General features: G+C 35.1%; 49 protein-coding genes and 1 tRNA gene (1 of these 50 running past the window's edge). 24 read left to right on the top strand and 26 right to left on the bottom strand.

Translation table 11 applies throughout. From position 1 onward, the window contains the following. From AABM59_RS02215 to AABM59_RS02200, 4 genes are all read left to right on the top strand, one after another. Positions 1-2,016: the 3' portion of a bifunctional UDP-N-acetylmuramoyl-tripeptide:D-alanyl-D-alanine ligase/alanine racemase gene (locus tag AABM59_RS02215; protein ID WP_338407350.1), read on the top strand. 429 nt of this gene lie to the left of the window's left edge; the window shows 2,016 of its 2,445 coding nt (coding positions 430-2,445); its start codon lies beyond the left edge, outside the window; it ends in the stop codon at positions 2,014-2,016. Next, on the top strand, positions 1,997-2,161 hold the full coding sequence (locus AABM59_RS02210) for a hypothetical protein (protein WP_338407349.1): 165 nt from the start codon (positions 1,997-1,999) through the stop codon (positions 2,159-2,161). Before AABM59_RS02215 ends, AABM59_RS02210 begins: the two co-directional genes overlap by 20 nt. 161 nt (positions 2,162-2,322) lie before the next feature. Beyond that, on the top strand, positions 2,323-3,312 hold the full coding sequence (locus tag AABM59_RS02205; protein ID WP_338407348.1) for an aspartate-semialdehyde dehydrogenase: 990 nt from the start codon (positions 2,323-2,325) through the stop codon (positions 3,310-3,312). Between the two features lie 527 nt (positions 3,313-3,839). Further along, on the top strand, positions 3,840-6,047 hold the full coding sequence (locus tag AABM59_RS02200; RefSeq protein WP_338407347.1) for a TonB-dependent receptor: 2,208 nt from the start codon (positions 3,840-3,842) through the stop codon (positions 6,045-6,047). Positions 6,048-6,129: 82 nt separating this feature from the next. On the opposite strand, the gene mtgA is transcribed toward AABM59_RS02200, so the two are convergent. From mtgA to pdxA, 7 genes are all read right to left on the bottom strand, one after another. Then, the gene (mtgA, locus tag AABM59_RS02195) at positions 6,130-6,876 is read right to left on the bottom strand and encodes a monofunctional biosynthetic peptidoglycan transglycosylase (RefSeq protein ID WP_338407346.1); all 747 of its coding nucleotides are present in this window, start codon (positions 6,874-6,876) and stop codon (positions 6,130-6,132) included. Between the two features lie 202 nt (positions 6,877-7,078). After that, on the bottom strand, positions 7,079-8,425 hold the full coding sequence (accC, locus tag AABM59_RS02190; protein WP_338407345.1) for an acetyl-CoA carboxylase biotin carboxylase subunit: 1,347 nt from the start codon (positions 8,423-8,425) through the stop codon (positions 7,079-7,081). Between the two features lie 89 nt (positions 8,426-8,514). Next, positions 8,515-8,991, bottom strand: a complete 477-nt coding sequence (gene accB, locus AABM59_RS02185) for an acetyl-CoA carboxylase biotin carboxyl carrier protein (protein ID WP_338407344.1) — start codon at positions 8,989-8,991, stop codon at positions 8,515-8,517. 17 nt (positions 8,992-9,008) lie between these two features. Further along, the gene (locus tag AABM59_RS02180) at positions 9,009-10,007 is read right to left on the bottom strand and encodes a beta-ketoacyl-ACP synthase III (protein WP_338407484.1); all 999 of its coding nucleotides are present in this window, start codon (positions 10,005-10,007) and stop codon (positions 9,009-9,011) included. A 175-nt stretch (positions 10,008-10,182) separates the two neighbouring features. Beyond that, positions 10,183-10,377: a 50S ribosomal protein L32 gene (rpmF, locus tag AABM59_RS02175; RefSeq protein ID WP_007137315.1), complete on the bottom strand. Its 195-nt coding sequence runs from the start codon at positions 10,375-10,377 to the stop codon at positions 10,183-10,185. Positions 10,378-10,386: 9 nt separating this feature from the next. Next, the gene (locus AABM59_RS02170; protein WP_338407343.1) at positions 10,387-10,938 is read right to left on the bottom strand and encodes a DUF177 domain-containing protein; all 552 of its coding nucleotides are present in this window, start codon (positions 10,936-10,938) and stop codon (positions 10,387-10,389) included. A gap of 84 nt (positions 10,939-11,022) precedes the next feature. Next, positions 11,023-12,072: a 4-hydroxythreonine-4-phosphate dehydrogenase PdxA gene (pdxA, locus tag AABM59_RS02165; protein WP_338407342.1), complete on the bottom strand. Its 1,050-nt coding sequence runs from the start codon at positions 12,070-12,072 to the stop codon at positions 11,023-11,025. A gap of 58 nt (positions 12,073-12,130) precedes the next feature. Between pdxA and AABM59_RS02160 the strand changes: the two genes are divergently transcribed. Next, entirely contained in the window at positions 12,131-12,718 is a 588-nt protein-coding gene (locus AABM59_RS02160) for a riboflavin synthase (protein ID WP_338407341.1), read from the top strand. A 230-nt stretch (positions 12,719-12,948) separates the two neighbouring features. On the opposite strand, the gene AABM59_RS02155 is transcribed toward AABM59_RS02160, so the two are convergent. Together AABM59_RS02155 and mce are read right to left on the bottom strand one after the other, a co-directional pair. Continuing rightward, positions 12,949-13,022: transfer RNA gene (locus AABM59_RS02155), tRNA-Ile, on the bottom strand. Between the two features lie 101 nt (positions 13,023-13,123). Continuing rightward, positions 13,124-13,570: a methylmalonyl-CoA epimerase gene (gene mce, locus AABM59_RS02150; RefSeq protein WP_338407340.1), complete on the bottom strand. Its 447-nt coding sequence runs from the start codon at positions 13,568-13,570 to the stop codon at positions 13,124-13,126. Between the two features lie 151 nt (positions 13,571-13,721). Here mce and rbfA point away from each other — a divergent pair, with 151 nt between their 5' ends. Together rbfA and AABM59_RS02140 are read left to right on the top strand one after the other, a co-directional pair. Beyond that, positions 13,722-14,114, top strand: a complete 393-nt coding sequence (gene rbfA / locus AABM59_RS02145) for a 30S ribosome-binding factor RbfA (RefSeq protein ID WP_338407339.1) — start codon at positions 13,722-13,724, stop codon at positions 14,112-14,114. A gap of 1 nt (position 14,115) precedes the next feature. Continuing rightward, complete coding sequence (locus tag AABM59_RS02140; protein WP_338407338.1) at positions 14,116-15,315, top strand: FtsX-like permease family protein; 1,200 nt, start codon at positions 14,116-14,118, stop codon at positions 15,313-15,315. A 27-nt stretch (positions 15,316-15,342) separates the two neighbouring features. Here AABM59_RS02140 and dusB read toward each other — a convergent pair whose 3' ends face one another. Next, positions 15,343-16,335 carry a tRNA dihydrouridine synthase DusB gene (dusB, locus tag AABM59_RS02135; RefSeq protein WP_338407337.1) on the bottom strand — a complete coding sequence of 331 codons (993 nt, stop codon included), beginning with the start codon at positions 16,333-16,335 and terminating at the stop codon, positions 15,343-15,345. A gap of 275 nt (positions 16,336-16,610) precedes the next feature. Here dusB and lepA point away from each other — a divergent pair, with 275 nt between their 5' ends. Continuing rightward, positions 16,611-18,407, top strand: a complete 1,797-nt coding sequence (lepA, locus tag AABM59_RS02130; protein ID WP_338407336.1) for a translation elongation factor 4 — start codon at positions 16,611-16,613, stop codon at positions 18,405-18,407. Positions 18,408-18,559: 152 nt separating this feature from the next. Here the strand turns inward: lepA and AABM59_RS02125 are convergent, their stop codons facing one another. Then, positions 18,560-19,492: a 1-phosphofructokinase family hexose kinase gene (locus AABM59_RS02125; protein ID WP_338407335.1), complete on the bottom strand. Its 933-nt coding sequence runs from the start codon at positions 19,490-19,492 to the stop codon at positions 18,560-18,562. A 176-nt stretch (positions 19,493-19,668) separates the two neighbouring features. Between AABM59_RS02125 and thiL the strand changes: the two genes are divergently transcribed. From thiL to AABM59_RS02100, 5 genes are all read left to right on the top strand, one after another. Beyond that, positions 19,669-20,718 carry a thiamine-phosphate kinase gene (gene thiL, locus AABM59_RS02120; protein ID WP_338407483.1) on the top strand — a complete coding sequence of 350 codons (1,050 nt, stop codon included), beginning with the start codon at positions 19,669-19,671 and terminating at the stop codon, positions 20,716-20,718. 371 nt (positions 20,719-21,089) lie between these two features. Then, complete coding sequence (locus tag AABM59_RS02115) at positions 21,090-21,419, top strand: metalloregulator ArsR/SmtB family transcription factor (RefSeq protein WP_338407334.1); 330 nt, start codon at positions 21,090-21,092, stop codon at positions 21,417-21,419. Positions 21,420-21,466: 47 nt separating this feature from the next. Continuing rightward, positions 21,467-22,495, top strand: coding sequence for an ACR3 family arsenite efflux transporter (gene arsB / locus AABM59_RS02110; protein WP_338407333.1), 1,029 nt, complete (start codon positions 21,467-21,469; stop codon positions 22,493-22,495). A 12-nt stretch (positions 22,496-22,507) separates the two neighbouring features. After that, positions 22,508-22,918 (top strand): arsenate reductase ArsC, encoded by a 411-nt coding sequence (locus AABM59_RS02105; protein ID WP_338407332.1) that lies wholly within the window; start codon positions 22,508-22,510, stop codon positions 22,916-22,918. A gap of 85 nt (positions 22,919-23,003) precedes the next feature. Next, the gene (locus AABM59_RS02100; RefSeq protein ID WP_338407331.1) at positions 23,004-23,546 is read left to right on the top strand and encodes a hypothetical protein; all 543 of its coding nucleotides are present in this window, start codon (positions 23,004-23,006) and stop codon (positions 23,544-23,546) included. Positions 23,547-23,602: 56 nt separating this feature from the next. Here the strand turns inward: AABM59_RS02100 and AABM59_RS02095 are convergent, their stop codons facing one another. Further along, positions 23,603-25,144: a glycine--tRNA ligase gene (locus AABM59_RS02095; protein ID WP_338407330.1), complete on the bottom strand. Its 1,542-nt coding sequence runs from the start codon at positions 25,142-25,144 to the stop codon at positions 23,603-23,605. Positions 25,145-25,240: 96 nt separating this feature from the next. On the opposite strand from AABM59_RS02095, the gene AABM59_RS02090 reads away from it, so the two are divergent. Next, entirely contained in the window at positions 25,241-25,924 is a 684-nt protein-coding gene (locus AABM59_RS02090; RefSeq protein WP_338407329.1) for a ComF family protein, read from the top strand. A gap of 201 nt (positions 25,925-26,125) precedes the next feature. Continuing rightward, a complete protein-coding gene (locus AABM59_RS02085; protein ID WP_338407328.1) occupies positions 26,126-27,790 on the top strand; it encodes an Ig-like domain-containing protein in 1,665 nt (554 codons plus the stop codon). Here AABM59_RS02085 and AABM59_RS02080 read toward each other — a convergent pair. From AABM59_RS02080 to AABM59_RS02055, 6 genes are all read right to left on the bottom strand, one after another. After that, positions 27,776-28,546: a nitrilase family protein gene (locus tag AABM59_RS02080; RefSeq protein WP_338407327.1), complete on the bottom strand. Its 771-nt coding sequence runs from the start codon at positions 28,544-28,546 to the stop codon at positions 27,776-27,778. The genes AABM59_RS02085 and AABM59_RS02080 overlap by 15 nt on opposite strands. Before the next feature lie 4 nt (positions 28,547-28,550). Next, on the bottom strand, positions 28,551-31,361 hold the full coding sequence (locus AABM59_RS02075; protein WP_338407326.1) for a GH92 family glycosyl hydrolase: 2,811 nt from the start codon (positions 31,359-31,361) through the stop codon (positions 28,551-28,553). 151 nt (positions 31,362-31,512) lie between these two features. Further along, positions 31,513-32,256, bottom strand: a complete 744-nt coding sequence (locus AABM59_RS02070; RefSeq protein ID WP_338407325.1) for a succinate dehydrogenase/fumarate reductase iron-sulfur subunit — start codon at positions 32,254-32,256, stop codon at positions 31,513-31,515. Between the two features lie 43 nt (positions 32,257-32,299). Beyond that, on the bottom strand, positions 32,300-32,662 hold the full coding sequence (locus tag AABM59_RS02065) for a four helix bundle protein (RefSeq protein WP_338407324.1): 363 nt from the start codon (positions 32,660-32,662) through the stop codon (positions 32,300-32,302). 51 nt (positions 32,663-32,713) lie between these two features. Continuing rightward, the gene (locus tag AABM59_RS02060; protein WP_338407323.1) at positions 32,714-34,714 is read right to left on the bottom strand and encodes a fumarate reductase/succinate dehydrogenase flavoprotein subunit; all 2,001 of its coding nucleotides are present in this window, start codon (positions 34,712-34,714) and stop codon (positions 32,714-32,716) included. 12 nt (positions 34,715-34,726) lie between these two features. Then, on the bottom strand, positions 34,727-35,395 hold the full coding sequence (locus tag AABM59_RS02055) for a succinate dehydrogenase cytochrome b subunit (RefSeq protein ID WP_338407322.1): 669 nt from the start codon (positions 35,393-35,395) through the stop codon (positions 34,727-34,729). A 318-nt stretch (positions 35,396-35,713) separates the two neighbouring features. Between AABM59_RS02055 and AABM59_RS02050 the strand changes: the two genes are divergently transcribed. Next, positions 35,714-37,006, top strand: a complete 1,293-nt coding sequence (locus AABM59_RS02050; RefSeq protein ID WP_338407321.1) for an aminopeptidase P family protein — start codon at positions 35,714-35,716, stop codon at positions 37,004-37,006. Between the two features lie 73 nt (positions 37,007-37,079). Further along, positions 37,080-37,862: an alpha/beta hydrolase gene (locus AABM59_RS02045; RefSeq protein WP_338407320.1), complete on the top strand. Its 783-nt coding sequence runs from the start codon at positions 37,080-37,082 to the stop codon at positions 37,860-37,862. 95 nt (positions 37,863-37,957) lie between these two features. Here AABM59_RS02045 and AABM59_RS02040 read toward each other — a convergent pair whose 3' ends face one another. The 4 genes from AABM59_RS02040 to AABM59_RS02025 all read right to left on the bottom strand — a co-directional run bounded on the left by AABM59_RS02040 (position 37,958) and on the right by AABM59_RS02025 (position 46,722). Beyond that, on the bottom strand, positions 37,958-40,720 hold the full coding sequence (locus AABM59_RS02040; RefSeq protein WP_338407319.1) for a PD-(D/E)XK nuclease family protein: 2,763 nt from the start codon (positions 40,718-40,720) through the stop codon (positions 37,958-37,960). A gap of 65 nt (positions 40,721-40,785) precedes the next feature. Continuing rightward, on the bottom strand, positions 40,786-42,231 hold the full coding sequence (locus AABM59_RS02035; protein WP_338407318.1) for an OmpA family protein: 1,446 nt from the start codon (positions 42,229-42,231) through the stop codon (positions 40,786-40,788). A gap of 101 nt (positions 42,232-42,332) precedes the next feature. Then, positions 42,333-43,523, bottom strand: coding sequence for a glycine C-acetyltransferase (gene kbl / locus AABM59_RS02030; protein ID WP_338407317.1), 1,191 nt, complete (start codon positions 43,521-43,523; stop codon positions 42,333-42,335). Positions 43,524-43,572: 49 nt separating this feature from the next. Then, on the bottom strand, positions 43,573-46,722 hold the full coding sequence (locus AABM59_RS02025; RefSeq protein ID WP_338407316.1) for a UvrD-helicase domain-containing protein: 3,150 nt from the start codon (positions 46,720-46,722) through the stop codon (positions 43,573-43,575). Between the two features lie 243 nt (positions 46,723-46,965). On the opposite strand from AABM59_RS02025, the gene AABM59_RS02020 reads away from it, so the two are divergent. Next, positions 46,966-47,571 (top strand): superoxide dismutase, encoded by a 606-nt coding sequence (locus AABM59_RS02020; RefSeq protein ID WP_338407315.1) that lies wholly within the window; start codon positions 46,966-46,968, stop codon positions 47,569-47,571. A gap of 317 nt (positions 47,572-47,888) precedes the next feature. Here AABM59_RS02020 and AABM59_RS02015 read toward each other — a convergent pair whose 3' ends face one another. The 4 genes from AABM59_RS02015 to AABM59_RS02000 all read right to left on the bottom strand — a co-directional run bounded on the left by AABM59_RS02015 (position 47,889) and on the right by AABM59_RS02000 (position 51,997). Beyond that, the gene (locus AABM59_RS02015) at positions 47,889-49,787 is read right to left on the bottom strand and encodes an amidophosphoribosyltransferase (protein WP_338407314.1); all 1,899 of its coding nucleotides are present in this window, start codon (positions 49,785-49,787) and stop codon (positions 47,889-47,891) included. 160 nt (positions 49,788-49,947) lie between these two features. Beyond that, positions 49,948-50,871 carry a PfkB family carbohydrate kinase gene (locus tag AABM59_RS02010; protein WP_338407313.1) on the bottom strand — a complete coding sequence of 308 codons (924 nt, stop codon included), beginning with the start codon at positions 50,869-50,871 and terminating at the stop codon, positions 49,948-49,950. 74 nt (positions 50,872-50,945) lie between these two features. Further along, positions 50,946-51,425 carry a ribonuclease HI gene (rnhA, locus tag AABM59_RS02005; protein ID WP_338407312.1) on the bottom strand — a complete coding sequence of 160 codons (480 nt, stop codon included), beginning with the start codon at positions 51,423-51,425 and terminating at the stop codon, positions 50,946-50,948. Positions 51,426-51,427: 2 nt separating this feature from the next. Next, positions 51,428-51,997: a phosphoribosylglycinamide formyltransferase gene (locus AABM59_RS02000; RefSeq protein ID WP_338407311.1), complete on the bottom strand. Its 570-nt coding sequence runs from the start codon at positions 51,995-51,997 to the stop codon at positions 51,428-51,430. Between the two features lie 176 nt (positions 51,998-52,173). Between AABM59_RS02000 and AABM59_RS01995 the strand changes: the two genes are divergently transcribed. The 6 genes from AABM59_RS01995 (at position 52,174) to AABM59_RS01970 (ending at position 57,539) form a co-directional block, all read left to right on the top strand. Beyond that, complete coding sequence (locus tag AABM59_RS01995; protein WP_007137004.1) at positions 52,174-52,410, top strand: acyl carrier protein; 237 nt, start codon at positions 52,174-52,176, stop codon at positions 52,408-52,410. 183 nt (positions 52,411-52,593) lie between these two features. Beyond that, complete coding sequence (gene fabF, locus AABM59_RS01990) at positions 52,594-53,847, top strand: beta-ketoacyl-ACP synthase II (RefSeq protein WP_338407310.1); 1,254 nt, start codon at positions 52,594-52,596, stop codon at positions 53,845-53,847. 6 nt (positions 53,848-53,853) lie between these two features. Further along, positions 53,854-54,594, top strand: coding sequence for a ribonuclease III (gene rnc / locus AABM59_RS01985; RefSeq protein WP_338407309.1), 741 nt, complete (start codon positions 53,854-53,856; stop codon positions 54,592-54,594). A gap of 58 nt (positions 54,595-54,652) precedes the next feature. Continuing rightward, the gene (locus AABM59_RS01980; protein WP_338407308.1) at positions 54,653-55,195 is read left to right on the top strand and encodes an IPExxxVDY family protein; all 543 of its coding nucleotides are present in this window, start codon (positions 54,653-54,655) and stop codon (positions 55,193-55,195) included. A gap of 5 nt (positions 55,196-55,200) precedes the next feature. Further along, positions 55,201-56,631 carry a pyruvate kinase gene (gene pyk / locus AABM59_RS01975; protein ID WP_338407307.1) on the top strand — a complete coding sequence of 477 codons (1,431 nt, stop codon included), beginning with the start codon at positions 55,201-55,203 and terminating at the stop codon, positions 56,629-56,631. A gap of 134 nt (positions 56,632-56,765) precedes the next feature. Next, positions 56,766-57,539, top strand: a complete 774-nt coding sequence (locus AABM59_RS01970) for a Bax inhibitor-1/YccA family protein (RefSeq protein ID WP_338407482.1) — start codon at positions 56,766-56,768, stop codon at positions 57,537-57,539. Positions 57,540-57,671: the final 132 nt, after the last annotated feature.

Here is a 57,671-nt window from a genome sequence, read left to right as displayed (position 1 = left end):
CAAGTGGGCGTTTCATTATCGGTGCTTTCGATTAATGAAAAACACAATCTTGGAATTTTTGAAGCGGGAATCTCGAAAATGAACGAGATGGAAAAACTGGAAGTCATCATCAAGCCAACTATTGGAATTATTACAAACATAGGCTCTGCGCACGATGAAGGCTTTGAAAATTTGGATAAAAAAATCAAAGAAAAATTAAACCTTTTTAAACATTCAAAACTAATAATTTATCAAAAGAACAAGATCATTGATGCGTTGATTAATGAAAAAATAAAAACTTTTTCCTGGAGTTACGATGACAAAACTGCCGATGTTTTTGTTGTAAAAAAAGCAATCGAAGACAAAACTGTTTTGCAAATCAAGTGCGCTAAAGCTAATTTCGAAATACGAATTCCTTTTCAGGACGAGGCTTCGATTGAAAATGCCATTACTTGTTTGATGGTTTTATTGAATTTTAAATACGACAAAACCACCATTCAAAACCGAATGCAATGGCTTTATCCTGTTGAAATGCGTTTGAAAGTCAAAAACGGAATCAATAACACAACCCTTATTGATGACAGTTACAGCTCCGATTTTCAATCTTTGAAAATTGCGTTGGATTTTCTGGAAAGTCAAAAACAATACAAAAACAAAACAGTAATATTATCTGATATTTTTCAAAGCGGTTTGTCTAACGAGGAATTATATTCTAAAGTTTCACAGTTAATTAAATCCAATAAAATTAGTAGAGTTATTGGAATTGGCGAAACCATTTCGTCATTTAAAGACCAATTTACCAACTGTGTCACTTTTAAAAACACAGCCGACTTTTTTCTAAATTTAAACCATTTGAATTTTAGTAATGAAATGATTCTTATAAAAGGAGCGAGACATTTTCAATTTGAAGAAATAGTTACCGCTTTAGAGGAGAAAACCCATGAAACCGTACTAGAAATAAACCTTAACGCTATTAGTCACAATCTTAATTTTTATAAATCGAAACTAAAGCCAACCACTAAAATAATGGTGATGGTTAAAGCATTTGGTTATGGAAGTGGAAGTTTTGAAATAGCCAAATTACTCGAACACCATAAGGTCGACTATCTAGGTGTAGCTTTTGCCGATGAAGGTATTTTATTGAAAAGTGCCGAGATTAAATTGCCAATTATGGTTTTAAATCCAGAAAATACTAGTTTTTCGGCAATAATTCAGCATAATTTAGAGCCTGAAATTTACAGTTTAAAAGGGCTGAATGCTTTCCTTAAAATTGCCGAACAGCGAAAACTGAAGCACTTTCCTATACATATTAAACTCGATACCGGAATGCACCGTTTGGGATTCGAAGAAGAAAATATTGATGCGTTAATTTCAACTTTGAAAGAAAATAAATCAGTAAAAGTGAAAACTATTTTGTCGCATATGGCAACGAGTGATGATTTAGAGCATCAAGATTTTGCACATTCACAAATTGATTTATTCGAAAAACTGTCTTCAAAATTAATAACTGAATTGAAAATAAACCCTATTCGACATATTTTAAACACTTCGGGAATAAGTAATTTTCCACAATCACAATTCGACATGGTTCGCCTTGGAATTGGGCTATATGGTGTTTCTAATGATGTTGAAGAGCAGAAATACCTAGAAAACGTAGGCACATTAAAATCTATTATTTCTCAAATTAGAAATATTGACACTGGTGAAAGCGTGGGTTATGGACGATGTTTTGTTGCTAATAAACCAACAAAAATCGCTACAGTTCCCATTGGTTATGCTGACGGAATTTCTAGAGCTTGGGGCAATGGTGTTGGTTTTGTGATAATAAATAATCGAAAAGCTACAATTGTGGGCAGTATTTGTATGGACATGTTGATGGTTGACGTAACGGAAATTAATTGTAAAGAAGGAGATTCTGTTATTGTTTTTGGCGAAAACCCAACAGTTTCATTTATGGCGAATCAATTAAACACAATTCCATATGAAATTCTTACTAGTATTTCCCAAAGAGTAAAACGTGTTTTTTATAGAGAATAGTCTTGTTACTATTTCGTTGTTTATTTTTATTGTTCTTAGAGCGGCTGAAAAAGCCAATAAGAAAGAAGAAGCAGTGGCAATTGCTCCAGCGGGTCCTTCTCAAGAAGAATTACTTTCTCAAATTAGAGATTTGTTAAAAAAATAATTTCCGCTACATTATATGTTCTAACCAAACCACGCTCTTGGCGTGGTTTTTTTATTGTTACAAATATAACATTTTGTTGTTTTTTGTACGTACGCTTGTTTTGAATTGGATATTACTTACTTTTGCCATTGAAAATAAGTATTAAAAATAAAAAATATAATATGAAAATTGCTGTCGTAGGAGCCACTGGAATGGTTGGCGAAATAATGTTAAAAGTATTAGAAGAAAGAAACTTTCCTTATACAGAATTAATTCTTGTTGCTTCAGAAAAATCAGTTGGAAAAATAATTGAATTTAAAGGGCAAAAACATGTTGTGGTAGGATTGCAAACTGCTGTAGATATGAAACCTGAAATTGCGCTTTTTTCTGCGGGTGGTGGCACTTCGCTAGAATGGGCACCTAAATTTGCGGCCGTAGGAACAACCGTTATCGACAATTCATCAGCTTGGAGAATGGATCCTACCAAAAAATTAGTGGTTCCAGAAATCAATGCTTCAGAATTGACAAAAGAAGATAAAATCATAGCAAATCCTAACTGTTCGACTATTCAAATGGTTTTGGCTTTAGCCCCATTGCATAAAAAATACAACATCAAACGCGTCGTTGTTTCCACTTACCAGTCTATCACCGGAACAGGCGTAAAAGCGGTAGAGCAATTCGAAAATGAATGTGCTGGAATTGAAGGAGACATGGTTTATAAATATAAAATAAATAGAAATTGCATTCCACAATGCGATAGTTTTGAAGAAAACGGATATACCAAAGAAGAAATGAAATTGGTTAATGAAACTAGGAAAATATTAAGTGACAATACTATCGCAATAACAGCAACGGCTGTCCGTGTACCCGTTGTAGGAGGTCATAGTGAAGCTGTAAATGTTGAGTTTGCCAATGATTTTGACGTAAACGAAGTGAGAAATATTCTTCACCATACGGATGGAATTGTGGTACAAGATAATTTAGATACTTTTACCTATCCGATGCCAAGATATGCCGAAGGTAAAAATGATGTATTCGTAGGTAGAATTCGTCGAGACGAAAGTCAAGAAAATACCATAAATATGTGGATAGTAGCTGATAATTTAAGAAAAGGTGCTGCTACAAATACCATCCAAATAGCCGAATACTTAGTAGCACACAAATTGGTGTAAAACTCACTTATTACATTAATAAAATCCGATAAACGTTAAATAATCATAAGTTAATCGGATTTTTATATTACTATTTTTATATTTGCATCGGATGAAAAAGAGATTAGTTATATTAAATTCGCTCTTGGCACTTGCAGTATTGTTCTCAATACTTTTTCAGTCAATGCATAGTTATGAACACGTAGCAAAGCAACTTTCTGAAAAGAAATGCCTCCACAAATACACTTCTAGCAAAGAAATTACGCATCAACACCACAATTTTGATAATTGCTTTGTGTGTCATTTTACATTAAGCAATTTTATTTCCTCAGATGTTTCTCAGTTTAAATTCAAAAAAATAACTATTCCTTCTAGATATTCTTTATTCAATTCAAAGGAAATTACCCAATTCTTTAAAGGAAGTCTTTTTGCTCTTCGTGCTCCACCGATTTTTATTGTTTAAACTGAAATTAATTCACTTTTGTCAAAACTCAAAGGTTTTAAAAACTTTGAGGTTTCAACTTCAATTTTACAATAAAATCATTCAAATGAAAAAATATATAGTTGCCCTATTTATAGGGTTTTCGGCGATAATTAATGCCCAAAATACCATTTCTGGAATAATAACTGATGCAAAAAAGCAACCTCTAATTGGTGTTTCTATTTATGCTCCAGAATTAAACAAAGGAACTTCGACAGATGAAAACGGAAACTATTCCTTGTCGAATCTTCCCAATGGGAAGCTAAAACTGACGTTTGCATTTATAGGATATGCAACTCAAAATAAAACCATAACACTTCAACAGAAAGAAATCACCTTGACTATTATTCTTGACGAAACTACATTTCAAATGGATGAAGTAATAATTTCGACAGCTTTCAATAAAATACAATCCCAAAACGTAATGAAGGTCGAACACTCGAGCATCAAAGAATTACAGAAAAAAGGAACGGCAACCTTGATCGAAGGCTTGGCCACTATCCCGGGAGTTTCACAGGTTTCAACGGGAACTTCTATTGGAAAACCTGTCATTCGCGGTTTAAGCGGCAATAGGGTTTTGGTTTATTCGCAAGGTGTTCGATTGGAAAACCAACAGTTTGGCGACGAACACGGATTGGGATTAAACGATGCGGGAATCGAAAGCGTCGAAGTGATCAAAGGCCCAGCATCTTTGCTTTATGGATCGGATGCTTTGGGAGGCGTATTGTATTTTAATCCGGAAAAATTTGCTGATTCCGGCACTTTTAAAACTAATTTCAGTCAAAAATTATTCTCCAATACACTAGGAAGTAATTCGGCTTTGGGAATAAAAACTTCGACCGATAATTGGAAATTCTTAGCTCGTGGCAGCTACAACACTCATTCTGATTATAAAATTGCTAAAGGCGATCGAGTGACAAATACCCGTTACAATGAGACCGATTTCAAGACTGGCATTGGCTATATGAATACAAAATTTTCCAGTATTTTTAGATATAATTTGAATAAACTGTATTTAGGAATTGCTGAAAATGGAGTTGCTGAACAAACAAGAACAAAAAAAACGGATTATCCAAGCCAAGCTATTGACAATAATTTGTTGAGTTTGAACAATGTCTTTTTCTTCAAAAACTCAAAATTAGATGTTGATTTGGGGTATGTTACGAATGATCGAAGCGAATTAGAAGAGGGCAATATTGCCATTTTGCAGATGAAATTGAAAACATTTAATTACAATGTAAAATATCATTTACCAAAACTGGGGAGAATAGAATCAATTTTTGGAATTCAGGGAATGAGCCAAATCAACACCAATTCTGGAGAAGAATTACTGATTCCAGACGCAACTACGAATGATTTTGGGGTTTTTGGTACTGGAAATTACGAATGGAAATCGAATGTAATTCAAACAGGGATTCGTTTTGATAATCGGAAAATAGTAACAGCAGCATATGGAATCTCAGGCGAAGAAGGTTCGTTCGAAGCACTTGATAAAACCTTCGACAGCTTTAATACTTCTTTAGGTTACAAAACAAATTTAGCCAAAGATTTCATTTTAAGGGTAAACTTATCTTCTGGTTTTAGAGCTCCAAACTTGGCTGAATTAACTTCAAACGGTGTTCACGAAGGGACCAATCGTTATGAAGTAGGAAATCCAAATTTGAAAACAGAGCAAAACGTACAAACTGATGTAAATTTAGAATATAGCAATAGCCATTTGGAGTTTTTTGTAAACGGATTTTACAACAATGTAAATAATTACATCTATACTTCCCCAACAGGAACACAAATTAATGGTTTTGATGTTTTTGATTATATTCAGAATAATGCTAAATTATATGGAGGGGAAATTGGTCTTCATTTTCATCCACATCCATTTGATTGGCTGCATTATGAAACCAGTTTTGAAACCGTTACCGGCAAAAAACAAGATGGCGATTACTTGCCACTAATTCCTGCAAACAATTGGAACAACACCATCAGAACTGAGTTCAAAATTAAAGACTGGCTCGAAGATGGATTTGCCACTTTGAATGTTTCTACTACTTTCAACCAGAATAATGTGAGTGGTTTCGAGACAAAATCGAATGAATATACTTTGTTAAATCTTGGTTTTGGAGGAAAAGTAAAATTAGGTGAAACGGCTTTTGAAGTTAATTTGAATGGTAATAACTTATTCAACAAAACATACATTGCTCATCTTTCGCGTTTGAAAACTGATGGAATTCCTAATATTGGACGAAACATCGTTTTGGGGTTGAATTTTAATCTCTAGGATTTTGCCATTGCGAGGAACGAAACAATCCCATTTATTGAGCTGAATATGTGATGGAAGCCATTTCTCGCAATGGCATATTTTAATATTTTATTGTTCCAATATGATTCATAACTCGAACTATCTTGGTTTTTCTATTATTAATATAGGAAGAAGAACTCGTGGCAGAATATTTTCTAGGATTGGGTAAAATGGCTGCAATTCCAGCAGCTTGAATTTTTGTGAGGCTCGAAGCGTCTTTTCGATACCAATGTTCAGTTGCCGCTTGGGCTCCATATACTCCATTTCCCATTTCGATACTATTTAAATAGACTTCCATAATTCGTTCTTTACCCCAAATTAATTCTATTAAAACTGTGAAATAAGCTTCCAATCCTTTTCGCAAATAACTTCGCCCTTGCCAAAGAAATATATTTTTAGCTGTTTGTTGTGAAATTGTACTTCCTCCTTTTATTCTTCGGCCTCTTTCATTGTTTTTATACGCTTTTTGCATTGCCTTAAAATCAAATCCGTTATGTACGAGAAAAGTTCCATCTTCACTGGCTATTACTGCTTTTTGCAAATTGATTGAAATATTTTCGATAGGTTCCCAATCATGGCTGAAATAAATTTCCTTTCCTGTCACTTTGTTTTCAATCCCCCGAATTACCATTAAAGGGGTAAATGGCACAGGTACAAACTTGAAAAGCACCACAAAAAATAAGGATGTCCCGAAAAACCAAAGAACCGCCTTGAATAAAAAACGAGTAAGCTTGCTCTTGAAACTAGCAGATTCTTTTTTTGCGGGTTGTTTCTTTGTTGTCTTTGCCTTTGTTATTTTTGTTGCCATTGACCTGATTGCATTTGATAATTTTCATAAAAGTAAATAAATGCTCTGCGATTTCAAAATTAAATTTTAAATAACTAAGCTATATTTAGAACTAGCTTATATTTTAAGAATCCTTGGGTAAAACGAGGAATTTATCAAAAAAAACAGCCGCAAGAATATTCCTGCGGCTGTTAAATTTATCCGTTTTTAAGATCCCCTTTATTTATTCTGGATCATTCATTTTAAAAGTATCCATAAAAGCCGTGGTATAATCGCCTGCAATATAACGAGGATCATCCATTAATTGTCTGTGAAAAGGAATGGTAGTTTTTATCCCTTCTATCACAAATTCATCTAAAGCCCTTCTCATTTTGCTAATTGCTTCTCCACGTGTTTGAGCGGTTGTGATTAATTTTGCGATCATAGAATCGTAATTTGGGGGAATCGTATAGCCAGAATACACATGTGTATCTAATCGAACTCCATGGCCTCCAGGCATGTGGAGTGTGGTTATTTTTCCTGGCGATGGTCTAAAATCATTATAAGGATCCTCTGCATTGATCCTACATTCAATAGCGTGCATTTGTGGTAAATAATTTTTACCGGAAATACACACTCCATCGGCCACTAAAATTTGTTCTCTAATTAAATCATAATCAATTACTTGCTCCGTAATTGGGTGCTCTACCTGTATACGAGTATTCATTTCCATAAAGTAGAAATTACGGTGTTTATCAACTAGAAATTCAACCGTTCCTGCGCCTTCATATTTAATATATTCTGCTGCTTTTACTGCTGCTTCTCCCATTTTTTGACGCAATTCTTTGGTCATAAATGGCGAAGGCGTTTCCTCAGTAAGTTTTTGATGACGACGTTGTACAGAACAATCTCTTTCGGAAAGATGACAGGCTTTACCGTAAGCATCTCCAACAATTTGTATTTCTATATGGCGTGGTTCTTCGATTAATTTTTCTAGATACATCGCATCATTTCCAAAAGCGGCAGCTGATTCTTGACGAGCGCTTTCCCATGCTTTTAATAAATCTTCCTCTTTGTAAACGGCACGCATCCCCTTTCCTCCTCCTCCAGCAGTTGCTTTTAGCATTACTGGATAACCCATTTTTTTAGAAAGCGATTGAGCCTGTTTGAATGATTCTAAAAGCCCGTCAGAACCTGGAACACAAGGAACTCCAGCGGCTTTCATAGTGGCTTTTGCTGAGGCTTTATCACCCATTCTATCAATCATTTCAGGAGAAGCGCCAATAAATTTAATATTATGCTCTTGACATATTTTTGAAAATTTTGAATTCTCGGAAAGAAATCCATATCCAGGATGAATTGCATTAGAATTGGTGATTTCGGCAGCTGCAATTATATTTGACATTTTTAAATAAGACAAGTTGCTTGGTGGTGGCCCAATGCAAACGGCTTCATCCGCAAATTTAACATGTAAACTTTCAGCATCGGCAGTTGAATAAACCGCTACTGTTTTGATGCCCATTTCTTTACAGGTTCTAATTATACGAAGCGCAATTTCTCCCCTATTTGCAATTAATATTTTTTTAAACATCTTTTTTTGAAATTTTAAATGTTGAATTTTAAATCTTAAATTATTTCAAATAACGATCGCTCATCATTGAAATTTACAATTTAAATTTCTTATGATGGATCTACTAAGAACAAAGGTTGGTCATATTCTACTGGTGACATATCGTCAACTAAAATTTTAACGATTTTACCCGCAACTTCAGATTCGATCTCGTTAAATAATTTCATCGCTTCGATTACGCAAAGTACGTCTCCTTTTGCAATTGTGGTTCCCACCTCAACAAACATAGGTTTGTCTGGCGATGGCTTTCTGTAAAAAGTTCCAATAATAGGAGATTTTATAGTAATGTAGTGTGCGTTTTCGACAACCGGCACTGGAATTAATGCTGCCGGAGCAATTTGCTGAGAGGCAACCACTTGATGATGAATTGGTTGATTTGGGATCTGTTGAACATAGGTGGTTTCTGAAACATTCCCTTCCAAAGTTGTTCTAATGGTGATTTTTACATCATCCATTTCTAATTTAACTTCTGCAACTCCTGAATTTGCTACAAATTTGATCAGATTTTGAATCTCTTTTAAATCCATAATTATTTAGTTTAAATTTATTTTTTATCGTATGCCCATTTTAAGTAAATAGATCCCCAAGTGAATCCGCCGCCAAAAGCTGCCAAAATAAGAGTGTCGCCTTTTTTGAATAAATGTTCAAAATCACTAAGCACTAATGCAATGGTTGCTGATGTTGTATTGCCATATTTTTCAATATTCATTAAAACTTTGGAATCATCCAAATTCATTCTATTTGCTGTAGCGTCAACAATGCGTTTGTTTGCTTGGTGAGGAACTAACCAATTTACATCATCATTGGTCAAATTGTTTCTTTTCATTATTAGCTCACTCGAATCGGCCATATTGGTCACAGCATATTTGAAAACCGTTTTCCCGTCTTGTATGATTTTATGTTTGTTGTCATTAATTGTTTGGATAGATGTAGGAAGAAGTGAGCCTCCAGCTTCAATTTTCAAAAAATCACGACCAATCCCATCACTTCGCAAATATTCATCTTGTAATCCAAGTCCTTCATAATTTGGTTCAAATAATGCAGCCCCTGCACCATCACCAAAAATTATACATGTTGATCTGTCGGTATAATCCACTATCGAGGACATTTTATCGGCACCAATAAGCATAACTTTTTTATATCTTCCAGATTGAATATAGGCTGCAGCAACTGACATCCCATATAAAAAACCAGAACATGCTGCTTGCAAATCAAACCCAAAAGCATTCTTCGCTCCTATTTCCGTGGCTACATATACTGCCGTGGCCGCTACTGGCATATCGGGTGTTGCGGTTGCAACAATCAACAAATCTATTTCTAAAGGGTCAATATTCCCTTTAGCCAGTAAATCTTGTGCTGCTTTTATGGCTAAATAAGATGTTCCTTTTCCTTTATCTTTGAGAATCCTTCTTTCTTTTATTCCTGTTCTAGATGTAATCCACTCGTCATTTGTGTCAACCATTGTTTCGAGAATCTTGTTAGTAAGCACAAAATCCGGAACATATGCTCCAACAGCTGTAATTGCGGCTGTAATTGTATTCATTATATTCACTTGTTTTTTGCCAAATGTTTCCATTGACAAAATTTTTAAAAAGTCTTGAAAATTACAAAAAAAATTCTAAAGCTATATGATTTAGAACTTCTAATTAAATGAAAATTATAAACAACAAAAAAACTCTCACTAATGTGAGAGTTTAAATATCTTTTACAAAAACATATTATGCAACCGCTACAGATTTATCTATAACAACTTGCCCTCTGTAATACATTTTACCTTCATGCCAGTAGGCTCTGTGGTATAAATGCGCTTCCCCAGTAATTGGGCAAGTGGCGATTTGAGCTACAGTAGCTTTATAATGTGTTCTTCTCTTATCTCTTCTTGTTTTCGAGATTTTTCTCTTAGGATGTGCCATTTTACTATATTATTTATCCGTTAATAGTTGCTTTAATTTATCCCAGCGTGGGTCAATATTTTCTTCTTTTTCTTCTTTTTTATTCTCCGTTTTTTGTTCTTTTATTGTCAATTCTTTCAGTTTTGTCAAGGCTTCTGAGTTTAAACTACCGTCTTTAATTCCTGGGTGAATTCGTCTTAGAGGAACAGAAAGAACAATCATTTCATATATATATTGTGCAATATCGATTTGAAATTCTCCGTGTGGCAAAATGAGTAACTCTTCGTTGTCATTGTTAAAATCATCTCCAAAACGCACAATCAATTTCATACCCCCTTTTATTGACAAATCAAATTCTTCGTTTGTCATGTCGCAAGGGACGTTAATAGTTCCCTTATGCTTGAATCCCAACTCCAACATAGTGCTTTTTTTTTCTAAAACTACATTTACTTTGACGTTTGAATTATTAAATTCATGATAATCAAAGATTTCAAAGAACGCATTACTTATTTGATATTCAAAATGATGTTTTCCTGGCTTTAATCCTATAAAAGGAATTAAAAATTCTTTCGTCTTGTTCATTTCAACAACAATTTGCCCCAAACTTCGGGAGTGCAAAGATATAAAATTATTGTAAATCTAATAATCTTATTTACCTTTTTTTATTTAAGACTGTTTTTCTTTTGTTTTGAGGGGTTTTTGGCTGATTTCCGCATACTGATTTCTCGAATTATAGACGTCTATCGCAAGATAAACAGCCTCTTTGAATGAATTAAAATCCGCTATGCCTTTCCCGGCAATATCGTAAGCTGTCCCGTGATCTGGTGAAGTTCTAATTTTGTTTAAGCCTGCGGTATAATTTACACCATTACCAAATGACAATGTTTTAAAGGGAATTAATCCTTGATCGTGATAAGCTGCAATAACCGCATCGTAGTTTGCATATTGGTTGCTTCCAAAAAAACCATCGGCGGCAAAAGGGCCAAAAACTAATGTGCCTTTTTCAGATATTTTTTTTAATACTGGTTTTAATATAGTGTCGTCTTCTTTTCCAATAACACCTCCGTCTCCACAATGAGGATTTAATCCCAAAACGGCAATTTTTGGCTTATTGATGCTAAAGTCTTGTGTCAATGATTGTTTTACTGTTTCTATTTTTTGGCGAATCAATTCTTCCGTAAGATGAGAAGCTACCTCGTTTAAAGGAATATGATCTGTCAATAATCCTATCCTTAAATTATCCTGAACCATCAACATCAATGCATTTCCCTCTAATTCCTGGTCTAAATAATCAGTGTGTCCCGGAAATTTGAATGATTCCGATTGAACATTGTATTTGTTTATTGGCGCTGTTACCAATACATCTATAAAACCTTCCTTTAAAGCTTTGGTGGCGGTAACAAATGATTTTATAGCATACTCCCCAATTTTTTCGTCATTTACGCCATAATTGATATCTACAGTCTCGTTCCAAACATTTAAAACATTTATTTTACCTATTACAATTTGGTCCAATCTATCAATTCCATGAAGCATCGAAGTAGATTCGAAACTCTTTTTCACAAACGAAAGTGTTTTTACATTGGCAAAAATAACGGGCGTGCATAACTCTAACATTCGAGAATCTTCGAATGTTTTTAGAACAACTTCGCTTCCAATACCGTTTAAATCTCCTATTGAAATCCCCACAATTATATTTTCTGCTTTTTTTATCATGACCTCAAGTTATTTATTGCTAATTTTGAAGTGCAAATTTAGTGAAATAAAACAAGAAATGTTTACAGGAATTATAGAAACCCTTGGTGTGATCCAAGAAATCAAAAAAGACAAGGACAATGTTCATATAACAATAGCTTCAGCTATTACCAAAGAACTTAAAATTGACCAAAGCGTAGCTCATAATGGAACTTGTATGACTGTAATTGATATACTCGACGACCTTTATACCGTAACTGCTATTGGCGAAACAATAAAAAAAACGAATATTTCCTGTTGGGAAACTGAAGATAGCGTCAATCTTGAAAGAGCAATGAAACTAGGCGATCGACTAGATGGCCATATCGTGCAAGGTCACGTTGACCAAATTGGAAACTGCATTTCAGTAAAAGAAACTAATGGAAGCTGGCTTTATACCTTTGAATATGATGAGGCTCTCGAAAACATTACCATAGAAAAGGGTTCAATTACTGTAAATGGCGTCAGTTTAACTGTAGTAGATTCAAGAAAAAATAAATTTAGTGTTGCCATTATTCCATATACTTATGAGCACACTAATTTTAAAACCTTCAAAATTGGAACAAAAGTAAATCTTGAATTTGATGTAATAGGCAAATACGTTTCTAGATTGTATGTCAATAAATAAATCGCTTATTTATAAACTATATGAAAGTTTTTGTCAATAGTTAATCCAGGCGGCAGGGGTTTTTACCTCCCCGGAGAAGGAGGCTTAGGTGTCGCAAAAACATTTAATACGCCAAGAAGGCATAACATTATATTTGCCATAAAGGGTGATTTATGGCCTTTGTCTGCCATTTTGTGCAAACTATTAAAACAAAAAAGACCTTACATCACTGTAAAGTCTTTCATTTAAAGTGGTCCCACTTGGAATCGAACCAAGCACCTACTGATTATGAGTCAGTTGCTCTAACCGAATGAGCTATAGGACCGCTTATGCGGTTGCGAAATTACTACTATTTTATATTTGTACCAAATGTTTTTGAATTAGATTTTTATATAACTTCATTATTATATGATTTAAAAACAGAACCTACTCATTATTAGAATCCTTCTCCAGGTTATTTATTAAAGTCGCTTGTGGAATTTCTTGACACAACTCTATCAAAACACCGTTAGTTTCCTTTGGGTGCAAAAAAGAAACTAATTTATTATCAGCACCTTTTTTTGGAAGTTCGTTTAAAATCACAAAACCCTCCTTTTTTAAACGGGAAATTTCGAATAAAATATCTTCAACTTCAAACGCGATATGATGAATTCCCTCCCCTTTTTTGGCGATGAACTTTGCAATAGGACTTTCGAGGTTTGTGGCTTCCAAAAGCTCTATCTTGTTGGGGCCGTTCCTGAAAAAAGCAGTCTTAACTCCTTCACTTAGTACTTCTTCCTCTTTATAGGCAGGGGCGCCGAAAAGTTTTTCGTAAATTATTGACGCATCCTTTAAATTAACGACTGCAATTCCTATATGTTCAATTTTTTTCATTGTTTAACTATTTTGCCACAAAGGCGCAAAGACATGGATTTTGTGTAAATATAAATAAAATTAAGGGTTCAAAATCGATATTTTCATAGCTTTAAACCTAAACTTTGTGGCTTTGCTCTTTGTGGCTTTAAAAAAATCGTATTTTTGCACAATGGAAACAAATAGACAGAAAAAAATAGGTGGTGTTATCCAAAAAGATTTGGTTGATATTCTACAAGGTGAAGTGAGAAAAAACGGAGTTACGAATTTAATAATTTCAGTATCAAAAGTTAGTGTAACTTCTGATTTATCAGTGGCGACCGTACATTTAAGTATTTTTCCGCAAGAAAAAGCAAAGGAAACATTGGTGGCAATAAAAACGAATTCAAAATTAATCAAACACGATTTGTCGCAAAGAGTACGCTTACAATTGCGCAAAGTGCCCAATTTAGTCTTCTTCATAGATGACTCTTTAGACTATATTGAAAAAATTGACAATGCTTTGGCTTCCAAAGAAAATCCTATTGAAAACCGTGATCTTTTAGAAAAACGCAGACATTCATAAATTGAATTTTCCACTTTACATAGCCAAACGTTATATTTTTAGCAGCAGCAAAAACAACGCCATTAATATAATAAATCACATTGCCAGTTTGGGAATAATTGTTGGTGCGATGGCTTTATTCGTGGTGTTATCGGTTTTTAGTGGCTTGAAAGTATTTAGTCTTTCCTTTTCCAACAACATCGATCCCGACCTGAAAATAAGCAGCACTTTAGGAAAGTCTTTTTTCATTTCTCCATCTCAAGAAAATCAAATAAAGGAAATAGACGGCGTGGTTTCTTATAGTAAGATAATAGAAGAGCGGGTTTTATTTACTTTCAACGGAAAGCAAGAAGTCACTTATTTAAAAGGCGTCGATCAAACTTTTAGCAAAGTTAACGCTATCAAAAAAACACTTTATAATGGAGATTGGTTAAAACCAAACACAGTTCAAGTAGTTGTGGGATACGGAATCGCCGAGAAATTCTCAATGGGATTACTTGATTTCAATAATTCGCTGGAAGTTTTGGTTCCAAAACCAGGAAAAGGGGCTATTGAAAATCCCGCACAAGCTTTCAATAAATTGGTTGTCATTCCCGTGGGAATTTATGCCATAAGCGAAGACTTGGATTCCAAATATGTTTTCGCCGATATAGGTTTAGCGCAGGAATTATTGGAATACAAAACCAACCAAATTTCCGGAATTGAAATCAAAGAAAAAAAAGAAGCTGATGAAAATGCTATTATCAGCAAACTGCAAGCCATTTTTAACAACAAAATCACCGTAAAAAATAGGGCACAACTCAACGAGTCCTTATATAAAATGTTGAATACCGAAAACCTCGCGGTCTATTTGATATTTACATTAGTGATTATTATTGCGCTTTTTAACCTGATCGGCGCTTTGATTATGATGATTCTCGACAAAAAAGGAAACCTGAAAACACTATTAAATCTGGGAACCGAAATCAAGGATTTACGTAAAATATTCCTGCTTCAAGGAACTTTATTGAGCGTTTTTGGTGGTATTATTGGATTGACTTTAGGAATTGCAATCGTGTTATTGCAACAACATTTCGAACTCGTGATGATAACACCTACTCTGGCTTATCCCGTGGTTTTTACAGTTGAAAACGTCTTGATTGTTTTGGCAACCATTGTCACACTTGGTTTTTTAGCTTCATTGATTGCGAGTAGTCGTGTGAGTACTAAATTATTGGATTAAAGATTCTTCCTTTGTCTATAAAACAATCTACACAACCTCATATCCAGCATATGCTTCTTCGATTTCATTCAAAACAGCAAATAATTCTTCGGGAGTATTAAGAGTAACGAGTTTTAGCCTGTATTCTTTAAACGATTGAATTCCTTTGAAATAATTAGAATAATGAGGACGCGTTTCTACAATTCCCAAACGTTCGCCTTTCCATTCCATAGCCCAAGTGAGGTGATTACGCACTGCTTCTACTCTATTAGCAACTGTTGGTTTTGCTAAATGTTCCCCCGTTTTGAAATAATGTTTTATTTCGTTGAAAATCCAAGGATAACCAATGGCGGCCCGACCAATCATAATTCCGTCGATGCCATATTCATTTTTATAATGCAATGCTTTTTCCGGAGAATCAATATCACCGTTACCAAAAATAGGCATCGTGATTCTTGGATTGTTTTTTACTCGGGCAATGTGTGACCAATCGGCTTGGCCTTTATACATTTGAGCACGTGTTCTAGCATGAATACTCAAAGCAGCAACACCTATGTCTTGCAAACGCTCGGCAACCTCATCAATATTGATGGAGTTATCGTCCCAACCCAAACGGGTTTTAACCGTTACTGGCAAATGCGTACTATCGATAACGGCTTGGGTCAAACGAATCATCAAATCGACATCTTTCAAAACTCCAGCACCTGCCCCTTTACAAACTACTTTCTTAACCGGACAACCAAAATTAATGTCGATTATGTCTGGATTTACGGTAGAAACTATTTTGGAAGAAAGTGCCATTGCTTCTTCGTCACCTCCAAATATTTGAATTCCAACGGGGCGTTCATAATCGAAAATATCCAATTTCATTCGGCTTTTTATGGCGTCACGAATTAATCCTTCCGAAGAAATAAATTCGGAATACATCATATCAGCTCCATGCATTTTGCACAATCTTCGGAAAGGCGGATCGCTCACGTCTTCCATTGGCGCTAGAAGCAAAGGAAATTCAGGTAATATTATGTTGCCAATTTTTATCAAAGGAAATTTTTTGCAAAGATAGATCTTTTAAATGAAAAGATAATAGACCAGGAGATAATAGCCCAAGAGATAAAATACCGATGAATTAAAGTAATTAGTTTGTAATTTATTGACTTTGAAAGTGCTGAATTTAAACTATCTTTGCCGATTAATTGCGTGAGGGAGTGAAGAGAAAATCCTTGTTGTTATGAGATTGCCCCGCAAGCTCGCAATGACAAGATTGTAACGAAAAGCCCGACCCTTGTGGTCACGCCAAAAAAATTGACAAAAAAAGAATGAAACACATCCGGAATTTTTGCATAATTGCACACATTGACCACGGGAAAAGCACGCTTGCGGACCGATTATTGGGGGCAACAAATACGGTAACTGCGCGGGAAGAAAAAGCGCAATTGCTTGATAATATGGACTTAGAACGTGAACGTGGGATTACAATTAAAAGTCACGCGATTCAGATGGAATACACTTATAAAGGGCAGGAATATATCCTGAACTTGATTGACACACCTGGTCACGTGGATTTTTCATATGAGGTTTCCCGCTCGATTGCGGCTTGTGAAGGGGCGCTTTTGATTGTGGATGCAGCACAAAGTATTCAGGCACAAACGATTTCGAATTTATATTTGGCACTTGAAAATGACTTGGAAATTATTCCGATTTTGAATAAGGTAGATTTACCAAGTGCCAATCCAGAAGAGGTAAGCGACGATATTGTTGATTTATTGGGGTGCAAATTAGAGGAAATCATTCACGCTTCGGGAAAAACAGGTTTGGGTGTCGAAAATATTTTGGCGGCTATTATTGAAAGAATTCCTCCCCCAAAAGGGAATGTTGATGAACCGTTGCAAGCTTTAATTTTTGACTCCCATTACAATCCGTTTCGTGGAATTGAAGTTATTTTTCGTGTGAAAAATGGTCAAATTAAAAAAGGTCAGAAAATAAAATTCATGGCCACCGGAAATGAATATTTTGCAGATGAAATTGGCACTTTAAAATTAAACCAAGTTCCGAAACAAGTAATTTCTGCTGGTGATGTTGGTTATTTGATTTCGGGAATTAAAGAAGCAAAAGAAGTAAAAGTAGGCGATACGTTGACGGATGCTAAAACGCCAACAACTAATATCATTAAGGGTTTCGAAGATGTAAAGCCAATGGTTTTTGCGGGAATTTATCCTGTGGATACCGAAGATTACGAAGAATTGAGAAATTCGATGGAAAAATTACAGTTGAATGATGCTTCACTAGTGTTTTTACCGGAAAGTTCGGCAGCATTAGGATTTGGTTTCCGTTGCGGATTCTTAGGAATGTTGCACATGGAAATTATTCAAGAACGTTTGGAGAGAGAGTTTAATATGACGGTGATTACTACCGTTCCTAACGTTTCGTATTTAGCTTACACCAAAAAAGATCCGGAAAAACCATTAATTGTTAACAATCCAACGGATTTGCCAGAACCTTCAAGATTAGACCATGTGGAGGAGCCTTTTATAAAAGCGACTATCATTACTAAATCGGATTATGTTGGAAATGTAATGTCCTTGTGTATTGAAAAACGCGGTTTGATTACCAATCAAACGTATTTGACAACGGAGCGTGTTGAATTGACTTTTGACATGCCTTTAGCCGAGATTGTTTTCGATTTTTATGACCGTTTAAAAACGGTGTCTAAAGGGTATGCTTCCTTTGATTATACGCCAATTGGGTTGAGAACTTCGAATTTAGTAAAAGTAGACATCTTATTAAACAGCACAATTGTTGATGCTTTGTCTTCCTTGATGCACGCCGATAATGCCTATCAAATAGGTAAAAAAATGTGTGAAAAATTGAGGGAATTAATTCCGCGTCAACAATTTGATATTCCAATTCAAGCAGCAATTGGGGTGAAAGTAATTTCTCGTGAAACAATTAAAGCTTTACGAAAAGATGTTACCGCCAAATGTTATGGTGGTGATATTTCTCGAAAACGTAAATTATTAGAAAAACAGAAAAAAGGTAAAAAACGTATGAGATTGGTTGGAAATGTGGAGATTCCGCAAGAAGCATTTATGGCTGTGTTGAAGTTGAATGATTAATTTTAAAAAAAGAGAATAGACGGATAGATAATAGAGAAAACCTGATGATGAAAATTATCAGGTTTTTTTATTGAAATGTCATTTCGCGATTCAAAGCAATTTCATAACTAGAGAACTAATGCGATTGCTTCGTGCCTCGAAATGACAAATAACTACTTTTTATTTAACTCCTGAAACAACCGTTTCGCATCTTCCAATTTGAATAATTGCGTCCCTTCGTTCATTGTTGCCGCTGAACCACAAGCAACGCCCCATTGCACGACTTCTTTTAAACTTTTGTTTTGAGACAATGCCCAAACCATAGCGCCCACCATACTATCACCAGCTCCAACGGTACTTTTCTTGATTACATCTGGCGCTAGAACGAATTCTGTTTGGGTTGCCGTAACCAAAACTGCTCCATGAGCTCCTAAGGAAACAACCACAATTTCGGCGCTTTCTTTTTCGATTAATTTTCGCGCAGCTGGGACAACCTCATCCATTTCTAAACGTTCAACTCCTATTAATTTGGCTAATTCTCCAATGTTTGGTTTAACTAAATAAACGCCTTTTTTCAAAACTTTTTTCAATGCTTCGCCAGAAGTATCGATAATTAATTTTGTCCCGGAAGCTATGGCCAAGTCAGCAATATGTTGATAGAAATCAGTTGACAAACCTTCGTTTAAACTTCCGCTTGCCACTAAATATTTAGGTTTTAATTCTTGGATTGTTTGGACAATAGTTTCTTTTTCTGTGTCTGAAATGGAAGACCCAGGAAAACAAAATCGATATTGCGAATTGGTGTTAATATCCAAAGTCACGAGGTTTTCTCTTGTCCAGTTTTGGGTAGATATTGTTTTTATGGGGATTTCTTCTTTTTGTACCAATTCTTCCAACTTGATTCCTGGGGAACCTCCAGACGTAAATACGCATAATGACGTTCCGCCAAGTCGAGAAATTGCTTTGGAAACATTTATTCCGCCTCCTCCAGCATCGTATTGAGGGGTTTTACATCGGATTTTTTGCTCGGCCACCAAGCCGGTGAACTCTGTGCTTTTATCAAGAGATGGATTTACCGTGAGGGTAATTATGTCGAATGCTTTCATTTTCTAAAATTAAAATAATGTATTGAAGCTATAAATTTAATAATAAATAAAGGGACTGTATCAAATCTGATTTATTAATTGACAAAAACCCTTCTCTTCTTCGTACCTTTGCAACTTTAGATATTTATAACCTAATATTAGTGAGCGAAGAGATTGCTTCGTTCCTCGCAATGAATATGATAGAAGATAAAGCACCTCAGCGCACCAGTATTGCTCAACTTGGAGAATTCGGGCTTATAGAACAATTGACAAAAAACTTCAAAGCGAATCAACCCTCAACTCTAAAAGGAATTGGTGATGATGCTGCCGTTTTGAATTTCAAGGATAAAAAAATAGTGGTTTCGACTGATTTATTAATTGAAGGAGTTCATTTTGATTTGGGGTATATGCCATTAAGGCATTTGGGCTACAAGGCTGTTGTGGTGAATGTTTCGGACATTTGCGCAATGAATGCCAAAGCCACTCAAATCACTGTTTCTATTGCTGTTTCAAATCGTTTTCCGTTGGAAGCTTTAGAAGAATTGTTCGATGGAATTTCTCGTGCTGCAGAGGAATATAAAGTAGACGTTATTGGTGGTGACACGACTTCATCACAAAAAGGATTGATTATTAGTGTTACAGCAATTGGTGAAGCCGATGAAGATGAAATTGTATATAGAAATGGCGCTAATCAAACTGATTTATTAGTTGTAACAGGTGATGTTGGCGCGGCCTATATGGGATTACAGGTTTTGGAACGCGAGAAACAAGTTTTTCAGGTAAACCCAAATTCGCAACCCGATTTAGATGCTTATACTTATTTAATCGAACGCCAATTAAAGCCAGAAGCTCGAAAAGATGTGCGTACTATGTTACATGCATTGGAGATAAAGCCAACGTCTATGATTGATATTTCGGATGGGTTGTCCTCTGAAATTATGCATTTATGCAAACAATCGAAAGTGGGTTGTAATTTATATGAAGATAAATTGCCACTGGATCCTCAGTTTATGAACGTGTGCGAAGAATTTAATTTAGATTCAACAACTGTCGCAATTAATGGCGGAGAAGATTATGAATTGCTTTTTACTATCGCGATGGAAGATTTTGACAAGATAAAAGGGAATCCGAATTTCACGATTATTGGCCATATGACCCAAGAAAGTGAAGGAATTCATCTAGTAACTCGAGCTAATACTAGAATTCCTTTAAAAGCGCGTGGATGGAATGCTTTGAGCGAAGAATAAATTTAGGTAAATAAAAAAGGCATTTTTTATAAATTGTATGTCTTGTCCTAAATTTGTTAAGCATAACATTAGAAAATTTAAATAAAAACACTTCAAAACATTGAATGATTCCGGTAGTATTGGGAAACTAGTTAATAAAAAGTGTTGATTCTTTACAAAAAACACTTTTTTTAAAAAACTGAATTCAAGTTTAAAAAATTATTTACACCATTTTATTTATAAGTTGTTAATATTTTTCAAACAAATGTTAACATATTACAACAAAGTGCAAATAAATTCGATGAAACACACAATAAATTATCATTATTATAATTTCTAAAATAAACACAAATTTCTTTTGTTTATTTAAAACAATATCGTAATATTGCGATATGGGAATAACAAAAACTACTGGCTTCTCAGCAGAGACGATTGAGATAGCCGAAATACTTAAAGCACTAGGGCATCCGGCGCGTTTAGGAATCGTAAAGTTATTAATGGCCTCCTCCTCCTGCATTTGTGGAGACATACTAGCGGTTTTGCCTTTGGCGCAATCAACCGTTTCTAAACATTTATCCGAATTAAAAAAAGTGGGTATAATTAAAGGAGCTATTACGGGAAATAATATTTGTTATTGCTTAGATAAAACAACCATTCAAAAAATTCAAACCTTCATAAACATGGCCGATTTGTCTTGTAAAACAGATTCGTCTTGTTGCTAACAACCCTAATCGTTCTTTAATAAAGAAACCTAATTTAAAAATATTGTATGAAAAAATTATCCTTCTTAGATAATTACTTAACGCTTTGGATATTCACAGCCATGTTACTTGGAGTAGCATTGGGATATTTTGTTCCTTCCGTTTCAAACAATATCAACGCCATGAGTTCGGGGACAACAAATATTCCAATCGCGATTGGATTAATATTAATGATGTATCCACCATTGGCCAAAGTCAATTATAAATTGTTGCCAATGGTCTTCAAAAACATTAAAATTTTATCCGTTTCGTTAATGTTGAACTGGATAATCGGACCATTATTAATGTTTTTCTTAGCCATCACCTTCTTGCGAGAATATCCAGAATATATGATGGGTTTAATATTAATAGGACTAGCTAGATGCATTGCAATGGTTTTGGTTTGGAATGATCTTGCCGAAGGAAATTCAGAATATGGAGCAGGATTAGTGGCATTGAACAGCATTTTCCAAGTGTTTTTCTATAGTTTTTATGCCTGGATTTTCATTACAATATTGCCTCCCTATTTTGGTTTCGAAGGTGCCTTTGTTGATATTTCAATTATTATGATAGCAAAAAGTGTTGCTATCTATTTAGGAATCCCTTTTGCGTTGGGATTTTTAAGCCGATTAATTTTGGTAAAACTAAAAGGGGAAGATTGGTACACAAACACTTTTATCCCTACTATTTCACCTATGACACTAATCGCTTTATTAACCACAATAATCGTAATGTTTAGCTTAAAAGGGGAACTTATTGTGCAAATCCCACAAGATATCATCATCATTGCCATACCCATGCTGATCTATTTCGTTATTATGTTTTTGATTGGATTTTTTGTCACGAAAGCAGTTGGAGCAACTTATGACAAAAATGCAGCCGTTGCTTTTACCGCTGCGGGAAATAATTTTGAATTGGCAATTGCGGTTGCAATTTCCGTTTTTGGACTCAATTCTGGTCAAGCTTTTACGGGAGTAGTTGGTCCGTTAGTTGAAGTTCCTGCTTTAATTTTATTGGTTAAAGTTTCCTTTTGGTTAAAGAAAAAATATTACAAATAAATCGCTATAAAAATGAAAAAAATCCTAGTTCTCTGCACCGGAAATTCCTGCAGAAGCCAAATGGCACATGGTTATTTAAAACATTTCGGGAAAGACAAAGTCGAGGTTTATAGCGCTGGCGTAGAAATACATGGACTCAATCCTTTCGCTTTAGGAATAATGGCCGAAGATGGAGTCGATATCTCTAAACACACTTCAAACCATGTCGATGAATATTCGGAAATCACTTTTGATTATGTAATCACGGTTTGCGATAATGCCAAAGAAGCATGTCCCTTTTTTCCAACCAAAACAAAAACGATTCACAATAGCTTTGAAGATCCATCAAAATCGTCGGGATCTGCTAAAGACCTAATCACTGAATTTAGAAAAGTACGTGACCAGATTAAAGAGTATTCGAAGGAGTTTATTGAAAGTGTTTAACTAAACGATCTTTTAAGAAAAAATATTTTTATAGGAAATCAAAAGCAATTTTAGAAAAAACATCCTACATTTGATAAAAAAAATAATGAAAAAACTACTCCTTATATTCTGCTTAACCAGTTCTCTTATTGGTTTTTGCCAAGAACCGACAACCGAAAAACCTAAAGAAAAATCTGTTTTTGAAAGAAAACACGAACTAAAAATTGGTGGAATTAAACTTCTTGCCGGACTAATATTCGAAGGTACTTACGAGTACATTCACTCAAAAAATTTCACTTATGGAAGTTCAATACTCGTAAATTTATCAAAAAATAATGATTATCCAGAAAATTTTTCCATCACTCCATTTGCGCGTTTTTATTTCCAAGAAACTAAAGAATATGGCGCTTATGGGTTTTTTGTTGAAGGATTTGGTAAATATCTAACTGGTAAAAACAGTAACTATTACAATAGTGTTCAAGAAAAATTCACCACTGGAGTATTAGGACTTTCGCTTGGTAAAAAATGGGTTAATTCTTCAGGATTTGTTTTCGAACTTTTAGTTGGCTTTGGCAGAACAATTGGAGGAGGGACATTTACTCCAGATGCCGTTTTTAGAGGCGATTTAAATATAGGCTACAGATTTTAAAAAACAAGAAAGGCTTCTCGTTTGAAAAGCCTTTCTTGTTTTTAAATGTTGAGTAATCACATTTTCATCAACCAATTTTTCATCGAAACTTCATTTTCTATTATTGATTTCAAATCTGACATTTTTACGCGGTCTTGTTTCATTGTGTCTCTGTGACGAATCGTAACTGTTTGGTCGTCGATAGTTTGATGATCAACTGTGATGCAAAACGGCGTTCCTAATGCATCTTGTCTTCTATAGCGTCTACCTACTGCATCTTTTTCGTCATAAGTCACGTTGAAATCCCAACGTAAATCCTCGATGATTTTATGAGCAATATCAGGCAAACCGTCTTTTTTTACCAATGGGAAAACCGCTGCTTTTGTTGGCGCAAGCACCGATGGTAATTTCAAAACAATTCGTGTAGAACCATCTTCTAATGTTTCTTCTTTTAATGACGTGGCAAAAACCGACAAGAACATTCTGTCTAATCCTACCGAAGTTTCCACTACATAAGGCGTATAATTCGAATTGGTCTCGGTGTCAAAAAATTGCATTTTTTTACCAGAAAACTTTTCGTGGGCTTTCAAATCGAAATCGGTTCGAGAGTGAATTCCTTCCAATTCTTTGAATCCAAAAGGAAAATTAAACTCAATATCGGCAGCTGCATTAGCATAGTGCGCTAATTTTTCGTGATCATGAAAACGGTAATTTTCTTTTCCTAAACCTAGTGATAAATGCCAGTTTAATCGAGCTGTTTTCCAATGTTCGTACCATTGCATTTCTTCACCTGGTTTAACAAAAAATTGCATTTCCATTTGTTCGAATTCACGCATACGAAAAATAAATTGTCGCGCCACGATTTCATTTCTAAACGCTTTTCCCGTTTGTGCAATCCCAAAAGGAATTTTCATTCGACCTGATTTTTGAACATTCAAGAAATTAACAAAAATACCTTGAGCCGTTTCTGGACGCAAATATAAATCCATTGCCGTATCAGCAGAAGCGCCTAGTTTTGTGCCAAACATCAAGTTAAATTGACGCACTTCGGTCCAGTTTCTAGACCCTGTTTCCGGACAAGCAATTTCTAATTCTTCGATTAATGCTTTTACATCTTCTAAGTCTTCGTTTCCTAAAGAGCGAGCCATTCTTTCTAGAATTTCTCTTTCTTTGGCTTTATATTCCACAACTCTGGCGTTTGTGGTTACGAATTCTTGTTCGTTGAAAGCATCCCCAAAACGAGCACGTGCTTTTTCGATTTCCTTTAACGCTTTTTGATTTAGCTTTTCGGCATAGTCTTCAATCAAAACATCGGCCCTATATCTTTTTTTCGAATCTTTGTTGTCAATTAACGGGTCGTTAAAAGCATCTACGTGACCAGAAGCTTTCCAAGTGGTTGGATGCATCAATATTGCTGCGTCAAGCCCAACGATATTGTCGTTCATTTGAACCATTGATTTCCACCAATATTCGCGAATGTTCTTTTTTAATTCGACTCCATTTTGTGCATAATCATAAACCGCACTTAAACCATCGTAAATTTCGCTTGACGGAAAAATAAATCCGTATTCTTTTGCGTGCGAAACTACATTTTTGAATAAATCTTCTTGTTTTGCCATAATGATGCAAAAATATAAAAAGCGAACTTAAAAAAAAGAAAATAGTTGAAGTTTGAAGCATTGAATTGCTTATTTTTATAAATAAATGTGATTATTATGTTCAAAAACATCGTCAATCTATTTTTTCCTCCCGTTTGTGCTGGTTGTCATTCGTTTTTATTTTCGAATGAAAATGTGATTTGCTCCCTTTGCCGACATAATATTCCTTTAACGAATCATCATTTGAATCCAGAAAACGAAACTTTCAAAAAGTTCTACGGAAGAATTCCTGTCGAATATGCTTCGGCATTAGTTTATTTTTACAAAAAAGGTATCGTTCAGGAAGTAATTCACAACCTGAAATACAAAGGGCAGGAAGAAATAGGAACGGTTTTTGGCGAATGGTATGTTGAAGATTTGAAAAATTCAACAATCATTCAATCTGTAGATGAAATTATTCCGGTGCCTTTGCACAAAAGAAAACTTCGCGAAAGAGGTTATAACCAAGTAACGAATTTCGGAAATGCACTTTCAATCGGTTTAAATATTCCCTATAACCCAAACATATTAGTCCGGAATGTTTATTCGAAAACACAATCGAAGAAGAATCTCTTGAATCGAAGCGAAGGTATCGACACCATTTTTGATGTCGTTTTTACAAAAAAAGATCACAACAAACATTTTCTATTGATTGACGATGTCATCACTACGGGTTCGACTTTGGAGGCTTGTTCACATGTTTTGATGAAAATTCCAGGAGCAAAAATTAGTATTGTTTGTATGGCGATGGCACATTCTTGATGAAGAGACCTGACCTATCTTCCGTCAAGCAGATAGGAGCGGTGTCTCAAGCTTATTGTTGTGGATACAGCTAATGACAAGAAGAAGCCCCTTCCTTCGACTGCTCTAAGGATAACAAAATGGAATTTTTAATTATATTTAAAACATTTCATTTACAGCGAATATAATTGTTATTTTGTAGCTTCTAAATTCTAATTCAATATGTTGAAAAACAATTATAAATATATTCTGGTGCTGCTCATTTTTATAATGGTAAGTTGTGCCAAAAGAGGGTCAATTACCGGCGGTTTGAAGGACACTCTTGCTCCAGCTTTAAAAATGAGCTTCCCTAAAAATTTCAGTACTAATTTTAAAGAAAGCGAAATTAAATTGACTTTTGACGAATATATTAAGCTGAAAGACCTGAGAAAGCAATTGGTTATTTCGCCGCCAATGAAACATGAACCGTTGATATTACCAACAAATGCGAGCAAATATCTTACTATAAAAATCAATGATACGCTGCAACCCAATACGACTTATAGTTTCAATTTTGGTCAAAGTATTCAAGATAACAATGAGGGGAATCCTTATAATCAATTCAAATACATTTTTTCTACGGGCGAATATATCGATTCTTTGTCGCTTGCTGGCAGTGTGAAAGACGCCTACAACAAGGAGGTCGAGTCGTTTGTTTCGGTGATGCTCTATGAGGTGAATGACGCGTTCAAGGATTCAGTGGTTTATAATGAAAATCCGAGATATGTAACCAATACTTTAGACAGTTTGAAAACTTTTAAACTCGAGAATTTAAAGGCTGGAAAATATCTTTTGGTTGCAATGAAAGATTACAATTCTAATAATAAATTTAATCCCAAAAAAGATAAAATTGGATTTAGAAAACAGCACATTACTATTCCGAATGACTCCATTTTTGAATTAAAGATATTTAAAGAAATTCCCTCGTTTAAGGCTTTCAAACCCATTCAGGATTCCGGTAATAGGTTGGTTTTACCTTATGAAGGAAGAGGGAACAATTTACAAATTACGTTAAAAAATGAGGACGAAATTCTACCAACAATTATAACCAAGTTTCCCAAAAAAGATTCGCTTCAAGTTTGGTTTAAACCTTTAAAAGTAGATTCGCTGACATTGGCTATTGCCAAAGATAAATACAAAGGAAACTTTGATTTTAAAATTAAAGAACAGAAAAAAGACAGCGTAAAAATAAGAGCTGTACAAAATGGGGTGTTGAATTTCAGGGAACGATTTACTTTAGAAACAGCGACGCCAATGACTCATTTCGATAATTCGAAAATAAAACTCATCAATAAAGACTCTGTTTCGGTAGATTTTACGACTGATTATGATGGTTTTAACCAGCAATTATTTTTCGATTTTAAAAAGGGCCCATCCGAAAATTATACTTTTACGATTATGCCAGGCGCATTGACCGATTATTTAGAACAATCAAACGACACTTTAATATATAAAGTAACTACAAGAAGTGTGTCTGATTATGGAAATCTTACCGTGAATTTGCAAAACGTGAAGCGTTTTCCAGTAATCGTTGAGTTGACAAATGAAAAAGGCGATGTTTTGGCTTCGGAATATTCTGAAAGCAAAACTAAAATCGAATTTAATTTGATAGAACCCGCCTTGTTTACGCTTAGACTTATTTATGACGACAACAAAAATAGAGAATGGGATTCGGGCAGTTATCTAGAAAAATTTCAGTCTGAGGAGGTAGTTTATTTTTCAAACGCGATAGATGTTCGCTCTAATTGGGATGTGGAGCAAGTTTTTGACGTGAGTCTTCCTTATATTCCAGAACCGAAAAAGAAAGCGGAAAAAAAGAAAAGTGATAGTCCATCAATTGGTTTTTAATTCGAAAGAATCTCTGTCGTTTAGAAACCCAAGCTTTTTTCTGGTTTCGATTAATTTTTCCTTGTTTAATTCGACAACAAAAACGCCTTCTGTTTCTTGAGGTTCCAGAATGTAATTTCCAAGAAAATCAACTGCTTGTGAATGTCCAACGTGTTCAAAATTATTGTTATCGAAGCCAATTCTATTCACGCCAATTGTATAACACATGTTTTCGACTGAGCGCGCCTTGATTAAAATATCCCATGCATTGATGCGGGGTTTTGGCCAATTGGCAACATAAATCAACAGGTCATAGTCTTCAATATTTCGAGCTAAAACTGGAAACCGCAAATCGTAACATATAAGCGGACAAATTTTCAAACCTAAATAATCCACAATCAATTTCTGGTTGCCTTTTGTGTAAACTTTGTCTTCGCCGGCAAGGGTAAACAAGTGTCGTTTGTCGTAAAATTGGATTTCGCCTGACGGAAAAACAAAAACGAATCTGTTGTAAAAATTATTGTTTTCAGTGACTACAAGGCTTCCGCAAATGGCGCTGTTTTTGGCTTTTGCCAATGATTGAAGCCATAATATAGTTTCTCCATTCATTGGTTCTGCAACAGTGGAAGGATTCATAGTAAAACCTGAGGTAAACATTTCTGGAAGCACAATCAAATCAACATTTTCAGTGATAGCATTTATTTTTTCTTCGAAATGGTTTCGGTTGGCTTTTGGGTTTTCCCAGATTAATGTTGTTTGTAAAAGGGCTATTTTCATGGTGTTATTTAATAGTTATTTCATCAATAAAAACAAACGCATCACCTCCAAAACCTTGATGCCAATTAGGAAGTTTTCCAAAATTGTATGCTTTTACTTTTATAAATTTTGCCATTTTTGGATTTATTACTCCAACAAAATTAATGATTTTTGTTTCTGTTATTTTCGGATCAAAAGTGTTTTCTATTGTTTTAACCAATTCATAAACAGTATTGTCCATCGAAGTGTAGAACTCCACTTTTGTTGGCATCAAGATCCAAGAGCGGCTGTCTTGAAGAAAAGTAGTCCCGATTTCAGAAATGCTTTTTTCTTTTTGCAAATCAATAACCGCTTCAAAATCTTGACTTTGGTAGCCTTGCCACTCGCCTTTTCTCCAATTTTCAGCTCCAAAAATTCCGTCAATAATTCCTTCTTCACCGCCTGCGGTATATTGTGAATTGTATTTTGACTTGATATTGATAGTGTAATTGTTTGGTTTTTTGTAAAATTTAGCTGAAACGGTATTGCTTTCTTTGGTATCCGATATAATTTTAGCAAATATTTCAGTGGTTGAATCTATTAATAGTGGTTGGTTATAAAGTGTAAACTCTTTATCTTTTAAATCGCTATTTATTCCGTTATTAATCAAATAATATATTTTATCATTTGAGTTTTGAGAAATAATTTTAACTTTCATCGAATCTTTAAAAGCCTTATTTTCTGCTTGAATTACTGGAACTGTGAGAATATCAGGATTAGAAAAACCATCCACAACCACTTTTCCATTATTCTTTATTCCTAAATATTTCAATTCATCCATTAACATTTGTTTAGAAATGTTTTTTGTTGTTTTATCTTCTAAATTAACTTTAATCTTTTCAAAACTAGGTTGAGTAACACTCCATTCGGATTTTCCTGGCGTCACGGCATAAATACCCATCGAACTCAATACATACCATGCGCTCATTTGACCACAATCTTCATTTCCTATTAATCCATCGGGAGCGTTTTTGTAGAAATTATCTAAAATATAATGGACCTTTTCTTTACTTTTTTCTGGTTTCCCTACATAATTATACAAATAAGCCATGTGGTGACTTGGTTCGTTTCCGTGTGCATATTGTCCAATTAAACCAGTAACATCAACCTGTTCACGTCCTGTTGTTTTGCTTTCACTGTTGAACATTTCGTCTAGTTTGGCTTCAAATTTGTCGTTTCCGCCATAAGCTTCAATCATTTTCGGAATATCTTGAGGCACAAAAAACGAATACTGCCACGAATTGCCTTCGGTAAAATTATTATTGATTTCTTTTGGATCAAATGGTTTATCCCAACTACCATTTTTCTTTGGTCGCATAAAACCCTTATTCCAATCGAAAACATTTTTCCAACTTTGAGAACGTTTCATGAAATAATTATACTCTTCGTTTTTGTTCAAAATTTTTGCCATTTGTGCAATACACCAATCGTCATAGGCATATTCTAAAGTTTTTGAAACGCTTTCGTGTTCGTCGTCCATCGAAATAAATCCTTGTTTTTTATAGGCGTCTAAACCCAAATGATCCAACATCGCAGAATGTTTAGCGGCTTCAAAAGCTTTATTGTAATCAAAACCTGTGATTCCTTTTGCCATTGCATCAGCCATAACCGAAACGGAATGATAGCCAATCATACAATCGGTTTCATTGGATGCCAATTCCCAAACAGGCAATCTTCCGCCTTGTTCGTATTGCTTTAGAAAGGTATTGATGAAATCGGAGGTTCTTTTTTTATCAATCAAAGTATAAAGTGGGTGTGCGGCACGAAATGTATCCCAAAGTGAAAATACAGAATAGTAATCAAATCCTTCTGCAACATGAATTTTATTGTCTCTTCCTCGGTATTTTCCATCTAAATCTTGAGCGATATTAGGCTGCATCATCGTATGGTATAATGCGGTGTAGAAGATAGTTTTTTTATCTTGATCTGCTTCTGTAATTTCAATTTTGGACAATTCAGCATTCCACTTTTGTTCCGCTTGCGTTTTTACTAAATTGAAATCCCATCCTTTAATTTCCGAACTATTTAATTTAGCGCCTTCGTAACTGGTTGGCGAAAGTGCAACTTTAACGAGGATTTTTTCTCCTTTTTTGACTTGTTTAGAAAAGCAAATTTTCAAAATTGAGCCAGAATAAAAATTAGTTCTATTTTCTCGATTAGCTTCAACCTTATTGATTTTCAAAGGAACATTAAACTCAATTCTAGCATAAACATACTGATCGCTTGCCCATGCTTCACTTCTTCTCAGGATTTCGATGGTTTTATTATTAATAATTTTCACATCGCCATATAGTAATTTATCTCTATGGTTTAAATCAAGAACAATATTGGCTTGACCACTTGAATTGAAAGTATATTCATGAAATCCAAGCCGTGTTGAGGCCGTCAAACGAACATCGATATTGTTTTTATCTAGTTTAACGGAATAAAAACCAGCCGTTGCTTTTTCGTTTTGATGTGAAAATTTTGAAGAATATTCTTGGGGATTAAATGAAGGTTTTCCCATTGTTGGCATCAACATAATATCTCCAAAATCAGAAACTCCAGTTCCGTTGAGGTGTGTATGCGAAAAACCATAAATTATAGAATCGGAATAATGATATCCCGAACATCCGTCCCAGCTTCCGTCAATTCTTGTGTCGGGAGATAATTGTACCATTCCAAACGGAAGCGTTGCACCAGGAAAAGTATGCCCGTGACCACCTGTTCCAATAATTGGGTTTACAAATTGATAGAGGGTTTGTGCTGTCGCTATATAAAAACAAAAAACGGCAATAGTGGTATAAAAGGACTTCATTCGAATTCAATTAGACTCAAATATAGTTTATTTTAGTCACTCGTGTATCGATTAATACCCTTGAAAAAGCTAATTAGTTGTTATGCTTTAAATTGAGCCTTTAAAAAAGGAAACTAGTTGCTAATTGTTTTTCAGCTTTGGACTTGGAAATTTATTTCAAACTTGCACTCAAATATTCTCTATTCATTTGTGCAATATATTCCAATGAAATTCCTTTAGGACATTCCACTTCGCAAGCTCCAGTATTGGTACAGTTACCAAAACCTTCGGCATCCATTTGGTTTATCATATTCAAAACTCGGTCAGTAGCTTCTACTCTACCTTGCGGTAATAAGGCATATTGAGAAACTTTGGCAGCTACAAATAACATGGCTGATGAGTTTTTACAAGTCGCCACACAAGCGCCACAACCAATACAAGTGGCGGCATCAAAAGCTCTATCTGCGTCATGTTTAGGAATTGGAATGGTATTAGCATCAACCGGGTTCCCAGAAGTATTCACCGATATAAATCCACCAGCGTGTTGAATTCTATCAAAAGCACTCCTGTCAACCACTAAGTCTTTGATTACTGGAAACGCAGCTGCTCTAAATGGTTCAATAAAAATAGTATCCCCATCCTTGAACATACGCATGTGCAATTGACAAGTAGGTATTCCTCTGTCAGGCCCGTGCGCTTCCCCATTGATAAACAACGAACAGGATCCGCAAATTCCTTCACGACAATCGTGATCAAAAGAAACAGGTTCGTCTCCTTTATTGATTAATTGTTCGTTGAGAACATCGAGCATTTCAAGAAAAGACATATCGCCTTCGATTCCGTCTATTGGATATTCAACTATTTTTCCTTTGTCTTTGGCATCTTTTTGACGCCATATTTGTAATGTAAGTTTCATAATATTTAGTTTATTGGCCATAAGGCAAAAGGCAAAAGTTGTATTACTTGCTCAATGACTTTATAAAGGCGTTTAACATTTTACTTTCTTCTGTTATTATTTGTGTTATTTCGTCAAATTTCAATTCACTTATAAATTTCAACTCTTTTGCGATAATGATTTGCGTTTCTAATTCAAATAACGAACCTCTTGCGATTTTCAAAAAATGAATATAACTAATCGTTGAACTTCTTCCCCAGCCTTCGGCTATATTTGAAGGAACTGAAACCGCAGCTCTTTTTATTTGACTTTGTAAACCAAAGATTTCATCTTTTGGAAAACTTTCTAAATTAATATAAATTGTTTTTACAAGTAAAATGCCTTTTTGCCAAATCAATAAATCTTTATAGGATTTAAAATCACTCATATTTCTATTTTTTGACTAATTAACTTTTGGCTAATGATTCTTGCCTAAAAACTATTTATAACTACGAGTTACTAATTTAATGTTTTCAAATACCAATGGTTCTTTGTGAAGAACAGCATCGCTAGGTTTTCCTTTGTATTCCCAAGCGGCAACATAAGCGAAATTTTCGTCATCACGTTGTGCTTCTCCTTCTTCGGATTGGTATTCTTCACGGAAGTGCCCTCCACAAGATTCGTTACGGTGCAAAGCATCTTTGGCAAACAATTCTCCTAATTCAAGGAAATCGGCAACACGACCCGCTTTTTCTAATTCTTGGTTGAAACTATCAGCGCTACCAGGAACTTTTACATCTTTGTAAAATTCTTCACGTAAAGCGGCAATTTCTTCGATAGCTTCAGTCAAACCTGTTGCATTTCGGGCCATACCTACTTTGTTCCACATAATTTTTCCTAATTTCTTATGGAAATAATCAACAGAATGGGTACCGTTATTGTTTATGAATTTCTCAATTTGCTCTTTCACTTTTTTCTCGGCTTCAACAAACTCAGGTAAATCAGTAGAGATTGTTCCTGTTTTGATATCTGGAGCTAAATAATCCCCAATTGTATAAGGCAATACAAAATAACCATCGGCTAAACCTTGCATCAATGCCGAAGCACCTAATCTATTGGCGCCGTGATCTGAGAAGTTAGATTCTCCAATGGAAAAACAACCCGGAATCGTAGTTTGTAAGTTATAATCAACCCAGGTTCCGCCCATTGTATAATGCACTGCTGGGTAAATCATCATTGGGGTTTTGTATGGGTCTTCATCAACAATTTTCTCATACATTTGAAACAAGTTACCATATTTATTAGCAACAACTGCCGCTCCTAAATCGATAATTAATTTGGTGTCATTCGCGTCCAAACCTTTTATGTAAGCTTGCTCTTTTCCGTAACGTTGTATTGCAGAAGCAAAATCCAAATAAACGGCTTCGCCTGTTTTGTTAACTCCAAAACCAGCATCACATCTTTCTTTGGCAGCACGAGAAGCCACGTCACGAGGTACTAAATTCCCGAAAGACGGGTATCTTCTTTCCAAGTAATAATCTCTTTCTTCTTCTGATAAATCGGCTGGTTTTTTCTTTCCTTCGCGAATTGCTTTGGCGTCTTCTAATTTTGCCGGAACCCAAATACGACCGTCATTACGCAATGATTCTGACATCAATGTTAATTTCGACTGGTGATCTCCTGAAACAGGAATACAAGTTGGATGAATTTGTGTGTAACAAGGATTGGCGAAAAATGCACCTTTTTTATGTATTTTCCAAGCTGCAGTAGCATTACTTCCCATTGCATAAGTCGAAAGGAAGAAAACATTTCCGTAACCACCTGAAGCGATAACTACCGCGTGAGCAGAGTGTCTTTCGATTTCTCCAGTAACTAAATTACGAGCGATAATTCCACGAGCTTTTCCGTCTACCAATACTAAATCTAGCATTTCGTGACGCGTATGTGATTTTATTTTTCCACGACCAATTTGACGGTTCATGGCAGAATAAGCGCCTAATAACAATTGTTGTCCTGTTTGTCCTTTGGCGTAAAATGTTCTGGCTACCAAAGTTCCACCAAAAGAACGATTGTCTAACAATCCCCCATATTCTCTTGCCAATGGAACGCCTTGCATAACGCATTGGTCAATAATATTAGTAGAAACTTCGGCTAAACGGTGCACGTTTGCCTCACGAGAACGATAATCGCCTCCTTTTATGGTGTCGTAAAACAAGCGGAAAGTAGAATCTCCATCGCCTTGATAATTTTTTGCTGCGTTAATTCCTCCTTGTGCTGCGATTGAGTGCGCGCGACGTGGTGAATCTTGAAAGCAAAAAGTTTTCACATTGTATCCTAATTCTGCCAAAGTTGCGGCAGCAGAACCTCCAGCAAGTCCAGTACCAACTACGATAATGTCGATATTACGTTTGTTAGCCGGATTTACTAAATTAATATGATCTTTATAATTTGTCCATTTGTCCGAAATTGGACCGCTAGGAACTTTTGAATCTAATGCCATTATAATTGAATATTAAATTTGATTAAAATGATGGAATAATGCAATAAAAATGAACCCAAAAGGAACAACTATTGCAAAAGTATATCCTAGTTTATGTAGCGATTTAGAATATTTATTATTAAAACCTACCGATTGAAACGAAGAGTTAAAACCATGCCACAAGTGAATTGCTAATAATACAAAAGCCAAAGAATACAAACCGGTACGAATTGGACTTTCGAATTTTGCAACCAATTCGCCAAAATATCTTGTTGGTTCTTGAGAATTACCTTCAATGTATTTATACGTGATTTCGTGAAACCAAAAATCATACATATGCAAGCCTAAAAATGCTAAAACTACTAACCCAGAAATAATCATATTTCGAGATGCCCAAGATGCATTTGCTGCCCCGTTGTATTTTGCATAGCCAATTGGTCTGGCGCTTCGGTTTTTTAATTCCAAAACCATACCCATAACGAAGTGAAAAACAACACCGGCAATCAAAACGGGCTGCATAACATATTGTATTAAAGGATTATAACCCATAAAGTGAGACATCGCATTGAAAGTGTCGTCATTGAATACCGAAGTCATATTAATAAAAAAATGCAGTGCGAGAAATAGAATCAGAAAAAGACCTGAAAGCGCCATAGCAACTTTTTTTGCTATTGACGACTTCAACATTGAAGATTTTGCCATAAGAATTGAAATAAATTGTTTTAAAGTGCCACAAAAATAAGATTATTTGAAAGATACTACAACCTTTTCGTGCTAATTTATAATCAATTTAAAAAAGTTATAAACCCAAGGAATCTATTTTTTGTTGAAGCTATAATTTTGATTAGTTATTTCATTTTTTTTAATTATATCAACTGTTTGGTTTTATCTATACAAAGAGAATAATCACTTCAAAAAAATATTTTTTGTTGTTCAGAATCAAAATTAATTAGATTAAACATCCTTTTTTGACTACAAAGTTTCTACTTTTGAATACTCAAAATATAAAAATCGAATGTTATGAAATATCATCCAATAGATCGTAAACTTTTTATTAAAAACCGCGCCAAATTTACGGCTCAAATGACCCCAAAAAGCGTCGCAGTTTTCAATTCCAATGATATTTATCCCGTTTCTGCCGATAGCACTTTGCCATTTGCACAACACCGCGATATTTTTTACTTATCAGGTGTTGACCAAGAAGAAAGCATATTACTACTTTTTCCTGACGCTCCTTATGAAAACCAAAGAGAAATGTTGTTCCTTAAAGAAACCAGCGAGCACATTGCCATTTGGGAAGGAGAAAAGCTTACCAAAGACCGAGCGTTTGAGGTTTCGGGAGTCAAAACCGTGCATTGGTTACAAGATTTCGAAAAGGTATTGTTCGAAATGATGACGCATTGTGACACGATTTACATCAATACCAACGAGCATTATCGTGCCAGCGTAGAGACCGAAACCCGTGAAGCCCGTTTTGTAAAATGGTGGAAAGCCAAATATCCAGCACACGCTGTTGCCAAAAGCAATCCTATTTTACAACACATTCGTTCTGTAAAAGAAAGTGAAGAGTTGGATTTAATCCAAAATGCTTGTGACATTACAGAAAAAGGATTTCGCAGCGTTTTGTCATTTGTAAAACCAAATGTTACAGAATATGAAATTGAGGCAGAATTCATTCACGAATTCGTGCGAAATCGTTCCAAAGGGTTTGCTTACACACCAATTATCGCTTCCGGAAATAATGCGAACGTATTACATTATATCGAAAACAACCAGCAATGCAAGTCCGGAGATTTGATTTTGCTTGACGTTGCAGCCGAATATGCGAATTATTCCAGCGATATGACTCGAATGATTCCAGTTTCGGGACGTTTTTCCGAAAGACAAAAAGTAGTTTATAATGCGGTTTTGAGAGTGAAAAATGAAGCGACAAAAATGCTAACTCCAGGAACACTTTGGAAACAATATCATTTAGAAGTTGGAAAAATAATGACTTCAGAATTGCTTGGTTTGGGATTAATTGACAAAGCCGATGTGCAAAATGAAAACCCAGAATGGCCAGCTTACAAGAAATATTTCATGCACGGAACCTCACACCACATGGGATTAGATACACACGATTACGGAATTCTGACCGAGCCAATGCAAGCCAATATGGTTTTTACAGTTGAGCCCGGAATTTATATTCCTGCCGAAGGTTTCGGAATTCGATTAGAAGATAATGTTGTTGTTCAGGAAGCGGGAGAGCCGTTTAACTTGATGCGCAATATCCCGATTGAAGTGGAAGAAATTGAAACGATTATGAATGCGTAATTTTGTTTAAAGTTTAAGGTTTAAAGTTGTTCGCACTAACCTGAAACTTTAAACATGAAACTTTAAAATTTTTTTGAAACAAATCCTCTACAAAAACACTTTAATCTCTTTTTCCGTTACTGGGAAGGGAACCGCTGTGGTTTTAATTCACGGTTTTTTGGAAAACCAAACAATGTGGAAGGATTTGGCTCCAATTTTATCATATAAAAACCGCGTAATTACTATTGATTTATTGGGACACGGAGCAACCGAATGTCTTGGATACGTTCATTCAATGGAAAATAATGCAGAAATAGTAAAAGCCATTTTGTCTCATTTACGGATTCGGAAAGCAATTTTGGTTGGACATTCTATGGGTGGCTATGTGGCTTTGGCTTTCGCCGAATTATATCCCACTACCTTAAAGGGATTGGTTCTTTTGAACTCCACATCTAAGGAAGATAGTACAGAGCGAAAATACAATCGAAATCGCGCCATAAAAGCGGTAAAGAAAGATTACGTAGGCTTTATTAGGCTTTCTATCGCTAACTTATTCAATCCAGACAATCGCGAAAGACTGAGCAACGAAATCGAAAAGGTAAGAGTCGAAGCCTTAAAAACACCATTACAAGGAATCGTTGCTTCACTCGAAGGGATGAAAATAAGGAAAGATCGAGAATTTATTTTAAACGAAAGTGAATTTCCAAAGTTGCTGATTCTTGGAAAAAAAGATGGCGTTTTAATTTACAAAGACAATTTATCCCAAATTGAAAATACCAACACGGAATTAATAACTTTCCCTGACGGACATATGAGTCATATTGAAAATAGAGAGGAATTGGGAACGGTTTTGATTGGGTTTTTTAAAGGAATTTAACCTTCTCCGCCCAAAATTAGACCCCCCTTTTTCTTAACTAAAACCACTTTATAATTCTTTTTGTATTCTTTGCGAAATCTTAATGTACATTGCGGTTAAACCTTTTCTTCAAAAGGAATAGTCACATCCAGAATTTCATTCAACAACAAAACCATTTGTTCCAAATAATAATCCAAAATTCCTTCATCAATTATTACAGTTTCTTCTTTATTTTCTTTGAAAGCAAAAGGTAAAAACCCCGATTTCAAATTTTTAAAAGAGATGATTCCAGCTTCGACCGGCTTACCTTTTGCTTCTTTTTCAAACATAAAAGCATAGGCCAAAACCTGAATGATTTTGTCGTTTTTTATGTCGTTAGTCAAACAATTCCAAGATTTTAAGGTAACGTTTGTCTTTTCGACTTTCCCGGTTTTGTAATCAATAATTCTGATATTACCGTTATGTTCCTCGATTCTATCAACTGAACCACCAATTTTTACAGGAAACGGTAAACTGGGATGTTCTAAAATCCGTTCGAATCGCTGTTCCAATGCCAGAATCTTTATCGCATCTCCGTTTTTGATGCTTTCCAATTCTACTTTCAGGAAATTGGAAACATTCCGTTTGGCGACTTCAAAAGCCAGAAGATTTCTGCCTTTTTTGATTTCACCTTCTTTGTAAACTAATTTGAATTGTTTCAGAACCTCATCATCCAAAAGTTTAAAACAACCTAAAATAGCAGCTTCTGATAAAAATTTACCAATAAAAGGTTCATATAAAACCTTCAGGGTTTCGTGAATGATGGTACCCAAAGTATTTAGCGCGATATTTTCCTCGACTTCTTCGACTTCGCTGATGCGCAAAATCTTTTGGAAATAAAACTGAATTGGATTCCGGATATAACTCGTCAACGCCGATGGGGAAAAACCTTTATCGGCAATTTCTTTCAATCGCAACATCACTAATTCCGATTTTGAAATTACCATTGGTTGATAAGCGGTTTCGGGCAAAACAGCATTGTATATTTCGTGAGTCAACGTATGGTTGGGTTGTTTTTCGACTTCCAATTGAGTGATGAAACGACTTTTTTCACCTGCATCCAAGCCTTCACTTTCCGTATTATAAATCAAATAAATATTCTTGGCGCGCTGCAATAAATGGTAGAAATGGTAGGTATAAATGGCGTCTTTTTCTTTGAAGGTGGGCAAGCCCAATTCTTTTTTTACGTCATAAGGAATAAATGAATTTTGTGATTTTCCCGCCGGCAATTTCCCTTCATTCATCGAGGTGATAATCACGGTTTCGAAATCCAAAACGCGGCTTTCCAAAACTCCCATAATTTGCAAACCGTTCAAAGGTTCTCCTTCAAAAGAAACTTCGGCTAAATCGATAACTTGTTTGTAAATCGCATAAAGTGTCTCGATTTTATCAATGGGAGAGTGTTTCGAATAGTAATTAATTAATTTGTTAATTACTTTGAAAATGGAATAAACAAAAGCCTTTGTGATTTTTTCTTCTTCGTTGTCGTTGTTCAAATTGGCTTTAATTATTAGCAACAAACTTGAAATGGTTTCCAAAACAGCCACTGAACCAATTTCCCATTTTTGGAATAACAAAAGAAATAAATCACTTGGATATGGATTCAGTTCAATCAATTTATGATGCGTAATAAAAGTGTAATTGTTTTGATTGATGACATTGACCAACGCACTTGTTTTTGCATATGGTTCGACCAATGGATGCGTCAAAATATCCAAAACATCTTTGTAATAAAACACATAATTCTTGGCGTTTCTCGACAAAGCATTGGTGTGCATTTTAAACAATTTTGCAATTAAAATCTGTGCTGGATTGTTCTTGCTGGAATATCCCATCGTAATATTCAATGCGCCAACCGATGCTGGAAGCGAATATAAAAGTGGAACAAGCATGTTTTCGTCTCCCATCACAACCGCTACTTTGTCAAGATTTGCAGTTGGGTTATTTTCAATTATTTTTTCAATAATACCTCCTGTGATTTTAGCTTGACCAATAGTTTTTGGCGTGCCAATTACCTGAATTGTTTTTGGCTCTGAAAAATCATTTACAATCCATTCAAAAGGATTTGACTTGTAATGTTTCCAACTTTCCTTAAACCGTCTTACAAACAATCCTGCATCGTGATATGGATCGTTTAAAAATGTTTGGTCAATATCCCAATATATTTTAGCTTGATCTGCAGCAATCAAATGTTGCACTATTTTTTCTTCGGCAGCATTTAAGGCATTAAACCCCGCAAAAACATATTTTTTATCGGTTACAACCTTGGAAAAAGAATTCAAATTATTAACCGCTTCCCGATAAATTAAGCCTTGATACCCAATTCCGTTTTTCAACAAATGAGCATATAGTGTTTGGTAATAATGAGGTAATAATTTCCAAAAATCAATATAATTTTCTAGTAATTGTGTTTTGTTTTCGACTTCAATTCCCCATTTCTTAATATCTTCAATGTCTTTTAAATAGGAAAGAACATGATTAGAATCTAATAAATAACGGTCAATTTCATTGAAATCTTGTAAAAGTGTTTTGGCCCAATTGGCAAAAAGCTCGAAAGATTGTTGGTTTGCCTTTTTGGTAATCGACAAATAAACTTCATAAAATTCGAACAACAATTCTATCGGATCAACCGAGCGAATTCCGGCAACGTCTTGGATAAAATCTTCGATGCTAATAATTTCGGGAGAAAGAATATTTGTTTCAACCTGATTTTTCAATGCTTCTATAAGAAATATTTTGGCACGCTTGTTTGGCAAAACCACAGTTGTTTTGGATAGTTTTCCTGAATAATTTTGGATTAAAATCTGCGCAATTTTATTTAAAAAAGAAGTATTTGTCATTTTATAAATATAAAAAAAACGCCCCGATAAATCGAGGCGTTTTCTAAAAATATTTTAGTAAGAAATTATTCTGCTAATTTCACTTCTGTCCTTCTGTTTAAAGCTTTACCCGCTTTAGTAGTGTTTGTGTCAATTGGATTAGATTCTCCATAACCAATAGCAGTTAATTTACTAGCATCAACACCATTTGCTATTATAGCATTTTTAACAGCATTTGCTCTATCTTCAGAAAGTTTTTGATTAGATTTTTCTGAACCATCACTATCTGTATGCCCTTCAATACTAAATTTAGAATCTGGATATTGTTTCAAAATTTGAGCAATTGACTCTAATCTTACTGGAACATCAGCTGTTTTAAAAGTTGATTTACCAGAGTTAAAATAAATAGATCTAGCCTCTAACTTAATTGTATTCATTGCCTCAATAGTTACTTCTGGACAACCATTGTTAGCTACAGTCCCTTTTTCATTTGGACATTTATCATCTTTATCTAAAACTGAATCTCCATCAGTATCTGGCCAAGGACAACCTGCATTGTCTTTAGGTCCTTTAACTTTAGGACATTTATCAGATGCGTCTGTAACACCATCTCCGTCAGTATCAGGACATCCTTTCAAAGCAGCTAAACCCGCAACTTCTGGACAAGCATCATCTTTGTCAGCTATTCCGTCTCCATCAGTATCAGGACAACCGTTTAAAGAAGCTAAACCAAATACATCTGGACAATCATCACTTCCGTCGATAATACCATCGCCGTCAGTATCAGGACAACCGTTGAATTGTTTTAATCCGGCAACTTCTGGACAAGCATCATATTTGTCATAAATTCCATCTCCGTCAGTATCTTTTCCACCAAATTTAAAAGTAAGACCTGCTGTATGTTGAAAATGAGTAGGCGCAATTGGTGTATCAATTGAACCTGATACATTTCTATCCCCAAATGAATGCTTGTAAGAAGATTCTAATGAGAAACCAACATTTTCAGAAAACCAAAAAGTTAACCCAAGACCTGGATTTATTGTTCCAAAACTATTATCCCCAAGGAAAGTATAACCTCCACCAAGATGTAAGGAAGGATCAATCACTTTAGATTTGATTGCACTCATAAGGCTATATTTAACACTCGCATCAACTCCATAATACATTAAATCCCTTGGGTTTGTAACTCTATATCCTCTAGTATCTGTACCTGCTATATTAGCGTTACCAGTAAAACTAACAAATTTACTAATTTTGTTTATGGAACCTTGAACTCCAAAAGAAAAATTATCGCCTATGTATTTAGACAAACTAAGATATGACACCGAAGGAAGGATGTTCCAATTGTCTGAGACAGAAAATACCTGAGAAAAAGTTGCATCTAGATCGTTTTTTCCTCCTCCAGCTCCTGTTTTTGTGTCAACTGCGTTTACCCCAAAAGAGAGTGCCCATGGGTTATTGCCGTCTTGTGCAAATGAGCTTATGCTCAATACCATTATTATAGCAAATAAAATTTTGTTTAAATGTTTCATGCTTGATTTTGTTATGTTAGTATTTTTAGTGCTACAAAAGTAATGTGTAATTTTTTAACTACAAAACATTATTCTATAAAAATTTTACGTGTATTTTTTCGCTAAATTATTTTTAATGCAACCCCAACCTCGATAAAGGCCCTTATCGCACTATCTAAATTTGCTTTTGAGTGGGCTGCGGAAAGCTGGACTCTAATTCGTGCTTTGTCCTTTGGAACAACTGGAAAGAAGAATCCTATTACATAAATTCCTTTTTTAAGCAATTCGTTAGCCATAGTTTGCGCTAATTTTGCGTCATAAAGCATCACGGGAACAATGGCTGAATTCCCATCAATGATGTCGAAACCTGCTTTTTTCATGCCTGTTTTGAAATAATTGGTGTTCCATTCTAGTTTGTCTCGGAGTATTGTGTCTTTTTCTAACAACTCAAAAACCTTAATTGAAGCACCCACAATTGCTGGTGCCAAAGAATTTGAAAACAAATAAGGGCGAGAACGCTGTCTTAATATTTCGATAATTTCTTTTTTAGCTGTTGTATAACCGCCCATCGCTCCGCCCAAAGCTTTTCCTAATGTTCCCGTGATTATGTCAACGCGCCCCATTACCCCTTTTGCCTCAAGCGTTCCTTTGCCTGTTGCACCAATAAATCCTGCGGCGTGACATTCGTCAACCATAACCATGGCAGCATATTTATCGGCCAAATCACAAATTTCATCTAATGGAGCTACAACTCCATCCATAGAAAAAACGCCATCTGTAACAATCAGTTTGAAACGAGTTCCTGCTTCTGTCGCTTTTATTAATTGTTTTTCCAAATCTTCCATATTGCTATTTTCATAGCGATATCGTGCCGCTTTACACAAACGAACTCCGTCAATAATGGACGCATGATTCAAACTATCTGAAATTATACAATCTTGATCTCCTAATAAAGGTTCGAAAACCCCGCCATTTGCGTCAAATGCAGCAGCGTATAAGATGGTGTCTTCTGTTCCATAAAATTCAGAAATCTTTTTTTCCAATATTTTGTGAATATCCTGCGTTCCGCAAATAAAACGAACAGACGACATTCCGAAACCGTGAGAATCCAAAGCGTCTTTTGCAGCCTGAATCACTTCGGGATGTGATGAAAGTCCTAGATAGTTATTGGCACAAAAATTCAAAACCGTTTCTCCATTTACAGTTATTTCTGCTCCCTGTGGCGAAGTAATGATTCTTTCTTTTTTAAATATTCCGTTGTCTTCAATTGACTGAAGTTCTTCTTGCAGGTGTTCTTTTATTTTTCCGTACATATTTTTTGTTTAAGGTTTTTACCACTAAGGCGCAATACTTCATTATTTTTTACAAATTTACTACATCAATTGTTTCTCCTATATATATAAGCGATTTTTTAACAACCTTATAACCCATTAATTCAATCGCATTTTGATAATTCTCTAACTGTAGTTGGTATTTAGAATTATGTGTCCCCGTTTTATAATCTAATAGACAAATCTCCTTGTTTTTTGTAAAAACCATTCGGTCTGGTTTTATGGTTTTGCCTTCTTTTTGAATGATGGTTTGTTCGTTTAAAATTTCGTTTCCTTCAGCAAAATAAGTTGAAAGCTCTTTGTGGCTGATGATTTCCTGAATGGTTTTATAAACCAACTGTTTTTGGCTAATCGTAATTAATCCATCTTCGATAGCTTTCGTAATGGCTAAATCAACATCGGATTTTGTTTTTACAAAAGACAAAATTCCGTGAACTACATTGCCATATTCTATAGCTTCTTGCTGATGGGTTCCCCACATTAAAGCTTCCCTTTGTGCAATTTTAATGTTTTTGGCGTTCAAAATTTCTGAAACGAATGGGATGGTTTTAGAAGTGTCTATATGCTTTTTCTCGGGGGATAATTTAGGGGGGGATCCAAATTCGTATTCGAATTTATTTTCGTCGAATTGACCTTTATTTGCCAAATAATTGACAAAAAAAGTGGACATATTGTTCTTTTTTGCAACTCCCTTAGCGTCTATGTTCATGCTTGAAATTACATGTAATTGTTCTTCCGCACGCGTCAAAGCCACATACAAAACATTAATATTGTCTAATAATTCTTCTTGAGATTTCTGGTCATAAACTGATTTCGCATCCTCTCCAAAGCCTTCGACCGCTTTGCTGTTGTCTATTAAAACTTTTGGTATCCCAAAATCTTCTACTTCGGCGTTAATCCACAATTTATCTTTGGGACTGCGGCTATAATCTTCTTCGGCAAAAGGCATAATTACAACTGGAAATTCTAATCCTTTCGATTTATGAATAGTCATAATCCGAACGGCATTGTTTCCTTCGGGAGATGGAATGCTGAATTTTTCCGAATTTTTGTCCCAATAATTCAGAAAGTCTGATATTCCCGCCTGGTTTCGAATGTCTCTTTCAAGAATAATATCCATAAAATATTGAACGTAAGCATTACTTTTATTCAGATTAAGAAAATTAGAAACAATAAGTTCTACTGCTTCATACAAAGATTTCTTTCTGATATTTTGAAAAGAAAGATTGACTCCAATCTCTTGTAGCCAAACTTCGAAATCCACTTCATTTGCATGAGTCATTCCTTGCGCAATGAAATCGTGAATAGGCAATTTGCCCTGAAGATTTTCTGCAACATAGTGCAAGAAATAGGCTTTTGATTCCTTATCAGAATTATTTTTTAAGTATTTCAATAAATGAATAATGAATCGCACTTCGGTGGCATTTTTAATCATCAAGGTTTCCGATGACAAAATTGAAATCCCTTGCTCCGTCAAATAATTAGCAACCGCAATTCCGTGGCTTCGTTTTCGAGTCAAAATAACAATATCCTTGTATTCAAAGCCTTGATTTACTACTTTTTGAATGGTATTTAAAGTTGCCAAAACATATAATTTTGTTTTGTCTAAAGTCTCTTCGTCTTCTTCGATTTCTTCAATTTTTGGAATGAAAGATACATTCACATAACCGCCCGTTTTGTCGTTTCTTTTTTGACGACTGTGATTTTGGTATAAATCTTTATAATCTTCGTGTTCGAATTCATTAGACAACAATTCAAAAAAATCGTTATTGAATTCGATTATTTGCGAATAGCTGCGGTAATTTTTATCTAAATGAAATAACTCATTTTTATGATTCTTAAAAGCATTTTGGTCTTTGCTTAACGCAATAAACTGTTCTGCTTTGCCTCCGCGCCAACGGTAAATGGACTGCTTTGGATCGCCTACGATCATCAAGGTCCCTTTTTCTCCGTTTTCTTCTCCATCCAAAGCGTTTCCAATAAGTGGAATTAGGTTTTGCCATTGCATTTCGGAAGTGTCCTGAAATTCATCTATAAAAAAATGACGGTACCGCTCCCCTATTCTTTCATAAATAAAAGGCGCTGGTTGGTTTTGAATTTCCCGATGAATAATGCTGTTAAATTCGGTGATGGATAGCACATTTTGTTCGCCTTGAATTTTTGCCAATTCGTTGCTAACGGTATTCAAAAGAGAAAGTGGTGTAATGTTTTTCAAAAAGGCATTGTAAAAATCTCGCTTTTCAAATTTTTTATAAATCCCCTCCAAAAGCGCTAACATCTCGGGGATTATTGCTTCGATTTCGTTTCTGTCTTTCGCAGTTTTATTGATTTTTATATCGTCAAATTCGTGATAGGTTTTGTTTTTAGGGTTGAATTTTCCTTCCAGAATGCTTTGCAAATGTTTTGGAAAATAAGAACCCGAAAAAGATTTAGTTTCTATTCCGTTTTTATCAATTAGCAGTAAAGCACTTTCGGCGAATGCTGCATTTTCATTTTCTAAAACTTTACAAGCTTCTTTAAGTTTGTTTTTTATTTCGACAAATTCAGTGATGGTTTTATCTTGAAAATGGGTGATTTCATTTCGATTATTTTCGTTGAGAACCAAACGACCGGTTTCGAGAATCTCGCGAGAAATATCCCAAGATTTATCATCGTCGGTTTTTTGCATCGTGAAATCGATGAGCAAATTCGTTAAAATAGCATCTTCGCCAGCTTGTGCTATAATGGCGTCAACGGCTTCTATGAGCAAACTCTCTGTGTCTAAAGTTACTTCAAAAGTCATTGGCAAGCCTAAATCGTGGGCAAAAGCGCGAATGACTTTGTGGGTAAATTTATCGATTGTAGAAATATCAAAAGCAGCATAATTGTGAATAATATGCTTGATGATTTGCTGTGATTTGGTTTTAATTTGGACTAAGGAAAGCTCGGTTTCTATCGCCAAATGTTGCATTAAATCCTGTGCTTTTTCACTAGGCTCTTCTTTGGCAAACTCGGATAGACTGCCTACAATTCGGCTTTTCATTTCGTGCACCGCTTTGTTGGTAAATGTGATGGCGAGAATGTTGCGGTAGGCATCATTTTTCTTAGCAACAAGAATGATTTTTAGGTATTCTTTGACGAGCGCATACGTTTTTCCGGAACCTGCCGATGCGTCGTATATGGAGAATGATGGTCTTTGCATAGTGTCTGATTTATTTCCGAAGTCCCAGCCCCGATTGTAGTGAAAATCCTTTTTCTACGCTTTTTTGCGTGGGAAAAGATTGCAACGGAAAGCGGGAAATAGCTCCAAATCGGCAGGTTCCTTGCAATTACAATCACACTACAAATTTATTTAATAAAACTATAACTAAATAGAATTTCCTTTTCCAAAGTTAATTGTTTATTTTTGAATAAAATATTTATAAATCATTTAAACAACAATATTATGGCTTTTGAATTACCACAATTACCTTATGCGTATAACGCATTGGAACCACATATTGATGCGCGCACGATGGAAATCCATCACTCTAAACATCATAATGCTTATATTACCAACGTAAACGCTGCTGTTGCGGGAACGGATTTAGAAGGAAAAAGCATCGAGGCTATTTTGACAAATCTTGATATGAAAAATATGGCTGTTCGTAACAACGGCGGTGGCCATTTTAATCATAGTTTGTTTTGGACAGTAATGTCGCCAGACGGTGGCGGATTGCCAACAGGAGAATTAGCTGCTGCAATTGATAGCGCTTTTGGTTCTTTTGAAGTTTTTAAAACTGCTTTTGCAAAAGCTGGGGCGACACAATTTGGTTCAGGATGGGCTTGGCTTTGTGTAAAAGACGGAAAACTAGAAGTTTGCGGAACGCCAAATCAAGACAATACCTTAATGCCTGGCGTAGGTTGCGGCGGAAATCCAATCCTTGGAATGGATGTTTGGGAACACGCTTATTACTTGAATTATCAAAACAGAAGACCTGATTATATTGACGCTTTTTTTAATGTAATTAACTGGGTTGAAGTTTCTAGAAGATATGATTTAGAGAAATAAGCCTCCTAACACCCGGTGGCGATTTAGCAGAAGATAAAAGAGGCAAGAGAAAAGATTTAAAATCTTTTCTCTTGCCTCTTTTATGCTGTTTCCAAAAAATTTATTCTTGTATACTTGTCCTTATATTATCCCTTTGTATTTTGACTTTATTCCAATAAAAAAGGTGAAATTACTTTCACCCTTTTTGCCCCAAATCTACCATAAACTTAACCTACTAATATTATGGTAAATCAAAGATATAATTACAATATGTTTTCAACAAATAAATTAGATGAAATACAATAATATCCGATAAAATACTCAAAAACAAGAGGGTTTTAATATGCTCGTGTGTTTTTACCCTCGTAAAAATTCATAAAAGCCTTATTTACAACTCGGTTACCTCCCGGAGTTGGGTAATCACCAGTGAAATACCAATCGCCTAAATTCTTCGGACAAGCGATATGTAAGTTCTCAACGGTTTGAAAAATAATTTTTACTTCGGCATTGATTTCTGGGGAACACAAAAGCTGTGCTATCTTGTCTGAAACTTCCTGTGGATGGAACGGCGCATAAATCTCAGTCACAAAATTAACTACTTCATTATCATTGAAATTTTCCTGCTCTTTGCATTTGGCATAAACTTCATCGACAATATGGTATAAGTTTCTTTCTTTTAATAGTTCTAACGCAGCACGAAAGGCAACCAATCCTTCCATTTTTGCCATATCGATTCCATAACAATCTGGATAACGAATTTGTGGTGCCGATGACACAACTACGATGCTTTTTGGTTTCAAGCGATCCATCATTTTGATGATGCTCATTTTGAGTGTTGTTCCTCGCACGATACTGTCGTCGATGATTACCAAATTATCTGTTGGTTTTATTACGCCATAAGTCACGTCATAAACATGGGCTACCAAGTCGTCTCTGCTACTGTCTTCAGTAATAAAAGTTCGCAATTTTGCGTCTTTAATAGCGACTTTTTCGGTTCTTATTTTTACCGAAAGAATTTCCTCGAGTTTTTCTTTGGTTAACGTTTTTCTGTTATTGAGAATGTATTTGTTTTTTCTTTGATTCAAGAAATCCTGTGCCGCCTCTATCATTCCGTAAAAAGAAGTTTCGGCTGTATTTGGAATATAGGAGAAAACGGAATTGTCCGTGTCATTGTCAATAGCTTCTAAAACTGCTGGCAGAATTAGTTTTCCCAAATTTTTCCTTTCTTGGTAAATTTCGGCATCACTTCCCCGAGAAAAATAAATTCTTTCGAAAGAACATGCTTTTTTAATAGTAGGCGGAAGAATTTCTTCTTGAGTAACCATTCCGTTTTTCTTAATGATTAAAGCGGTTCCGGGTTGTAGTTCTTTTACTTTTTCGAAGTCTACGTTGAAAACCGTCTGAATAACTGGTCGTTCTGAAGCCACCACTACGATTTCGTCATCCTCGTAAAAATAGGCTGGACGAATTCCGGCAGGATCTCTAAAAACAAAGGCATCTCCGTGACCTAGAAGACCCGCCATTGCATAACCTCCATCTAAATTTTTCGAAGCATTGGTCAAAATCTTAGCAATATCTAATCTTTCTGCAATTACCGGAGAAGCTTCTTGTTTTGTCAATCCTTCATTTTTGCAATCTTGATACAAATCAATTACCGCTTTATCTAAAAAATGACCAATTTTTTCCATTACGGTAACCGTATCTGTCATTTCTTTTGGGTGTTGTCCTAAATCAACAAGATTTTGAAAAAGTTCTTTTACATTGGTCATATTGAAATTCCCGGCCAAAATCAAATTTCTGTGCATCCAGTTATTTTGACGCAAAAAAGGATGTACGCTTTCGATGCTGTTCTTTCCAAAAGTCCCATAACGAACGTGTCCTAAGAACAATTCTCCTAAATAGGGGATTTTCTTTTTTTGCAAGACCACATCGTCTAAGTATTCTGGATGCGATGTCAATTCCTCGTTTATCCTGTCGTTAATTTGGGCAAATACATCCTGAATAGGTTGCGCATCATTCGAACGCACCCTACTTATGTATCGTTCTCCGGGTTCCACATCGAGCTTGATACTTGCAAAACCCGCTCCATCTTGGCCACGGTTGTGTTGCTTTTCCATTAGGAGATACATTTTTTGTATCCCGTAGAAAGCCGATCCGTATTTTTCTTTGTAGAATTCTAACGGTTTTTTTAATCTTAAAAGGGCAATGCCGCATTCGTGTTTAATTGCGTCGCTCATTGTGTTGTTGTTGCAGTTAGTTGTATTCTTAGATAATTAAAATCGTCTTTTTAAAAATTAAAGATTAATGACCCTAGCTTAGTGAACTAGATACCTTAATGGTTTTAAATATTTATGCTTTATATATAAAAAATGCCCCGAAATTTCGAGGCACACTTCATTATATTTCTATGTCAAATTGTGTTAGCGATTTGAATTGTTGTAATCTGCTGACAACCTCTTCTTTGTTGAGGTTAACCATTCTCTCTGTTCCAAATTTCTCCACACAAAAAGAAGCTAAATTAGATCCGTATATAATGGCATTTTTCATGTTTTCGAATGATATGTTTTCGCTTTGAGTAATATAACCAGCGAATCCTCCGGCAAATGTGTCTCCAGCTCCAGTTGGGTCAAAAACTTCCTCTAACGGCAAAGCCGGTGCGAAGAAAATTTGACGATCGTGAAACAATAAAGCGCCGTGTTCTCCTTTTTTGATGACAACGAATTTGGGTCCCATTGCATGAATTTTCACGGCTGCTTTTACTAACGAATATTCTCCCGAAAGTTGTCTTGCTTCTTCATCGTTGATGGTGATTACATCGATGCGTTTGATTACAGCCAACAGTTCGGGTAATGCACAATCCATCCAGAAATTCATTGTATCAAGAACCACAAGTTTTGGTTTAACATCCATTTGATCTAAAACACTGGCTTGTACTAATGGATGCAGGTTTCCTAGCATTACGACATCGGCAGTTTTGAAGTTTTCAGGGACTTTTGGCTGAAAATCGGCCAATACATTTAACTCTGTTATAAGCGTGTCTCTAGAGTTCAAATCATTATGATAAAGGCCACTCCAGAAAAAAGTTTTCCCACCTTTGACTACTTCAAGGCCCGAAATATCTATGTTTTTTGAAGTCAACAAATCCAAATGTTCTTGAGGAAAATCATCGCCAACAACTGAAACAATTGCCGATTGAAGATTGAAATTAGATGCCGAAAGCCCTATATAAGTTGCAGCACCACCCAAAATTTTGTTTGTTTTGCCAAAAGGCGTTTCAATAGCGTCGAAAGCAACGGTTCCAACAATCAATAATTTATTCATTATATGTGATTCGAATTAAGGCGCAAAGATAGTTTATAAGTTTGATGTTTGAAAATGTATGGGATTAGAAGTTGCTATAAAAGTTTCTCGTCCTCCTTTTCATAAAAAACATCTACAGAAAGTTCCTTTTGCATCGAAGCCATTACGGCAAGTTCATCGCAACGTTCGTTTTGAGAATGGTTGTTGTGTCCTTTTATCCATTTGAAATCAACTTTGTGGCTCCTGTAAACTAACAGAAATCGTTTCCATAAATCTGGATTCTTCTTTCCTGTAAAACCTTTTTTTTCCCAACCAAAAACCCATTTTTTCAAAACGGAATCCACGACATATTTAGAATCCGAAACTACCAAAACTTTCATGTTTGGGTTTTTAAGCTTTTCGAGACCAACTATTACGGCCAGTAATTCCATTCTATTGTTTGTAGTATGACGAAAACCTTCGTAGAATTCCTTTTTATGTGAAGTTCCCACCAGCTCCATAACAACGCCATAACCACCACGACCGGGGTTTCCTTTGGCTGCGCCATCCGTATAAATATGTACGTCGTGTTCCAAAATTAAATGGTTTTGGTTATGAGTTTTTCAATTACTTTTGGGAAATACCGTTGTTCGAGTTCGTGTATTTTTTCGGCAACAATTTCGGGGGTTTCGGTCCCTGATAAAGCCACAGTTTTTTGATAAATAATGTTTCCTTCGTCGTAATTTTCATTGACAAAATGAATGGTGATTCCAGTTTCTTTTTCTTTATTCTCGACAACGGTTTTATGCACATTCATTCCGTACATTCCTTTGCCGCCATATTTAGGCAACAAGGCTGGGTGTATATTTAATATTTTATTAGGATACTGTTTTGTAATATTTTCGGGCAATTTTAATAGAAACCCGGCAAGAATTATCCAATCCGGTTTAATAACATCTAAAATTTGTAGTACTATACCTTCTTTTAATTCTTCTTTTGAAAAAATTTCGGCGGGGACATGTAAGTTTTTGGCTCTTTCAATTACTTTGGCATTTGGATTATTGGTGAAAACAGAAACGATGGTTCCACAGTCTTTGTTGTCAAAATATTTTATAATGTTTTCGGCATTAGTCCCCGAACCAGAAGCAAAAATTACAATTTTATTCATAACAAATGTTGATTTTAATTATGCAAAAAAAAGAATAAAAAATCATAATAAATAACATTATACTGTCTTTGTGAAATTTATTTTATAAATTAGTGCTCACATTTTTTAACTAAATAGCTGTTTTAAAATAAAGTTTTTTATTTTTGCCAACAAATTAAATTTTAAAATTAAAGATTATGTCAGACATTGCATCAAGAGTAAAGGCGATTATCGTAGACAAATTAGGTGTTGACGAAAACGAAGTTGTAACAGAAGCTAGCTTCACTAATGATTTAGGAGCTGATTCATTAGACACCGTGGAGCTTATTATGGAATTCGAAAAAGAATTTGATATCCAAATTCCAGACGATCAAGCAGAAAACATTGCTACTGTAGGTCAAGCGATTTCTTACATCGAAGAAGCTAAAAAATAATAAAAAAGACACCCGTTTACAACATTGTAACCGGGTGTTATTATTTTTTAAAATTAAATTCCAGATTGAATTTCAATCAAAATGATATATATTATATTATAATACCCATGGCTCTTTTGTGATATAAATATAACAAGAAAGCATGGGTTTTATTTGTTTAAAGATCCTAAAACACAATAAATTATGATATTAAGACGAGTTGTAGTTACAGGTTTAGGCGCTCTTACACCCATTGGAAATAACATTCAAGAGTATTGGAATAGTCTTGTTAACGGAGTTAGTGGCGCTGCGCCAATCACTTATTATGATGCCTCAAAGCATAAGACTCGGTTTGCTTGCGAAGTGAAAAACTTCAATGTCGAAGATTTCATTGACCGCAAAGAAGCACGAAAAATGGACCGTTTTGCACAATACGCAATGGTCTCTGCACAAGAAGCGGTTATGGATGCTAACTTTGATTTTGAAAAATTAGACAAAGATAGAGTTGGGGTAATTTGGGGTTCTGGAATTGGCGGATTGGAAACTTTTCAGAATGAAGTTTTAGAATTCTCAAAAGGAGATGGAACTCCAAGATTTAATCCTTTTTTTATACCAAAAATGATTGCCGACATTGCTGGAGGTAATATTTCAATAAAATATGGTTTTAGAGGTCCTAATTTTACAACCGTTTCTGCTTGTGCCTCTTCTACAAATGCCATGATTGATGCTTTCAATTATATACGGTTAGGTCATGCAGATGCAATGGTAACAGGTGGATCAGAAGCTACGGTGACCATTGCCGGAATGGGAGGATTCAACGCTATGCACGCTCTTTCGACAAGAAATGATGATCCCAAAACAGCTTCTAGACCAATGGATAAAGACCGAGATGGTTTTGTTCTTGGCGAGGGTGCGGGCGCTTTAATTCTTGAAGAATACGAACATGCCAAAGCTCGTGGAGCAAAAATATATTGCGAAATTGGAGGGGGAGGAATGTCAGCAGATGCATATCACATTACGGCCCCACATCCTGAAGGATTAGGCGCTAAAAACGTGATGCTAAACTGCCTAAGAGATGCGGGTTTAAAACCCACAGATGTTGACGGTGTGAATATGCACGGAACCTCAACACCTCTTGGCGACATGGCTGAATCAAAAGCTATCTTGCATGTTTTTGGGGATCACGCCTATTCAATGAATTTGAATTCTACAAAATCAATGACGGGCCATTTACTAGGTGCAGCTGGAGCAATAGAAACTATTTCTTGTATTCTTTCGATAAAACACGGGATAATCCCCCCAACCATAAATCATTTTACTGATGATGATAATATTGATCCTAAATTAAACTTTACTTTTAATGTAGCTCAAAAAAGAGAGGTAAATGTCTTGATGAGTAATACTTTTGGGTTTGGAGGACACAATGCTTGTGTATTAGTAAAAAAACTAGATTACTAATTATAAATGAACATAATTAGAAAAATATTGTCGAAATCCCGTTCTCTTGAAGACGGGATTTTTTTTGATTCTATCAGGGAAATCCTAGGTTTCAACCCCGTTACCCTTGAGTATTATAAGAAAGCGTTTACGCATCGTTCTTCTAATAAACAAGACATAATGGGGAACGCTATTAATTATGAGCGCTTGGAGTTTCTTGGAGACGCAATGTTAAGTTCGGTAATTGCCGCCTATTTATTTAGCAAAGCTCCAGCAGGTGATGAAGGATATCTAACAAAAATGCGTTCAAAGATTGTGAGTAGGGAACATTTAAACGAACTGGGAAAGGATTTAAATTTGGTTCGATTTATAGAAAGCAAAGTCCCCGTTCAGCATTTTGGAGAAAATATTCATGGTAATATATTCGAATCATTGGTCGGGGCAATCTATCTTGATAGAGGTTATGAATACTGCGAAAGATTTACCCAGAAAAGAGTTATTATACCATATGTGGATATTACCCGATTGGAAGGAAAAGTAATCAGTTATAAAAGTTTGATTATTGAATGGTGCCAAAAAGAAAAGAAGCAATTTCACTTTGAAATTTTTGAAGACAATGCAATTGATGGTCAAAGATTATTTGGAGTAAAACTAAGCATCGAAGACAAGATAATCGCAAAAGCAAGAGCAACTTCTAAAAAGAAAGCGGAAGAAAAAGCATCTCAACGGGCTTATTTTGCATTTCAGAAAAAAATAGATATCAAATAATATCAAAACCATAAAAACTACAACGTTTTCGTTTATAAAATAAGGAAAACATCAGTTTATGAGGTTTGATGCTTCGATAGAAATAGTATATTTACACCTTATTTTTTACGAAATGGCTATTCATAAACTGGATCTTGGCGAATTTGACGAAATAGATTATCATCTTATTGCCATTCATACATCGTTAGAAGACTATCGATTAGCATTTTTCATCAATCAAAAACTTTTAATAAATTTAGGTAAAAGTGAGAATGAAATTCAAATAAACATAAAAGAGGGGGAAACAAAATTTTCTAGATTTTATTTTTACGACAAGGAAAAAGCTGTTTCCTGGAACTTGATTCAAAACAAGAACGAAGTCATTCAACAAAAAAAAGAAAATATCCCAACCTTGTTTTCAAACATAAAGATGGAGGTTTCGACAAAAGTTTATTTACTTCCTGAGTTTAAGAAAGCTGATTATTTTTTTAAAATTGAAAATCTTGAAGAACCAATGACGGTTTTTCAAATTCAGTCCCTTTTAAATACAATTGACAGTATATCGACGGCGTATATCGTAGAAACAAATAAAATAAAATCAAAAAACAATTTAATTTTTTAATACAAATGATTACAAATAAAAAGACTAAAATTGTAGCCACTCTTGGGCCTGCATGTAGCACCCGAGAAATAATAAAAGACATGGTTGATGCTGGAGTAAACGTGTTCAGGGTGAATTTTTCGCATGCCGATTATGAAGATGTTAAAGATAAAATCAATATTATAAGAGGTCTCAACAAAGAATTTGGATATACCACCGCTATTTTGGGAGACTTACAGGGTCCGAAACTTCGCGTAGGGGTTATGGAAGAAGGGGTGATTGTAAATGACGGAGATTTGATCACCTTTACAACTGCCGAAGAGATTCTTGGTACTGCCCAAAAAGTTTTTATGAAGTACCAAAATTTCCCAAATGATGTAAATCCTGGGGAAAGAATTCTACTCGATGATGGAAAACTGATCTTCGAAATCGTTGAAACCGATAAAAAAACAGAAGTTATAGCTCGAGTAATTCAAGGAGGTGAATTGAAGTCTAAAAAAGGGGTTAATCTTCCTAACACAAAAATATCCTTACCCGCCATGACGGAGAAAGATATTGCAGATACTATTTTTGCAATTAGTCAAAAAGTAGATTGGATTGCACTTTCTTTTGTAAAAACCCCAAGAGATTTACAAGATTTACAGGAATTAATTGCTAAACATTCCCCTCACAAAATTCCTATTATTGCCAAAATAGAAATGCCGGAAGCATTAGAAAATATTGACAAGATTATTGCTTATTGCGATGGTTTGATGGTAGCACGTGGTGATTTGGGTGTGGAACTTCCTGCCCACGAAGTTCCTCTTGTTCAAAAAGAATTAATCCGAAGAGCAAAAACCGCACGAATCCCCGTTATTGTGGCCACTCAAATGATGGAAACTATGATTACAAGTTTAACCCCAACTCGTGCTGAGGTTAATGATGTAGCCAATTCAGTAATGGATGGTGCCGATGCAGTAATGCTTTCTGGAGAAACAGCTACCGGTAATTATCCGGTTCAGGTAATTCAGAAAATGACACAAATCATCGAAGCTGTTGAAGATTCTCCGCTAATTCATGTGCCTCAAAACACGCCACAAATACGAACAAACCGTTTCATTACAAAAACAATATGCCACCATGCAGTTCATATGTCCAATGCTATAAAAGCAAAAGCTATTTGTACCTTGACAAACAGTGGTTATACCGCTTTTCAAATATCGGCTTGGAGGCCAAAAGCGCACATCTTAGTTTTTACTTCTAATAAAATAATTCTAACACAACTTAATTTATTATGGGGCGTTAAATCTTATCTTTATGAAAAATCCGTAAGTACTGATGAAACTATTAACGATATTAATGAAATCGCAAAAGAAAAGGGATTTGTCGAAAAAGGAGATTTTCTAATCAATTTAGCAGCAATGCCAATTATAAATAAGGGAATGGTAAACACTTTGAGAGTTTCTGAAATAGAATAGTTAAAAATATGTCATAACAAAATCCGCCTGTTTTTAAATAAAATAAGGCGGATTTTTTTTAACCCAAAAAATTATGATTATTTAAACATTCTTCTGAAGAATAAAATTTAAATTTGAAAAAAAATTTAATTATGATGAATTTCAAATCTAGCAATCCTTTTTTAAACAATAAGTCTTTTACAGCGACAACCGCTTCAAAAAATAATGAAGTGCATCACGCGACTCTTATTGATTATAACCAAGACATGACTTTGTCAGGTACAATCAACAAGACTTTAATCTTGTTTTTATTGCTTTCAGCATCTGCCATTGTTATTTGGTGGATGACTTTTAATGGAATGAACCCTATTGTTCCGGCAATTGGTGGCGCAATTGTAGGATTAATTTTGGTTGTAATTGCAGCTTTCAAACCACAATATTCGCCTATTTTAGCTCCGGGCTATGCCTTATTTGAAGGTTTGTTCATTGGAGGAGTTTCGGCAATTTTCGAAACCAAGTACCCGGGAATTGTGATTCAGGCAGTTGGTGCCACATTTGTAACATTTGCAGTCTGTTTAGGGTTGTATAAATTTAAAATTGTAAAAGTAACGGAGCAATTCAAATCGGTTGTTGTTGCGGCAACACTTGCCATTGCTACCTACTACTTAATTTCTTGGCTGTTTTCAATGTTTACCAGTTTTGTCCCTGTTCATTACGGTAATTCGATGATGAGCATCGGTATCAGCGTTTTTGTGATTGTAATTGCAGCATTGAATCTTTTCTTGGATTTTGATCGAATCGAAAAAGGAGTGGAACAAAAAATGCCTAAATATATGGAATGGTTCGGTGCTATGGGTTTAATGATAACCTTGGTTTGGTTATACATAGAATTTTTAAGATTGCTTTCCAAGATTTCAAGTAGAAAATAAACCAAACTTTTTAATAAATAAACCACGCTTTCCTGCGTGGTTTATTTATTAAAAAGCAAATTTCAATTGAACGACGACCGTCTTTTTCTCTTCTGTGTTTAAATTACTCAGAGATATTCCCAACAATCGAAC

Source organism: uncultured Flavobacterium sp. (assembly GCF_963925185.1).
Classification (GTDB): domain Bacteria; phylum Bacteroidota; class Bacteroidia; order Flavobacteriales; family Flavobacteriaceae; genus Flavobacterium.
The sequence above is the reverse complement of the archived record's forward strand: the minus strand, read 5'-3'. Positions and strand labels throughout refer to the sequence as shown.

What these genes read in the sequence shown, in the direction of transcription:
- AABM59_RS02205 (WP_338407348.1), top strand. Translation starts at nt 2,323, where the DNA reads ATGAAAATTGCTGTCGTAGGAGCCACTGGAATGGTTGGCGAAATAATG.
- AABM59_RS02200 (WP_338407347.1), top strand. Translation starts at nt 3,840, where the DNA reads ATGAAAAAATATATAGTTGCCCTATTTATAGGGTTTTCGGCGATAATT.
- mtgA (WP_338407346.1), bottom strand. Translation starts at nt 6,876, where the DNA reads ATGGCAACAAAAATAACAAAGGCAAAGACAACAAAGAAACAACCCGCA.
- accC (WP_338407345.1), bottom strand. Translation starts at nt 8,425, where the DNA reads ATGTTTAAAAAAATATTAATTGCAAATAGGGGAGAAATTGCGCTTCGT.
- accB (WP_338407344.1), bottom strand. Translation starts at nt 8,991, where the DNA reads ATGGATTTAAAAGAGATTCAAAATCTGATCAAATTTGTAGCAAATTCA.
- AABM59_RS02180 (WP_338407484.1), bottom strand. Translation starts at nt 10,007, where the DNA reads ATGAATACAATTACAGCCGCAATTACAGCTGTTGGAGCATATGTTCCG.
- rpmF (WP_007137315.1), bottom strand. Translation starts at nt 10,377, where the DNA reads ATGGCACATCCTAAGAGAAAAATCTCGAAAACAAGAAGAGATAAGAGA.
- AABM59_RS02170 (WP_338407343.1), bottom strand. Translation starts at nt 10,938, where the DNA reads ATGAACAAGACGAAAGAATTTTTAATTCCTTTTATAGGATTAAAGCCA.
- pdxA (WP_338407342.1), bottom strand. Translation starts at nt 12,072, where the DNA reads ATGATAAAAAAAGCAGAAAATATAATTGTGGGGATTTCAATAGGAGAT.
- AABM59_RS02160 (WP_338407341.1), top strand. Translation starts at nt 12,131, where the DNA reads ATGTTTACAGGAATTATAGAAACCCTTGGTGTGATCCAAGAAATCAAA.
- mce (WP_338407340.1), bottom strand. Translation starts at nt 13,570, where the DNA reads ATGAAAAAAATTGAACATATAGGAATTGCAGTCGTTAATTTAAAGGAT.
- rbfA (WP_338407339.1), top strand. Translation starts at nt 13,722, where the DNA reads ATGGAAACAAATAGACAGAAAAAAATAGGTGGTGTTATCCAAAAAGAT.
- lepA (WP_338407336.1), top strand. Translation starts at nt 16,611, where the DNA reads ATGAAACACATCCGGAATTTTTGCATAATTGCACACATTGACCACGGG.
- AABM59_RS02125 (WP_338407335.1), bottom strand. Translation starts at nt 19,492, where the DNA reads ATGAAAGCATTCGACATAATTACCCTCACGGTAAATCCATCTCTTGAT.
- thiL (WP_338407483.1), top strand. Translation starts at nt 19,669, where the DNA reads ATGATAGAAGATAAAGCACCTCAGCGCACCAGTATTGCTCAACTTGGA.
- AABM59_RS02115 (WP_338407334.1), top strand. Translation starts at nt 21,090, where the DNA reads ATGGGAATAACAAAAACTACTGGCTTCTCAGCAGAGACGATTGAGATA.
- arsB (WP_338407333.1), top strand. Translation starts at nt 21,467, where the DNA reads ATGAAAAAATTATCCTTCTTAGATAATTACTTAACGCTTTGGATATTC.
- AABM59_RS02105 (WP_338407332.1), top strand. Translation starts at nt 22,508, where the DNA reads ATGAAAAAAATCCTAGTTCTCTGCACCGGAAATTCCTGCAGAAGCCAA.
- AABM59_RS02100 (WP_338407331.1), top strand. Translation starts at nt 23,004, where the DNA reads ATGAAAAAACTACTCCTTATATTCTGCTTAACCAGTTCTCTTATTGGT.
- AABM59_RS02095 (WP_338407330.1), bottom strand. Translation starts at nt 25,144, where the DNA reads ATGGCAAAACAAGAAGATTTATTCAAAAATGTAGTTTCGCACGCAAAA.
- AABM59_RS02090 (WP_338407329.1), top strand. Translation starts at nt 25,241, where the DNA reads ATGTTCAAAAACATCGTCAATCTATTTTTTCCTCCCGTTTGTGCTGGT.
- AABM59_RS02085 (WP_338407328.1), top strand. Translation starts at nt 26,126, where the DNA reads ATGTTGAAAAACAATTATAAATATATTCTGGTGCTGCTCATTTTTATA.
- AABM59_RS02080 (WP_338407327.1), bottom strand. Translation starts at nt 28,546, where the DNA reads ATGAAAATAGCCCTTTTACAAACAACATTAATCTGGGAAAACCCAAAA.
- AABM59_RS02075 (WP_338407326.1), bottom strand. Translation starts at nt 31,361, where the DNA reads ATGAAGTCCTTTTATACCACTATTGCCGTTTTTTGTTTTTATATAGCG.
- AABM59_RS02070 (WP_338407325.1), bottom strand. Translation starts at nt 32,256, where the DNA reads ATGAAACTTACATTACAAATATGGCGTCAAAAAGATGCCAAAGACAAA.
- AABM59_RS02065 (WP_338407324.1), bottom strand. Translation starts at nt 32,662, where the DNA reads ATGAGTGATTTTAAATCCTATAAAGATTTATTGATTTGGCAAAAAGGC.
- AABM59_RS02060 (WP_338407323.1), bottom strand. Translation starts at nt 34,714, where the DNA reads ATGGCATTAGATTCAAAAGTTCCTAGCGGTCCAATTTCGGACAAATGG.
- AABM59_RS02055 (WP_338407322.1), bottom strand. Translation starts at nt 35,395, where the DNA reads ATGGCAAAATCTTCAATGTTGAAGTCGTCAATAGCAAAAAAAGTTGCT.
- AABM59_RS02050 (WP_338407321.1), top strand. Translation starts at nt 35,714, where the DNA reads ATGAAATATCATCCAATAGATCGTAAACTTTTTATTAAAAACCGCGCC.
- AABM59_RS02040 (WP_338407319.1), bottom strand. Translation starts at nt 40,720, where the DNA reads ATGACAAATACTTCTTTTTTAAATAAAATTGCGCAGATTTTAATCCAA.
- AABM59_RS02035 (WP_338407318.1), bottom strand. Translation starts at nt 42,231, where the DNA reads ATGAAACATTTAAACAAAATTTTATTTGCTATAATAATGGTATTGAGC.
- kbl (WP_338407317.1), bottom strand. Translation starts at nt 43,523, where the DNA reads ATGTACGGAAAAATAAAAGAACACCTGCAAGAAGAACTTCAGTCAATT.
- AABM59_RS02025 (WP_338407316.1), bottom strand. Translation starts at nt 46,722, where the DNA reads ATGCAAAGACCATCATTCTCCATATACGACGCATCGGCAGGTTCCGGA.
- AABM59_RS02020 (WP_338407315.1), top strand. Translation starts at nt 46,966, where the DNA reads ATGGCTTTTGAATTACCACAATTACCTTATGCGTATAACGCATTGGAA.
- AABM59_RS02015 (WP_338407314.1), bottom strand. Translation starts at nt 49,787, where the DNA reads ATGAGCGACGCAATTAAACACGAATGCGGCATTGCCCTTTTAAGATTA.
- AABM59_RS02010 (WP_338407313.1), bottom strand. Translation starts at nt 50,871, where the DNA reads ATGAATAAATTATTGATTGTTGGAACCGTTGCTTTCGACGCTATTGAA.
- AABM59_RS02000 (WP_338407311.1), bottom strand. Translation starts at nt 51,997, where the DNA reads ATGAATAAAATTGTAATTTTTGCTTCTGGTTCGGGGACTAATGCCGAA.
- AABM59_RS01995 (WP_007137004.1), top strand. Translation starts at nt 52,174, where the DNA reads ATGTCAGACATTGCATCAAGAGTAAAGGCGATTATCGTAGACAAATTA.
- fabF (WP_338407310.1), top strand. Translation starts at nt 52,594, where the DNA reads ATGATATTAAGACGAGTTGTAGTTACAGGTTTAGGCGCTCTTACACCC.
- rnc (WP_338407309.1), top strand. Translation starts at nt 53,854, where the DNA reads ATGAACATAATTAGAAAAATATTGTCGAAATCCCGTTCTCTTGAAGAC.
- AABM59_RS01980 (WP_338407308.1), top strand. Translation starts at nt 54,653, where the DNA reads ATGAGGTTTGATGCTTCGATAGAAATAGTATATTTACACCTTATTTTT.
- pyk (WP_338407307.1), top strand. Translation starts at nt 55,201, where the DNA reads ATGATTACAAATAAAAAGACTAAAATTGTAGCCACTCTTGGGCCTGCA.
- AABM59_RS01970 (WP_338407482.1), top strand. Translation starts at nt 56,766, where the DNA reads ATGAATTTCAAATCTAGCAATCCTTTTTTAAACAATAAGTCTTTTACA.